The organism is Acidovorax sp. BL-A-41-H1 (assembly GCF_051942715.1).
This window is the reverse complement of the sequence record NZ_JBPVJQ010000006.1, coordinates 955,782-1,012,283: the sequence shown is the minus strand read 5'-3', so window position 1 is coordinate 1,012,283 and position 56,502 is coordinate 955,782. Positions and strand designations below refer to the sequence as shown.

51 protein-coding genes, 4 tRNA genes and 1 riboswitch (2 of these 56 running past the window's edge) are annotated in these 56,502 nt (G+C 65.0%); of the genes, 13 read left to right on the top strand and 42 right to left on the bottom strand.

Features of this window, described 5'->3' with window-relative positions; translation table 11 throughout:
- The 8 genes in view from ACTPOI_RS17890 to ACTPOI_RS17855 are tightly spaced (at most 13 nt apart) and all read right to left on the bottom strand, a layout consistent with a single transcriptional unit that may run on beyond the window.
- Positions 1-344: the 5' portion of a DUF2149 domain-containing protein gene (locus ACTPOI_RS17890; protein WP_440111209.1), read on the bottom strand. It extends 58 nt beyond the left edge of the window; the window shows 344 of its 402 coding nt (coding positions 1-344); its start codon is at positions 342-344; its stop codon lies beyond the left edge, outside the window.
- A complete protein-coding gene (locus ACTPOI_RS17885) occupies positions 341-808 on the bottom strand; it encodes a hypothetical protein (protein ID WP_440111207.1) in 468 nt (155 codons plus the stop codon). Before ACTPOI_RS17885 ends, ACTPOI_RS17890 begins: the two co-directional genes overlap by 4 nt.
- Entirely contained in the window at positions 805-1,629 is an 825-nt protein-coding gene (locus ACTPOI_RS17880; RefSeq protein ID WP_440111206.1) for an ABC transporter ATP-binding protein, read from the bottom strand. Before ACTPOI_RS17880 ends, ACTPOI_RS17885 begins: the two co-directional genes overlap by 4 nt.
- Positions 1,630-2,706: a FecCD family ABC transporter permease gene (locus tag ACTPOI_RS17875; RefSeq protein WP_440111204.1), complete on the bottom strand. Its 1,077-nt coding sequence runs from the start codon at positions 2,704-2,706 to the stop codon at positions 1,630-1,632. It lies immediately after the preceding gene.
- Positions 2,703-3,671 carry an ABC transporter substrate-binding protein gene (locus ACTPOI_RS17870; protein WP_440111202.1) on the bottom strand — a complete coding sequence of 323 codons (969 nt, stop codon included), beginning with the start codon at positions 3,669-3,671 and terminating at the stop codon, positions 2,703-2,705. Before ACTPOI_RS17870 ends, ACTPOI_RS17875 begins: the two co-directional genes overlap by 4 nt.
- Complete coding sequence (locus ACTPOI_RS17865) at positions 3,668-4,264, bottom strand: bifunctional adenosylcobinamide kinase/adenosylcobinamide-phosphate guanylyltransferase (protein WP_440111200.1); 597 nt, start codon at positions 4,262-4,264, stop codon at positions 3,668-3,670. The genes ACTPOI_RS17870 and ACTPOI_RS17865 overlap by 4 nt, the downstream gene beginning before the upstream one ends.
- A 13-nt stretch (positions 4,265-4,277) precedes the next feature.
- Positions 4,278-5,657: a cobyrinate a,c-diamide synthase gene (locus tag ACTPOI_RS17860; RefSeq protein WP_440111198.1), complete on the bottom strand. Its 1,380-nt coding sequence runs from the start codon at positions 5,655-5,657 to the stop codon at positions 4,278-4,280.
- Positions 5,658-5,659: 2 nt separating this feature from the next.
- The gene (locus tag ACTPOI_RS17855; RefSeq protein WP_440111196.1) at positions 5,660-7,528 is read right to left on the bottom strand and encodes a TonB-dependent receptor domain-containing protein; all 1,869 of its coding nucleotides are present in this window, start codon (positions 7,526-7,528) and stop codon (positions 5,660-5,662) included.
- A gap of 81 nt (positions 7,529-7,609) precedes the next feature.
- Positions 7,610-7,850: riboswitch (cobalamin riboswitch) on the bottom strand.
- Between the two features lie 38 nt (positions 7,851-7,888).
- Here ACTPOI_RS17855 and ACTPOI_RS17850 point away from each other — a divergent pair.
- The 3 genes from ACTPOI_RS17850 to ACTPOI_RS17840 all read left to right on the top strand — a co-directional run bounded on the left by ACTPOI_RS17850 (position 7,889) and on the right by ACTPOI_RS17840 (position 9,804).
- Positions 7,889-8,113 (top strand): DUF904 domain-containing protein, encoded by a 225-nt coding sequence (locus tag ACTPOI_RS17850; RefSeq protein ID WP_300461133.1) that lies wholly within the window; start codon positions 7,889-7,891, stop codon positions 8,111-8,113.
- Positions 8,110-8,481 carry a cell division protein ZapA gene (locus ACTPOI_RS17845; RefSeq protein ID WP_440111194.1) on the top strand — a complete coding sequence of 124 codons (372 nt, stop codon included), beginning with the start codon at positions 8,110-8,112 and terminating at the stop codon, positions 8,479-8,481. Before ACTPOI_RS17850 ends, ACTPOI_RS17845 begins: the two co-directional genes overlap by 4 nt.
- A gap of 507 nt (positions 8,482-8,988) precedes the next feature.
- Positions 8,989-9,804 (top strand): sulfite exporter TauE/SafE family protein, encoded by an 816-nt coding sequence (locus tag ACTPOI_RS17840; protein WP_440111192.1) that lies wholly within the window; start codon positions 8,989-8,991, stop codon positions 9,802-9,804.
- A gap of 103 nt (positions 9,805-9,907) precedes the next feature.
- Here ACTPOI_RS17840 and ACTPOI_RS17835 read toward each other — a convergent pair whose 3' ends face one another.
- From ACTPOI_RS17835 to hemN, 4 genes are all read right to left on the bottom strand, one after another.
- Positions 9,908-12,352 (bottom strand): EAL domain-containing protein, encoded by a 2,445-nt coding sequence (locus ACTPOI_RS17835; protein ID WP_440111190.1) that lies wholly within the window; start codon positions 12,350-12,352, stop codon positions 9,908-9,910.
- Positions 12,349-13,659: an HD-GYP domain-containing protein gene (locus ACTPOI_RS17830; protein WP_440111188.1), complete on the bottom strand. Its 1,311-nt coding sequence runs from the start codon at positions 13,657-13,659 to the stop codon at positions 12,349-12,351. The genes ACTPOI_RS17835 and ACTPOI_RS17830 overlap by 4 nt, the downstream gene beginning before the upstream one ends.
- Positions 13,660-13,833: 174 nt before the next feature.
- Complete coding sequence (locus tag ACTPOI_RS17825) at positions 13,834-14,589, bottom strand: sulfite exporter TauE/SafE family protein (RefSeq protein WP_440111186.1); 756 nt, start codon at positions 14,587-14,589, stop codon at positions 13,834-13,836.
- A 117-nt stretch (positions 14,590-14,706) separates the two neighbouring features.
- The gene (gene hemN / locus ACTPOI_RS17820; protein ID WP_440111184.1) at positions 14,707-16,089 is read right to left on the bottom strand and encodes an oxygen-independent coproporphyrinogen III oxidase; all 1,383 of its coding nucleotides are present in this window, start codon (positions 16,087-16,089) and stop codon (positions 14,707-14,709) included.
- Positions 16,090-16,274: 185 nt separating this feature from the next.
- Between hemN and fnr the strand changes: the two genes are divergently transcribed.
- Positions 16,275-16,997, top strand: coding sequence for a fumarate/nitrate reduction transcriptional regulator Fnr (gene fnr / locus ACTPOI_RS17815; protein ID WP_069103094.1), 723 nt, complete (start codon positions 16,275-16,277; stop codon positions 16,995-16,997).
- Positions 16,998-17,161: 164 nt separating this feature from the next.
- On the opposite strand, the gene ACTPOI_RS17810 is transcribed toward fnr, so the two are convergent.
- From ACTPOI_RS17810 to ACTPOI_RS17770, 9 genes are all read right to left on the bottom strand, one after another.
- Entirely contained in the window at positions 17,162-17,455 is a 294-nt protein-coding gene (locus tag ACTPOI_RS17810) for a hypothetical protein (RefSeq protein WP_440111182.1), read from the bottom strand.
- 88 nt (positions 17,456-17,543) lie between these two features.
- Positions 17,544-17,825, bottom strand: a complete 282-nt coding sequence (locus ACTPOI_RS17805; RefSeq protein WP_440111180.1) for a FixH family protein — start codon at positions 17,823-17,825, stop codon at positions 17,544-17,546.
- 68 nt (positions 17,826-17,893) lie between these two features.
- Positions 17,894-19,342, bottom strand: coding sequence for a cytochrome c oxidase accessory protein CcoG (gene ccoG / locus ACTPOI_RS17800; protein WP_440111179.1), 1,449 nt, complete (start codon positions 19,340-19,342; stop codon positions 17,894-17,896).
- An 81-nt stretch (positions 19,343-19,423) separates the two neighbouring features.
- Positions 19,424-20,341 (bottom strand): cytochrome-c oxidase, cbb3-type subunit III, encoded by a 918-nt coding sequence (ccoP, locus tag ACTPOI_RS17795; protein ID WP_440111177.1) that lies wholly within the window; start codon positions 20,339-20,341, stop codon positions 19,424-19,426.
- A gap of 24 nt (positions 20,342-20,365) precedes the next feature.
- Positions 20,366-20,503, bottom strand: coding sequence for a CcoQ/FixQ family Cbb3-type cytochrome c oxidase assembly chaperone (locus ACTPOI_RS17790; RefSeq protein ID WP_015014811.1), 138 nt, complete (start codon positions 20,501-20,503; stop codon positions 20,366-20,368).
- Between the two features lie 11 nt (positions 20,504-20,514).
- Positions 20,515-21,147, bottom strand: coding sequence for a cytochrome-c oxidase, cbb3-type subunit II (gene ccoO, locus ACTPOI_RS17785; RefSeq protein WP_440111174.1), 633 nt, complete (start codon positions 21,145-21,147; stop codon positions 20,515-20,517).
- Positions 21,148-21,163: 16 nt separating this feature from the next.
- Positions 21,164-22,603 (bottom strand): cytochrome-c oxidase, cbb3-type subunit I, encoded by a 1,440-nt coding sequence (gene ccoN / locus ACTPOI_RS17780; protein ID WP_440111172.1) that lies wholly within the window; start codon positions 22,601-22,603, stop codon positions 21,164-21,166.
- Between the two features lie 64 nt (positions 22,604-22,667).
- On the bottom strand, positions 22,668-22,805 hold the full coding sequence (ccoS, locus tag ACTPOI_RS17775) for a cbb3-type cytochrome oxidase assembly protein CcoS (RefSeq protein ID WP_069103101.1): 138 nt from the start codon (positions 22,803-22,805) through the stop codon (positions 22,668-22,670).
- Positions 22,805-25,258, bottom strand: a complete 2,454-nt coding sequence (locus ACTPOI_RS17770) for a heavy metal translocating P-type ATPase (RefSeq protein WP_440111170.1) — start codon at positions 25,256-25,258, stop codon at positions 22,805-22,807. Before ACTPOI_RS17770 ends, ccoS begins: the two co-directional genes overlap by 1 nt.
- A gap of 232 nt (positions 25,259-25,490) precedes the next feature.
- Between ACTPOI_RS17770 and ACTPOI_RS17765 the strand changes: the two genes are divergently transcribed.
- Entirely contained in the window at positions 25,491-25,934 is a 444-nt protein-coding gene (locus ACTPOI_RS17765; protein WP_440111168.1) for a universal stress protein, read from the top strand.
- Positions 25,935-26,171: 237 nt separating this feature from the next.
- Here ACTPOI_RS17765 and ACTPOI_RS17760 read toward each other — a convergent pair whose 3' ends face one another.
- The 7 genes from ACTPOI_RS17760 to ACTPOI_RS17730 form a co-directional block, all read right to left on the bottom strand.
- On the bottom strand, positions 26,172-27,758 hold the full coding sequence (locus ACTPOI_RS17760; RefSeq protein WP_440111166.1) for a malonate--CoA ligase: 1,587 nt from the start codon (positions 27,756-27,758) through the stop codon (positions 26,172-26,174).
- A 70-nt stretch (positions 27,759-27,828) separates the two neighbouring features.
- Entirely contained in the window at positions 27,829-28,635 is an 807-nt protein-coding gene (locus ACTPOI_RS17755; RefSeq protein ID WP_440111164.1) for an enoyl-CoA hydratase/isomerase family protein, read from the bottom strand.
- Positions 28,636-28,775: 140 nt separating this feature from the next.
- Positions 28,776-29,771, bottom strand: coding sequence for a Bug family tripartite tricarboxylate transporter substrate binding protein (locus ACTPOI_RS17750; protein WP_440111162.1), 996 nt, complete (start codon positions 29,769-29,771; stop codon positions 28,776-28,778).
- A 156-nt stretch (positions 29,772-29,927) separates the two neighbouring features.
- A complete protein-coding gene (locus tag ACTPOI_RS17745) occupies positions 29,928-31,448 on the bottom strand; it encodes a malonyl-CoA decarboxylase (RefSeq protein ID WP_440111160.1) in 1,521 nt (506 codons plus the stop codon).
- Positions 31,445-32,113: a GntR family transcriptional regulator gene (locus tag ACTPOI_RS17740; RefSeq protein WP_440111158.1), complete on the bottom strand. Its 669-nt coding sequence runs from the start codon at positions 32,111-32,113 to the stop codon at positions 31,445-31,447. Before ACTPOI_RS17740 ends, ACTPOI_RS17745 begins: the two co-directional genes overlap by 4 nt.
- Positions 32,114-32,573: 460 nt before the next feature.
- Positions 32,574-33,398 carry a prolipoprotein diacylglyceryl transferase gene (lgt, locus tag ACTPOI_RS17735; protein WP_440112662.1) on the bottom strand — a complete coding sequence of 275 codons (825 nt, stop codon included), beginning with the start codon at positions 33,396-33,398 and terminating at the stop codon, positions 32,574-32,576.
- A gap of 132 nt (positions 33,399-33,530) precedes the next feature.
- Positions 33,531-34,556, bottom strand: coding sequence for a LysR family transcriptional regulator (locus ACTPOI_RS17730; RefSeq protein WP_440111156.1), 1,026 nt, complete (start codon positions 34,554-34,556; stop codon positions 33,531-33,533).
- A gap of 138 nt (positions 34,557-34,694) precedes the next feature.
- Between ACTPOI_RS17730 and ilvD the strand changes: the two genes are divergently transcribed.
- Positions 34,695-36,401, top strand: coding sequence for a dihydroxy-acid dehydratase (gene ilvD, locus ACTPOI_RS17725; RefSeq protein WP_440111154.1), 1,707 nt, complete (start codon positions 34,695-34,697; stop codon positions 36,399-36,401).
- A gap of 222 nt (positions 36,402-36,623) precedes the next feature.
- Here the strand turns inward: ilvD and ACTPOI_RS17720 are convergent, their stop codons facing one another.
- Entirely contained in the window at positions 36,624-36,863 is a 240-nt protein-coding gene (locus ACTPOI_RS17720; protein ID WP_440111152.1) for a TIGR04438 family Trp-rich protein, read from the bottom strand.
- 114 nt (positions 36,864-36,977) lie between these two features.
- Between ACTPOI_RS17720 and ACTPOI_RS17715 the strand changes: the two genes are divergently transcribed.
- Positions 36,978-37,283 carry a c-type cytochrome gene (locus ACTPOI_RS17715; RefSeq protein WP_440111150.1) on the top strand — a complete coding sequence of 102 codons (306 nt, stop codon included), beginning with the start codon at positions 36,978-36,980 and terminating at the stop codon, positions 37,281-37,283.
- A gap of 95 nt (positions 37,284-37,378) precedes the next feature.
- Here the strand turns inward: ACTPOI_RS17715 and ACTPOI_RS17710 are convergent, their stop codons facing one another.
- Both ACTPOI_RS17710 and acs read right to left on the bottom strand, forming a co-directional pair.
- Complete coding sequence (locus ACTPOI_RS17710) at positions 37,379-37,846, bottom strand: LapA family protein (RefSeq protein ID WP_440111148.1); 468 nt, start codon at positions 37,844-37,846, stop codon at positions 37,379-37,381.
- Between the two features lie 294 nt (positions 37,847-38,140).
- Entirely contained in the window at positions 38,141-40,135 is a 1,995-nt protein-coding gene (gene acs / locus ACTPOI_RS17705) for an acetate--CoA ligase (RefSeq protein WP_440111146.1), read from the bottom strand.
- Between the two features lie 172 nt (positions 40,136-40,307).
- Between acs and ACTPOI_RS17700 the strand changes: the two genes are divergently transcribed.
- Both ACTPOI_RS17700 and ACTPOI_RS17695 read left to right on the top strand, forming a co-directional pair.
- Positions 40,308-40,907 (top strand): TIGR00645 family protein, encoded by a 600-nt coding sequence (locus ACTPOI_RS17700; protein WP_069103111.1) that lies wholly within the window; start codon positions 40,308-40,310, stop codon positions 40,905-40,907.
- Between the two features lie 487 nt (positions 40,908-41,394).
- Positions 41,395-42,432, top strand: a complete 1,038-nt coding sequence (locus tag ACTPOI_RS17695) for a DNA topoisomerase IB (protein WP_440112660.1) — start codon at positions 41,395-41,397, stop codon at positions 42,430-42,432.
- 82 nt (positions 42,433-42,514) lie between these two features.
- Here the strand turns inward: ACTPOI_RS17695 and fumC are convergent, their stop codons facing one another.
- A complete protein-coding gene (fumC, locus tag ACTPOI_RS17690) occupies positions 42,515-43,900 on the bottom strand; it encodes a class II fumarate hydratase (protein ID WP_440111144.1) in 1,386 nt (461 codons plus the stop codon).
- A gap of 200 nt (positions 43,901-44,100) precedes the next feature.
- On the opposite strand from fumC, the gene ACTPOI_RS17685 reads away from it, so the two are divergent.
- The 4 genes from ACTPOI_RS17685 (at position 44,101) to murI (ending at position 48,471) form a co-directional block, all read left to right on the top strand.
- Entirely contained in the window at positions 44,101-44,748 is a 648-nt protein-coding gene (locus ACTPOI_RS17685) for a hypothetical protein (RefSeq protein ID WP_440111142.1), read from the top strand.
- A 217-nt stretch (positions 44,749-44,965) separates the two neighbouring features.
- The gene (locus ACTPOI_RS17680) at positions 44,966-46,531 is read left to right on the top strand and encodes a fumarate hydratase (RefSeq protein WP_440111140.1); all 1,566 of its coding nucleotides are present in this window, start codon (positions 44,966-44,968) and stop codon (positions 46,529-46,531) included.
- 258 nt (positions 46,532-46,789) lie between these two features.
- A complete protein-coding gene (locus tag ACTPOI_RS17675) occupies positions 46,790-47,344 on the top strand; it encodes a DUF6882 domain-containing protein (RefSeq protein ID WP_440111138.1) in 555 nt (184 codons plus the stop codon).
- A gap of 233 nt (positions 47,345-47,577) precedes the next feature.
- Positions 47,578-48,471, top strand: coding sequence for a glutamate racemase (murI, locus tag ACTPOI_RS17670; RefSeq protein ID WP_440111136.1), 894 nt, complete (start codon positions 47,578-47,580; stop codon positions 48,469-48,471).
- A 263-nt stretch (positions 48,472-48,734) separates the two neighbouring features.
- Here murI and ACTPOI_RS17665 read toward each other — a convergent pair whose 3' ends face one another.
- The 10 genes from ACTPOI_RS17665 to tig form a co-directional block, all read right to left on the bottom strand.
- Positions 48,735-49,277, bottom strand: coding sequence for a M48 metallopeptidase family protein (locus ACTPOI_RS17665; RefSeq protein WP_440111134.1), 543 nt, complete (start codon positions 49,275-49,277; stop codon positions 48,735-48,737).
- A gap of 236 nt (positions 49,278-49,513) precedes the next feature.
- The gene (locus ACTPOI_RS17660) at positions 49,514-50,155 is read right to left on the bottom strand and encodes a DUF6806 family protein (RefSeq protein ID WP_440111132.1); all 642 of its coding nucleotides are present in this window, start codon (positions 50,153-50,155) and stop codon (positions 49,514-49,516) included.
- A 13-nt stretch (positions 50,156-50,168) separates the two neighbouring features.
- Positions 50,169-50,260, bottom strand: a tRNA-Leu gene (locus tag ACTPOI_RS17655).
- Positions 50,261-50,408: 148 nt separating this feature from the next.
- Positions 50,409-50,484: transfer RNA gene (locus ACTPOI_RS17650), tRNA-Gly, on the bottom strand.
- Between the two features lie 163 nt (positions 50,485-50,647).
- Positions 50,648-50,721, bottom strand: a tRNA-Cys gene (locus ACTPOI_RS17645).
- 58 nt (positions 50,722-50,779) lie between these two features.
- A tRNA-Gly gene (locus ACTPOI_RS17640) sits at positions 50,780-50,855 on the bottom strand.
- 84 nt (positions 50,856-50,939) lie between these two features.
- Complete coding sequence (lon, locus tag ACTPOI_RS17635) at positions 50,940-53,381, bottom strand: endopeptidase La (protein WP_440111130.1); 2,442 nt, start codon at positions 53,379-53,381, stop codon at positions 50,940-50,942.
- A gap of 125 nt (positions 53,382-53,506) precedes the next feature.
- Positions 53,507-54,772, bottom strand: coding sequence for an ATP-dependent Clp protease ATP-binding subunit ClpX (clpX, locus tag ACTPOI_RS17630; RefSeq protein ID WP_440111128.1), 1,266 nt, complete (start codon positions 54,770-54,772; stop codon positions 53,507-53,509).
- Positions 54,773-54,876: 104 nt separating this feature from the next.
- Positions 54,877-55,485 (bottom strand): ATP-dependent Clp endopeptidase proteolytic subunit ClpP, encoded by a 609-nt coding sequence (gene clpP / locus ACTPOI_RS17625; protein WP_069103119.1) that lies wholly within the window; start codon positions 55,483-55,485, stop codon positions 54,877-54,879.
- A gap of 131 nt (positions 55,486-55,616) precedes the next feature.
- Positions 55,617-56,502, bottom strand: partial view of a trigger factor gene (tig, locus tag ACTPOI_RS17620; RefSeq protein ID WP_440111125.1) — the 3' portion only. The gene runs 428 nt beyond the window's last position; the window shows 886 of its 1,314 coding nt (coding positions 429-1,314); its start codon lies beyond the right edge, outside the window; its stop codon occupies positions 55,617-55,619.

Here is a 56,502-nt window from a genome sequence, read left to right as displayed (position 1 = left end):
GCCGTTGGCGTTCCGCCGGATGGGACACCGGCTTCGGGGATATAGACGATGTTGCCGTCTTCAAGCCGATAGGCCACGCCGGCACGCACGCCCTGCCCTTGCGCTGCGCTGCCTGCGCCCTTGAAGCGCACTTCCTTGCCCTGCTCGCGCACCACCACCTCCATGTCCGGCTGGCCGGGGTTGCGGATGATGGTGACGTTGTCACTGGCGCTGGTCTGCGTCTGCACGGCCACGGCTGTGAGCAGCGCCACAACGAGTACGAGGAACACGTCCACCAGGTTCACGGCCGACAGCATGGGGTCGTCGTCGTCCTCGGCCAGGACGTTGAGATGCCGCAGGCTCATGGCGCCGCTCCGTACTGCTTGCGCAGCACCAGCAGTTCGGCCAGCAACCAGCGGCGGCGCACCGAATACACCACCAGGCCCACCGACGCTGCAGCCAGCGCCAGCACCACGCCCGCAAATGCGCCACTGAAGACGGCCAGTGCCTGCTGGCCATTGCCGGCTGCCACGCTTTGCAGCGCGGGGCCGAGCGGAATCATGGTGGCAATCAGCCCCAGCATGGGGGACAGCCGGCTGAGCAGGCGCACCGGCTCTACCTGGCGCACCAGTTGCAGTTCCAGTTCCTCCATCGACAGGCCCGGCGTGAAGCGCAACGAGCGGTATTGCGGCTGTCGCCAGCGCTGCCACGCCTCCATGAGCGTGGCGCCGCCCGCCCACAGCGCGTAAACGAACGCCATCCCCACAAGGACCAATACAGGCCATAGCAGCGACTGGGCGACCTGCGAAAAAGCCGATTCGATGTTCATGCCTGCATCTCCCTGATTTCAGGATCGTGATCGTTCTTGTGTGACAGGGATGGAAGCGCCACGCGCATGCCATCCAGGTTCCGCACGCGGATGCGGTGGTCAAACACCTGCTCCAGCGCAGCGTGGGTGTCCGGCCCATCGCAGGCCCCGTGGTGCAGCACGCGCCCCTGCGCCATCACCACCAAGTCGTCGGCCTGCAGCGCTATGGACACCTCGTGCAGCACGCTGACCACGGTCCTGCCCTGCTCCACCAGCCCGCGCACCAGCAGCAGCCAGTCAGCCTGGTGCGGCGGGTCCAGGTTGGCCAGGGGCTCATCCATCAGCAGCACCTGCGCCTGCACCGCCAGCGCACGGGCCAGCAGCACGCGCTGGCGTTCGCCACCCGACAGTTGCCCCAGTGCGCGCTGGCGCCAGTCCCACGCCTGCGTGGCGCGCAGGGCCTGCTCTACTGCAGCGTGGTCGGCCGCGCTGGGGGGTGAGAGCCAGGCCTGGTGCGGCAGGCGTCCGAGCATCGCCACGTCATACACCAGCAGGTCGTCGGCGGCGACTTCGTTTTGCCCCAGCCACGACAGGGCGCGCGCCCGGTCGCTACGGTGCCAGCCCCCCAGCGGGCGGCCCAGCAGTTGCACGCCGCCCGTGCAGGGCAGCAAGCCCGCCAGCGCTCGCAGCAGTGTGGACTTGCCCGCGCCGTTGGGGCCGACGATGCTGGTCCAGCGGCCGGCGACCACGTCGAGCGTGATGCCGTGCAATATGGGGTGTCTTCCGATGCTGGCGCTTATTCCATTTGCACTGACAGCTATCGTTTCAGGAGCATGGGTCATTTACAGCACTCCCCCTGGCCCCGTGCGCCGGTGCATCAGCCACAGCAGGTAGCCGCCGCCCAGCACGGCCGTGAGCACGCCCACAGGCAGTTCCTGCGGGGCGATGAGCCCGCGCGCCAGCAGGTCGGCACCGGCCAGCAGCACGGCGCCCATCAGGCTGGCCAACCCCATCAGCCGGCCATGGGGTACCTTGACCACGGCGCGCACCAGGTGCGGTGCCGCCAGACCTACGAATGCAATCAGGCCCGTCTGTGCCACGGCCGTGCCGGTGGCCAGCGCCAGCACCGCCACCAGCGCGGCACGCAGCGGCGCCAGCGGCAAGCCCAGGCTGTGGGCGGTGGATTCACCCAGCGCCAGTCCATCAAGCACCCGAGACAGAGCCCAGGCGGCTACGACGCACAGCAGCCACACACCGGCCATCAGCAGGCACGATGTCCAGCCCACAAAACCGGTGGAGCCCAGCAAGAACGCCTGCATGGCCTGCAGCGAATCGGGTGACAGCAGCAGGATGAGCGAGGTGAACGCCCCCAGTACAACGCCCACGATGACGCCGGCCAGCAGCAGGCGCAGCGTGTGCTGAACGCCACGCGCCAGTGCCAGCGTGAGCAGGACAGCCAGTACGGCCCCGGCAAAAGCCGCTCCGGTCAGGCCCAGGCGTACCAGCCAGTGGCCCGAAAACACCAGCGCCGCAGCTGCGCCCTTGGCGCTGCCCACCATGCCCGCGCCGCCGCCCATGAGCGCCAGCGCCGCAGCCACCCCCAGCGATGCGCCTGAAGCGCTGCCCAGCAGGTAAGGATCGGCCAGCGGGTTGCGAAACAGGCCCTGCGCCACGGCACCGGCCAGCCCCAGCAGTGCCCCGGCGCACCAGGCCCCCACGGTGCGTGGAAGGCGGATGTCCCACACGATCTGCCAGGCCATGGCGCGTGCAGCGGGGTCAGTACCATCGCTCCACAGGGCAGGCCACAGATTCTCCAGCCCTGCGCTGCCTACGCCCGTACCCAGCGCCACCAGCAGCGCGCTGGCCAGCAGCAGCAGGCCCGCGAGCCACAGGCCGCGTTGCGCAGCGGAAGCAGTCACTGGCGCACCGCCGCTGGAGCGCGGGCTGCCGGCACGGCCTTGCTGGCCAGGCAGCGCGCCATGATGCGCGCACCCTCGGCCATGCGCGGCCCGGGGCGGACGAGCACGTCGGCTTCTTCGGGCGGGAACACGCACAGCCGCTGCTCCCGCAGGGCGCGCATGCTGCTCCAGCCGGGCCGCTCGTTCAGTCCGCCCGCGCTGCGGGTGCCCACCATGATCAGGTCGGGGTCGGCGCGCACGACGAATTCGGGGTTGAGCTTCGGGAAGGGCCCCAGCGATGCGGGCAGGATGTTGCGGGCCCCCAGCCGCGTCAGCGTCTCGCCAATGAAAGACGAGACACCGGCGCCGTATGGGCCGCTGTTGACCTCGAAATACACGCGTGTGCCGCGGGCTGCGGGAGGCACCGACTGGGCGGCTGCTTCCACGGCGGCATCAATGTGGCGCCATACGCGCTGAGCGTCGGGCACCCCCAGAACCTGACCGAGCTTGCCCATCACGCGCTGCACATCGGCGTGGCTCTTGGGTTCCAGCGCCACCACCGCCACGCCCAGCGATTCGAGCCGCGCCGATGCCCGCGACGACGTCGCCATCAGCACCACATCGGGCCGCAGCGCCACGATGGCCTCGATGTTCGGATCGAGCCCGCCACCCACTTGCGGCAGACGGGTCACGGCTTCGGGCCAGTTGGAGTAGCGGTCCACACCCACCAGGCGGTGGCATTGGTCCAGCGCACACACCGTTTCGGTCAGCGACGGGAGCAGACTCACGATGCGCTGCGGCGAACGTGGCAGCGTGACCACGCGGCCCCGGTCATCGGTCAGCTGCACGGCGGGTTGCGGGGCCCTCTCAGCGGCAGCCGCAACCACAGGGGCAGGCTGCGCGCGCGCCAGCGCGGCCATCAGCAGGCCTAACGCCACCACGATGGCAATCACCCACAAGATGCGGCGCACAGGGGTCGGTTTCATGGCGTGGGTTCTTTCAACGTGAGGGGCAGTCCGGCCGCCATGAGGGTGACGCGCGGGCACACGGCCGCGACTTGCTGGTTGAGCAGGCCCAGGGCGTCGACAAACGCCCGCACCTCGCGCCCCATCGGGATGACCCCCAGGCCGATCTCGTTGCCCACCAGAACAACGGGCCCGGGGGCCTGCCCAATAGCTACTAAAAACATAGCACACTGGGATTGCCAGTCCTGCACCAGCGCCGTTTTTTGCTCTGAATTCATCGTTTCGATGCCCAGCGGCATGGTCCAGTGGGTCAGCCACAGCGTGAGGCAGTCCACCACCACCAGCGTATGCGGGTTGCTGGCATCGGCCAGCGCGGCGGCCACGTCGCCGGGCACCTCCAGCGTGGCTAGGCCCGGCACGCGCACGGCGCGGTCGCTCTGGTGGCGCGCGATGCGCTCGCGCATCTCGTCGTCCCAGGGCTGGCCGGTGGCAATGAGTACCGCGCGGTGGTCGGGTGCGCTGGCCAGCCAGTCGCGCGCCAGCAGTTCGGCACGGCGGGACTTGCCGCTCTTTTGGCCGCCCAGGATGAGTTCGGTGGTGATGCGGGATGGCATGGCGGCGGTCCGATCAACCTGCACGAGCGCCCAGCAGGTGCGCCACAGCCTCGGGGCTGGACGGAAACCATGCGTGGAAGTAGCTCGCGTGGACGCTGCCGTGGCGGTACACCGCTTCGCCCCCGCCCGCTGCGGCCTCAGGGCCATCCTGCGGGCGCCGGGTGCGGGCCACCACCGCCGCGCTGCTGTCGCAGGTGGAGTAGTGGAAGGTATGCCCGCGCAACGTATGCCCCCCAATGGCCAGCTGCTGCGGCCCCAGCGCGGCCAGCCGCTGCTGCATGGTCACCCGGCCCGGCAACAGGCCCCACAGCGGTGCCGCCGTGCCGTCGGCCAGCGTGATGGCATCGCACAGCGACATCATTCCGCCGCACTCGGCCCACACCGGTTTGCCGGCGTTTGCGTGGGCGCGCAGGCTGGCCGCCATGCCGGTGTTGGCCGCGAGCTGCGCACTGTGCAGCTCGGGGTAGCCGCCGGGCAGCCACACGGCATCGCAGACGGGCAACGCGGCATTGGCCAGCGGCGAGAAGAAGACCACGCGTGCGCCCAGCTCGCGCAGAGTCTGCACATTGGCGGCGTAAACAAAGCAAAAGGCTGCGTCCTGCGCCACAGCCACCGTGCGGCCCGCCAGCAACGGCGGTACCACGGCAGCCGCTGGCGGCGCAGGGAAGTCCACCGCCCAGCGCTGCAGCGCGTGGATGTCCATCGCGCCCAGCGGCGTATCGCGCAGCGCATCGGCGGCAGCGTCCAGCCGCTCCATGCGGTCGGACAGCTCGTGGGCCGCCACCAGGCCCAGATGGCGCTCGGGCAGCAGCGCGCCGCCCTTTGCTGCTGCACCGGCCGCACTGCCCACACTCTGCACACGCGCCAGTGCGCCCATCCAGTCACCAGCATCACGCAGCCCGTCACGCAGCATGTCGGCGTGGCGCGCACTGCCCACACGGTTGGCCAGCACGCCCGCCCACGGCAGGCCGGGCCGGTAGTGCCGCAGGCCGAACGCCATCGCACCAAACGTGCCCGCCATGGCCGACGCATCGACCACCGCCAGCACCGGGATACCGAAGCGCTGGGCCAGGTCGGCAGCGCTGGGGCTACCGTCAAACAGGCCCATCACGCCCTCTACCAGGATGAGATCCGCGTGCTTCGCGGCAGCGTGCAAGCGCTGCATGCAGTCGCGCTCGCCATTCATCCAGAGGTCCAGCTGGTGCACAGGTGCACCGCTGGCCAGCTCCAGCCAGTGCGGGTCGAGAAAATCCGGCCCGCACTTGAACACCTGCACGCGCCGCCCCTGGCGCGCATGCAGGCGCGCCAGCGCGGCGGTGACGGTGGTCTTGCCCTGCCCCGAGGCCGGTGCTGCAATCAGCAGCGCCGGGCAACGGGCGGCTGCTACCGCCATGGTCACTGGGGCGCCCACTTCATACCCACGTAGAAGGTACGGCCTGCGGTGGCGTAGTTGCGCGCCAGCTGGTAGTCCTTGTCGGTCAGGTTATCGACTCGCGCCAGCAGCGTGTAGTCGCGCGCCACGCGGGTGCTGGCGTACAGGTTGACCAGCGTGTAGCTGCCCAGCACCGCCGTGTTGGCGGCGGTATCGAAGCGACGGCCCGATGCCTGCACTTCGGCGCCCACCGTCCACGCATCCACGCGGGTATCGGCCCCCAGCGTGGCGTGATGGCGCGCGCGGCGGGCCAGCTGCTTGCCGGTGTCCAGATCGCGTGGACGCTGCACGTCGAGCGAGCCATGCAACTGCACGCCGCCGATGCGGTGCGTGCCGGCAAAGGTCACGCCCTTGTACTCGGCGCGCGCGGTGTTGGCATAGCAACCGAACGATGACGCACAGGTGCCCGCGCCGGCAAACGAGATCAGGTCCTGCACGCGGTTACGGAACAGCGTGGCCGAGAAAGTACTGGCGCCTTGCGCGTAGCGCAGCGCCACCTCGGCGTTGCGGCTGCTTTCGGGGCGCAGCGTGGCCAGGCCGTATTCGCTGAAGCGGTGATACAGCGTGGGCGCGCGGAACGCCGTACCGACGGATGCCGTGGCGCGCCACTGCGGCGTGATGGCGTAGCCATAGGCCACGCTGCCGGTGCTCTTGCCGCCAAACTCGCTGTCGGAGTCGTGCCGTACATTGAGCTGCACGGTGTGGCCGTGCGCGTTGAAGCCGTAGCCCAGCGCAATCCCGTCCTGCGAACGCTCGCGGTCGATGGGGGCGTTTTCCAGGTGGTCTTCGCGGCGCTCCAGCGCGGCGCTCAGCAGATGCGCACCCAAACGCCATTCATTCTGGAACAGGTAACCGCGCAAGCGCGTGTCCGTGAGGTAGGGAGACGGGCGGGTTTCGTACTCGTCGCGTGAGTCGGTGATGGACAGGCGCGTCTTGTAGACACTGCTCCACTGCGCCAGCCAGTTCAAGCCGAGCGCATGCATGGTGTGCAGGCTCCGGTCATCCTTGCCCAGGCCGTTGTCGTAGCCGCTGTTGGTGTCATTGGTCAGCAGGGTGCCCTCCAGGCGGTGCGCTGCGTTGACCTGCAGGCCCACGCGGGCATGGGCAGCCGTGGATCGGTAACCGTCACGGTCAGGGTTCTGCGTGGCGATCGGCCGGGCGTTGAAACCCCTGCTTTCCTCGCGCGCCAATCCCAACGCGTAGTCGATGGTGCCGCTGGCGCCGCTCATGCCGGCTTCGATCTTGCGGGTGCCATGCGTACCTGCGCCGGCACTGATGTAAGGCGCAAAACCGTTTTCACCGCGCTTGGTGAAGATCTGCACGACGCCGCCCAGAGCGTCCGACCCGTACACCGCACCGGCGGGACCGCGCAGCACTTCGATGCGGTCGATGAGCCCAAGCGGAATGCTCTCCCAGGGCGCGCCACCGGTGGACTGCGAATCGATGCGTACGCCATCGATGTACACAGCCGTGAAGCGGGTTTCGGCGCCGCGAAGGAACACGCTGGTGCTGCTGCCCGGGCCGCCGTTGCGGGCGAACTCCACACCCGGCAACCGGCCCAGCAGATCAGCCAGGCCCGTGGCGCCGCTGCTTTCAATGGTCTCTCGATCCACGATCGAGATATCGGCGACCAGGTCCGCCAGCGGCTGCGGCGTGCGCGATGCAGCCACCACGGTTTCGGCGAGCGTTGGGGCACGCAGGTTTTGCGCGATCAGGACAGGTTCTGGCAAAGCGCCCTGGGCGAGAGCGGCTGTGCAGCCAGCCGCGGCAAGCGCAGCGGCAACCCGGGACAAGGGCGCGAATGTGCGCGCACGAGGGGTACGTAAGTTCATGGAATCGTCGTCAACAAACAACCCGCGCCGGCCTCCCCGCCAGCAAATGGGTGATACGGCAGCGCGCACCCTCATCGGGCGCACGCAGCCACCGTGTTGGCCGGTATCCGGGCTGGCGGAACACCCCCCAATGCCTTCCCATGTGCTTGTTCAGGGCACACAGTGGCGTATGGATGGAGAGAGAATCAAAAGAAGATTCGTCCGCTGACCGTTGCGGGGGCAGCGCAGGCTGGGCACGCCACGTGGTGACGATACCTCCCTGCTTCCCGTTGAACTGCGGCATGTGAACCACACCGCGAGCACCAACGGGCGGGATTTTACGTCCCTTTGCAGCACCCCAACCCTACAATCGCAGGCTCTATGGCCACACAGTCCACCACAGACCAGATCGCCGAGCGCGTCGAACGCCTGCTGCTGCGCCACGCGGAGCTGCAACGCACCAATGCGCTGCTGGCCGAGCAGGTGGCAACCCTCACGCAGGAACGCGACTCACTCAAGTCACGCCTGAGCGCCGCACGGGCGCGCGTGGACGCCCTGCTGGAACGACTGCCCGTCGCAGCCCCCGCCACCAAGGAGACCCCATGAAGCAGATCGAGGTGCAGATCCTGCAGCAGAGCTACCTGCTGTCCTGCCCGGAGGGCCACGAGGGTCGCCTGCTCGACGCAGTGGAGCGCGTGGACACCGCCATGACGAAGATCAGGGATGCGGGCAAGGTGCGTGCGCGCGAGCGCATTGCGGTACTCGCCGCGCTGAATCTCGCCTTCGAGATCGCTGACCGCGATGCTGCCGATCTGGCTGCCCGATCGGCCGAACGCAAGGCCGCGCCGGCCCCTGCTGCCGGCGCTCCGACTGCACAGCATGAACTGCCGTTGCCCGAGGCAGACGATGAGCGCCTGCGCGCACTGGTCGGCCGGCTGGATGACGCGCTGGGCGGGGACGGCAGACTGCTCTGAATCGCGCGCCGCCTGCGCAGGTGTGGCACCGATCGCAGCACGCCAGCGCAGAAGTACGCGCAAACCTTTCCTGCCTGCGCGGTTTGCGGTATGACCCGTGTTGGCAGGGGCCTGGCGTGCCTGAGCCTGTGCGGCTGCGTGTTGTGCATGCGCGGCTCGGGCGCATGGCTTACCTCGCTTTACATGCCCTTGTGCCTGCGCGGGCCCGTTGTGCGTCCTACAATCGGGCTGTCTGCGATGCTGCCGGGCTTTATATTTCCTTGAACCAATGCTCAACGAGCTCGGGCTTGGTAATTGCCGGGTGAGCGTGATCATCTCGCGTCAGATGAACCCAACGCCTGGCTGCCCTCGCCCACCTGAACCCCCGGTTCAGGATGAGAGTTCGGTGGTCATCGCAGACACCCTTATTTCACCGGCGTGCTCCCCGCGCCGCCCCGGCGGCAGGCCGGGTGCGGCGCGCGTGGCGGCTGTTCTCGCGTTCCGCGCGCTCTTTCCTGTCTCTGCCCCATGCTCGACCCCCTCCTGATTGTTGAACTCGGCGTGCTCGGCCTGGCCACGGGCTTTCTGGCGGGCCTGCTGGGCATCGGGGGCGGAATGCTGCTGGTACCGTTCATGACCTACATCCTGGGCGGCCAGCAGGTTGCTCCGGATCTTGCAGTGAAGATGGCCATTGCCACATCGATGGCCACCATCATGTTCACGTCGGTGTCCAGCGTACGGGCGCACCACAAGCGCGGCGCCGTGCGCTGGGATATCGTCAAGCGCCTCGCTCCGGGCATCGTGCTCGGCGGTTTCATCGCCAGCCTGGGCGTGTTTGCGCTGCTCAAGGGCTCATTCCTGGCCATCTTCTTCGCGCTGTTCGTCAGTTTTTCTGCAACGCAGATGTTCCTGGACAAGAAACCCGCGCCCGCCCGGCAGATGCCGAATGGCGGCGGCCAGGTGGCTGCAGGCGGGGTGATCGGCTTTCTATCGGGACTGGTGGGCGCCGGTGGCGGCTTTGTGAGTGTGCCTTTCATGACTTGGTGCAACGTGCCCATCCACAACGCGGTGGCTACCAGTGCGGCGCTGGGATTTCCCATTGCGCTGGCCAATGTGGTGGGCTACGTGGTGGGCGGGCAAAGCATAGCGGGCCTTCCCCCAGCATCACTGGGCTACGTGTGGCTGCCAGCATTGGCAGTGATCGCCACCTGCAGCGTGCTCACGGCGCCGCTGGGCGCCAAGGCTGCCCATAGCCTGCCCGTCAAGCAGCTCAAACGCGTGTTCGCATCGCTGCTGTTCGGCCTGGCCGCGTACATGCTCTGGAAGGGGATTGCCGCCCTCTGACGGTAGACACGCCGCCTGCGGCTGCCTTCAGGCAAGCCATGCACCCAAGGGCATACGCTGCCTGAGCGGTCCGCTGCAACGCGGCGTATGTCGGGTCTGGGCCTCAGATTTTGGTGGGGTTGCGCGTGCCCAGCGCGCGCAGCGGCAGCGGCTTGGCCAGCAGGGCGCGAAACTCTGCAGCAGGCAGCCCCGGCGCGCAAAGAAACCCCTGGTAGTGGTCGCAGTTCATCTGCTGCAGCACCGCCTGCTGCGTTTCGGTTTCCACCCCCTCCGCCACCACCTCGATGTGCATGGCCTGCCCGATGCTGATGATGGCACTGACGATGGCGCGGTCGCCCTCGTCGTCTGGAAGCCCTCGCACAAAGGACTGGTCGATCTTGAGCTTGTGGATGGGCAGCTTCTTGAGATAAGCCAGGCTCGAATAGCCTGTGCCAAAGTCGTCGATGGCCAGGCCGATGCCGAGCCTGGCGAGCACGCGCAGGCGCTGCTCGGTCTCCTGGGCGTCCTGGAGCAGGATGCTCTCGGTCAGCTCGAGTTCGAGAAGTGTGGGGGGCAGCTGGTGCACGGCCAGTAACCGCGTGATGCGGTCGACGAAATCCGGCTGGCGAAATTCCAGCGCAGAGACGTTCACCGAAATCATGATCGGGCTGCCACTGTGCATCCACACCGCAGCTTCACGCACGGCCTGCTCCATCACCCACGCACCCAGGGTCACGATGAAGCCTGATTCTTCGGCCAGCGGGATGAAGACGCCCGGCGAAACCGAGCCGAACTCCGGGTCGGTCCAGCGTGCCAGGGCTTCGGCCCCGGTGATGCGGCCTGTGGCCATATTCACCTGCGGCTGGTAGTGCACCGCCATGCGTTGCTGCCCCAGCGCCTGGCGCAGGGCGTGCTCCATCTGCATCCGCGAGAGCAGGTTGGCGTTCATTTGCGGCTGGTAGAAGCCGTAGTTGCCACGGCCCCGGTCCTTGACGCGGTACATGGCCGTATCGGCCTGCTTGATGAGGTCGTCCAGCGTCGCGCCGTCTTGCGGATACAGGGCAATGCCGATGCTGCACTGGATGGAAAAACCCATTTCATCGAGCATGAAGGGCTTGAGCATGTCGTCCAGCACCCGGCGCGCTACGCCTTCTGCCACCACGGCGTCGCCACCGTGAAGGTAGATCACGAACTCGTCACCACCCAGGCGGCAGAGCATGTCGGTCTGCCGCAGGCAGGCCTGCAAACGCTCGGCCACCAGTTGCAGCACCCTGTCGCCAAAGGGATGCCCCAGCGAGTCATTGATGATCTTGAAGCGGTCGAGGTCGAGGAACAGGATCGCAAACCCTGTGTCGCTCTGGCGTGCGCCCTGGATCGCAGTGTCGACACGCTGGGACAGCAGCAGCCGGTTGGGAAGGCCCGTAAGGGCATCGCTATAGGCCAGTTCCTCGATCCGCTTTTGCGCCGCATGCTGCATCGTGAGATCGCGCATGAAGCCGATGCTCTGGACGATGCGCCCCTCATCGTCGCGCAGCGCCACCCACGACAGCTGTACGGCACAGTAGGTGCTGTTCTCGCGAGGGAGCCACAGCTCGCCCTCCCAGAAACCTTCGCGCTCCCATCCTTGCTGGACACGTTCCATGAAGGTCGGGTCGGAACCCACGCCGAACAGGGCGGCCGCCATGCAGCCCTCGAACGACCGGGCCGCAGGGCCCACCAGGCGCTCACACCCCGGGTTCATGCGCATCACGCGGTGAAGGCTGTCAGCGATGAAGATGGCGTCCAGGCTCGACTCGAACACGCGCGACGCAAGCCGCAGGCTGGCCTGTATCTCGGTCTGGCGGGTGATGTCGCGAAAGGAATAGACCCTGCCGACCGGCTGCCCGTGGCTGAACTGGGGGACTGAGCGCAGCTCCAGCACGCCACCGTTACGCAGCTGCACGATGTCCGTACTGTCCTGCATCGGCTCGCGTGCTATGGCTGCGAGGCGTTCTGAATACTGCGCAGCGTCGGCCACCTGCGCAGCCATGTGGCCGTAAACAGCGGCATCATTGCGCTCGACGAGCAAATCCCACGGCATGTCCCACAGCTGCGCCAAGCGCTGGTTGAAGGCGCGTACGCGGCCATCAAGGCTGCAGACCAGCACACCGTCGGCTGCAGAATCGAGCGTGGCCCTTAGCTCCGACAGCAGTGTCTCGAGTTCGCGCTCGGTCGCGTCCTGCGTACTCCGGTCCAGCATGGTGACCATCAGCACGGCGCTCGCATGGTCGGGCAAGGCAACCCGCGACACGCGCCGCTCCACCGGTACAAGCATGCCTGCCGTGTTGAGCAGGCTGGTGAATGAATGGATGCCATCAGCAGTCACCTGCGACGGCTCGCTCCAGAAAGCCAGGTCCTGCGGCGTCGCAGCAAGACCCATCACATGGGAGCCGACCATGTCGTCCACATGCCGGCCCGTGAGCCGCGCTGCGGCCGCGTTGGCCTGGATGATGACCAGGCTCGCCTCGTCCACCAGCCACACCGCCTCCAGCAGCTGGTCCAGCCAGATCTGGGGCGAAAGCTGTGTCACGCGTTGTCCCCATCCGCTTCGGGCGGAACCGCGCGCTCAAAGAAGTAACAGATCCTCTGGCGCGGCGACAGGTAGTCCAGCGCCTCGCGCGGGAGCTGCGACGGCTTGAGGCTGCGCCGAATACCCAACTCAGGCACAGTTTCAAGGTCTAGGATCGGGGCTTCTTCCTTGGGCACCTTCGGGTCGTGAACGATCACCTTGGGTCGCAACGGGCGCGATGAGTTGACAGAGGCGACGATCGCGTAGCGGTCATTGACCAGCTGCACGATGGATCCAGGCGGGTACACACCCATCATGCGTATAAATGCTCCCAGCACCACGGCGTCAAATCGCGACTTGTGCTGCGCAAAAATAACCGACAGCGCCTCATGCGGGGTCAGCGCATCCAGCCCGTTGGCCGGGTTGCAAATCCTGTCATAGCGGTTGACCAGCGCGAGCACCTGGCTCATCCGCCCCAGATCCGTACCCGACAGACGCCCCGGAAAACCCGTTCCGTCGGCCATCTCGTGGTGGCGGCCCACGGCCGTCAACACCCCATCGCTGTATCCCATCCGGCGCGCCAGCGCCACCGACTCGGCGACATGGGTTTCGTACCGGGCGCGCTCCATCAGCGGCATTGATGCGGTCGGGTTCCTCAGATTGGGGGGCAGCCTGGTCTTGCCGATGTCATGAATCAACGCGGCAATGCCCAGGTCGTTGAGCTCGTCGCTTTTCATGCCAAGCGAACGGCCAAGCAGGAGGGAAACGACCATCACATTGATGGGATGCAGCCCGCTGCGCTCGCCCACCCCCTCCGAGAGCAGCCGGATCACCGAGTCACCGTTTTCAAGCACGTCCGCTACGCAGCCAGACACCAGGGCGTCACCCTTGCTGCGCGCCTGCCCGGGCTGATCGGAAACGGCCCGCTCCATCGCCTGGTACTGGCGCGTCGCGTCTGCAAATCGCTGGTCGCAAATCGCAAGGGCGCGGTTTTGCGCCTCCAGCCGGCGGCGTCTGCGTTCGGTTTCAGGGTCTATCGCAGGCGGGGCTACCTGCGGCGCAGCGGCACCGCCCGCTTCGGCGGCCAACACGCTTGCCGTCGCCGGCTCGTCCGCCACCGGCGCAGCAGGGTCGCGCCACTGCGCATCGCTTTTGCCGGGCACGTACCGCACATCCTTCAGGCCCAGCTCGCGCAGCGTCGCGATCTGATCGGCAGAACCCACCCGGAAACTGCTGACCGGGAAAGGGTGCTGGAGCCAGTTCAGATCCAGCTGCACATACATGCCAATGCGCAGCTGGCTGATATCGATGAGGATGGAAGAGTTCACGGTCTGAGCGCACGATACATGGGGACTTCAGTGCCACCAATGGTTACACGGATTATCGCCGGTGCGCTCTCAAGAGTAAGACACCCCTGCTCAGCGCCATGCCAAGGACGTCGCCACCCGGAAAGCAGGCCCGTGGTGTTGCGAAGACGAGACGAAAGCCAGGCCCCCGTGGGTTCAGCGGCACCACAGCGACGGCTTGTAGACCAGGTCCATCCACAGCGCCCAGGCTGCCACTGCGCACAGCAACCCGCCCGCAAACCGGCTGCCCCATTCGGCGCGCACGAGGTTCAGCCGTGACCGGACGGCTGTCCAAGCCCACGGCCCACCGACCAGCCAGAGTCCACTGCCCAGGCCGAACAACGCCATGCTGAAGGCCCCTTCGGCCGGCCCGCCGCTGAGCGCGGCCACCAGCAGCGCCGAATAAAGGAGGCCGCAAGGCATCAGCCCCCAAAGGAAACCGGTGGTCATCAGACCCCCATGCGACCGGACCATCGGCTGTACCTTGCCCCAGACGGCGCGCCCGGCCTGCTCCACCCATTGAGGTTGCCGCGCCTGAACCATCATCATCAGCCCCCAGCCCATCACCGCAACGTGCATCAGCGTCCAGGCGGGGCGCAGTGCCGTGGCCTGCTGCGTGAGCCATGCCAGGCTGTCCATGGCTGCCGCGGCAAGGGCGCCCACGGCCGCGTAGCTACCGATGCGCCCCAGATGAAAGGCCACCGTACGCCAAGTTTGATGCCACGGGCGCTGCGCCTGCCACGGGGCTGCCCACTGCACAGGCACGCCCGTACCAGCCTTGTCTTCCGCACCGACACCCGGGCGCCCCCCTGCACCCACCAATGCGCCACAAGGGGCGGAGCACATGGCAAGACAATGCGATCCGCCCACCAGTCCCATCACCAGCGCCGACCACGCAGCCGCGCTCAGCATGACCTGGCTCCCACCGGGTCGTCGCAGCAGTCACCCAGGCACACGCCTGCGCCATGCGCACCCATGGTGGCGATGACTGCGAGGGCAACGACCTGGCATGGCATGGATGTACTCCGTTCAGATGATGCGCGAGAAGCGTGCCCGGTAGCGGTCGGCCTGGAGATAGCGGTCAAAAACCATCGCCACGCCGCGTACAAAGAACCAGCCCATCGGCGTGACCTCGACGCCATCAGAATTCATGCGCACCAGACCCTGCTCGGCCATTTCTTCAAGGCGCGTGAGCTCCGCAGCAAAATACTGCTTGAAGTCGATCAGCCAGCCTTGCTCGATGGACTCGAACAGCACTTCACCCTGGCACATCAGCGCCATGATGACGGCGCGGCGCACAAGATCGTCCCGCGTCAGCGCCAGGCCACGGACGATCGGTAAACGCCCCTGGTCGAGGAAGTCGTAGTACTCCTCCAGCGTCTTGGCGTTCTGGCTGTAGGTGGCCCCCACCCTGCCGATGGCCGACACGCCAAGGGCAATGAGGTCGCAATCAGGCTGCGTGCTGTACCCCTGAAAATTGCGATGCAGGCGCCCCTGCCGCTTGGCAACCGCCAACGCATCCGAGGGCAAGGCAAAGTGGTCCATGCCCACGTACACGTACCCAGCGTCCAGGAAGGCGTCGAGCGACCGAGACAGCATCGCCACCTTGGCCGAGGCCGCAGGCAGCTCGGCCGACACAATGCGGCGTTGCGGCTTGAACCGCTCGGGAAGATGGGCGTATGCGTACAGCGCGATGCGATCGGGCCGCAGCTGGGCCACCTGGGCCAGGGTACGATCAAACGATTCGGGCGTCTGCCGGGGCAGGCCGTAAATCAGATCGACGTTCACCGAGTCGAAGCCGAGCGAGCGAGCCGACTCGACGAGCGAGAACACCTGCTCGGCAGGCTGGATCCGGTGCACGGCCTTCTGCACCTCCGCATCAAAGTCCTGCACGCCAAAACTCAGCCGGTTGAAACCCAGTTCGGCCAGGACTGCCAGGCGGTCAGCATTCACCGTGCGCGGATCGACTTCGATCGAGTATTCACCGCCCGGTGCCAGCGTGAAGCTGCGACGCAGGACAGCCATGAGTTCACGCAACCCATCGTCCGAGAGGAATGTGGGTGAACCGCCGCCCAGGTGTAGCTGCGACACCACCTGCCCTGTTCCGCAATGGGCGGTATGAAGGTCAATTTCGCGGCTCAGGTACCGCAGGTAAAGATCGGCCCGGTCGTGGTGCTTGGTGATGATTTTGTTGCACGCACAGTAGTAGCACAACGATTCGCAAAAAGGAATGTGCACATAGAGCGACAGCGGCAGCGCCTTCGCAACCGTTCCGTTCCTGCGCTGATCGAGCGCCAGCACATAATCTTCCTGCCCAAAGGCTTCGACAAAGCGGTCAGCGGTGGGGTAGGAGGTGTAGCGTGGCCCCGCTACATCAAATCGGCGCAGCAGGTCAGGGGAGACAGCGGTCATGGGCATCCTTCGGAACGCCCTGACTGTGCCGCAGCTGCCGCGGGCAGTCCTTGATTTACATCAAGCGGCCACAAGGCGCTGACTGCGACAATTTGACGCATATCATTTGGCCCCATGAGGTCAACCGTCATCTGTTTGATGCAGATGCGGAGTATCCTTATTTTCCGCAACTAGTTCCACCGGCCATGAATCCGCTCACCATCAAAGTCGCCTGCTCGAACTGCAACCTGCGGGAGCTGTGTATGCCCGTAGGACTGAACGAAGAACAACTGCAGCGCATCGACGAAGTGGTGGCCGTGCGGCGCAAGGTCAAGCGCGGCGCAACCTTGTTTCGCAACGGCGAGACATTCACGTCGCTGTATGCGATTCGGACCGGGTTCTTCAAGACCTGCGTGGCCACGGAAGATGGCCGCGACCAGGTAACGGGTTTTCAGATGGCAGGCGAGATCATCGGCCTCGATGGCATCGTGAACGACCACCACACCTGTGACGCCGTTGCTCTGGAAGACGCTGAAGTCTGCGTCATGCCATTTGACCGCATTGAGGAGTTGTCGCGCGAGGTCACGGCCCTGCAGCACCACGTGCACAAGATCATGAGCCGCGAGATCGTGCGCGAGCATGGCGTGATGCTGCTGCTGGGCAGCATGCGTGCCGAAGAGCGCCTGGCGGCCTTCCTGCTGAACCTGGTGCAGCGCCTGCACGCCAGGGGCTTCTCGCAGTCAGAACTGGTGCTGCGCATGACCCGGGAAGAGATTGGCAGCTACCTGGGTCTCAAACTCGAAACCGTGAGCCGCACCTTCTCGAAATTTGTCGACGAACAGATCGTCGAGGTCAAGCAGCGGCATGTGCGCATCCTGGACACCGACGCGCTGCGCCGCATTGTCAACAGCCAGCAGCCTTGCCACTGAGCAGGGCGTGGCCGGAGGGTTCTCGGGAGGCCTGCTCATTTGACAGCGCGGCTCAGCCGCCCGGTTGAACCTGTCAACACCTTCACCGCGCACTGTTGGGCAATGGGCGGCTCGGCGACTGCAACCTGCCCTTGAAGGCTCCCGGCCTGGCTTTCGCCGACAGTTCAGGCACAGCCCGAAGTCTTGCGGCAATCGTCCGGCCGCTCTCCGTCGGGTACCGGGCACCGGTTGAGCTCGAACGGCGACATAGCCAGCAGCGTGGTGAGCGCACTGGAAGCCATGGTGACCACCCAAAAAGCAAAAAACGCCAGCGTGTAGACGCCTTCCCGTGAAAGTGGCACGGGCTGGCCAAACCAGTGCAGGTCATGAGGATCGACGAGCGCAAAGACGAGCATCTCGAGCACACCTGCCATCAAAAAGGCAGGCCATGCTATCCACATCAGGCGTTGGGTCCACATCGCGCTTGTCTCCTCTTTTTTTCAGGATCGGTTGACCAGGGTCGCAGGTGTTGCGCAAGCCGCCCTAATCGGACAGCCATGGCAGGGATCAGCGTGGTGCGTCTTCGGCAGGGGTGGCCGCGTGGTTGCGGGCCTTCACTGCTGGCAACAGGCTCTTGTCGGCACCCTGCAGGGTCTTGTTGATCTCCACGCCCTGGCGGTAATAGTCTTCCGCGACGACGGGGTCAGGCCGCGAGATGGCCAGCCACAAGGTGACGAATCCGGCAATGATCACGATGACGGGGCCAGAAATGATCAGCCAGACATGGCCGAACTTCCACCAGGGGGCGGCAGCGGGGGCCGAAACGGCTGGAACAGCGTTGGATGCCATGGAACTCTCTCCTTGAATAAATCACAGCCCGGTCAAGAGCGTTGGCGGTAGCACCGCGAATAAACAGATCAGCGTGGCACCAGGAAAACTGACTTTTCAGTGACATGGGCCGCAGAACCCACGGCTTGCACGTCAAAGTGCACCGGATGCGAGCCTGGCGTGGCAGAACCGTAAGGTATCTGCAGCCGCACAGCCACCCAACGCGACTCTGCCGGCCCAATCTCTACATCGCCGTCAATCGATGTCTCGATCCCCTGCAAGCCGCGCGCAGTGATCTGGTAGCGCTGCGTGCCCTCGGTCGCATTCATGACCTGCAGCCGGTAGATGTTCTCGAGCTTGCCGCCCGCCACAATGCGCGACAGGGCTGCGCGGTCGCGCACCACGTCCACCTTCAGCGGCGTGCGCGTGACCAGGCTTGCCAGCATTGCCACGCACAGCGCCACCAGCACCGCGCCATACACCAGTACCCGGGGGCGGAACACGCGCTGCATGATCTGCGACTGGTTCCAGCGCCGAGCCACGGCGTTCTGGGTAGAAAAGCGGATCAACCCCTTGGGGTACTGCATCTTGTCCATCACAGTGTTGCAGGCATCCACGCACAGCCCACAGCCAATGCACTCGTACTGCAGGCCCTTGCGGATGTCGATGCCCACCGGGCACACCTGTACGCAAAGCGTGCAGTCGATGCAGTCGCCCAGGCCCTTGGCCTTGTGGTCCACCGTCTTGTTGCGCGGGCCGCGCGGCTCGCCGCGCTCGCCGTCGTAGCTCACGATGAGCGTGTCCTTGTCGAACATCGCGCTCTGGAAGCGCGCATACGGGCACATGTACTTGCAGACCTGCTCGCGCATGTAGCCCGCGTTGCCATAGGTGGCAAACCCGTAGAACAGCACCCAGAAGATCTGCCAGCTTCCCTGGAGGGCCAGCAGCTCGCCGCCCAGCTCGCGGATCGGTACGAAGTAACCGACAAAGGTAAAACCGGTCCACAGCGCCACACTCAGCCATGCCACCTGCTTCAAAAACTTTTTGCGGACTTTCTCGAAGGTCCAGGGGCCGTTGTCCAGCCGCAGGCGGGCACTGCGGTCTCCCTCGATCTTGTGCTCGATCCACATGAATATCTCGGTGTACACCGTCTGCGGACAGGCAAAGCCGCACCACAGCCGCCCCGCCACGGCCGTGAACAGGAACAGCGACAAGGCCGAGATGATGAGCAGGCCCGTCAGGTAGATGAAATCCTGCGGGTAAAGCACCAGCCCGAAGATGTAGAAACGGCGGGCGCCCAGGTCGAACAGCACCATCTGGCGTTGGCCCCACTCCAGCCATGGCACACCGTAGAAAGCCAACTGGGTCAGGATCACCATCGCCCAGCGCCAGCGGGCAAACACGCCACTGATGGAGCGGGGATAGATCTTCTTCTGTGCTTCGTACAGCGAGACAATTTCACTTCCCGCCGTGGCATCGGAGGATGCGACCGGGCTGATCGGAATGACCTTGCGAGCGGGCCCGCTGGGTGTATTCATGGTGTCTCGACTGCGTTGAAGCCAGAAAGCAAAAAAGGAAAAAACCGAAAGGGCAACGCCTGCGCGTTGCCCCGGGGACGGTCAGCGTGCCGCTGCGACCTGCTTGTTCGACAGGCCCCAGACATAGGCCGACAGCACACCAATCTGCGCGTCGGTCAGCTTGTCTGCCTGTGCAGGCATCTGGTTGACCTTGCCGTTGTTGATGATGGCCGTGATGGCCGTCTCACCCCAGCCATGCAGCCAGATGTCGTCCGTCAGGTTGGGCGCGCCCAGCGCCTGGTTGCCCTTGCCGTCCATGCCGTGGCAGGCAGCACAAGCACCGAACTTGGACTTGCCCAGCGATGCACGAAGCGAGTCGTGCGGGCTGCCAGACAGGCTCAGCACGTAGTGCGACACGTTGCGCACGTCTTCTGCCGTGCCCACTGCAGCCGCCATGGGGGGCATATTGCCGATACGGCCCTTTTCCAGCGTCTCGCGGATTTTGTCCGGAGTGCCACCATGCAGCCAGTCGCCGTCGGCCAGGTTCGGGAAGCCCTTGCTGCCGCGAGCGTCCGAGCCGTGGCACTGGGCGCAGTTGTTCATGTACAGCCGCTCACCAATGGCGCGAGCCTGCGCGTCTACCGCCACCTCTTCAGGCTTCATGGACACGAAACGGGCATACAGCGGCTCCAGTTCGGCCTTGGCCTTGGCCATCTCGGCCTCGTATTCGCCCTTTTGCGACCAGCCGAGCTTGCCGTTGAAGCTGCCCAGGCCCGGGTAGGCGGCCAGGTAGGCCAGGCCGAAGACGATGGTGATGACGAACAGCCACACCCACCAGCGTGGCAGGGGGTTGTTCATCTCGACCAGGTCTTCGTCCCAGACATGGCCGGTGGTGTTGTCGGAAGTGGCGATGACCTTCTTGCGCCCGGCCAGCCAAAGGAGGATGCCGCAGGCAATGATGCCGACGAGCGTCAGCGTGGTCACAAAGACCGACCAGAAATTGCTGGTGAAGTCACTCATGGGGTGTTCTCGTTCTGGTAAAGGTCAATCTGTCTCGAAGGGCAGCTGGGCTGCCTCGTCGAACCGGGCCTTGTTACGGCCACGGTAGGCCCAGACCCAGATGCCGATGAAGCAGGCCATCGATGCCAGGGTGGCGACGATGCGCATGGTGGTGATGTCCATGACGGTCTCCTTTACTTGAGCGCGCGGCCCATGACCTGCAGGTAGGCAATGAGGGCATCCAACTCGGTCTTGCCCTTGACATCGGCTGCCGCGGCAGCGATCTGCTCGTCGGTGTAGGGCACGCCCACGGTGCGCAGGGCCTTCATGCGCGGCGCCACACTGGCCGGGTCCACCGCCGTCTTTTCAAGCCAGGGGTAGGCAGGCATGTTCGACTCGGGCACCACATCACGCGGGTTGTTCAGGTGGATGCGATGCCATTCATCGCTGTACTTGCCGCCCACCCGGTGCAGGTCGGGGCCCGTGCGCTTGCTGCCCCACTGGAAGGGGTGGTCATACACGAATTCGCCCGCCACGGAATAGTGTCCATAGCGCAGGGTTTCGGCACGGAAGGGGCGGATCATCTGCGAGTGGCAGTTGTAGCAGCCCTCGCGGATGTAGATATCACGGCCCACCAGCTGGACAGAGGTGTAGGGCTCCACACCCTTGACCGCCTCGGTCGTGGACTTCTGGAAGAACAGCGGCACGATCTCGACCAGGCCGCCAATGGCGATCACCAGAAGGATCAGCACGATCATCAGGAAGTTGTTGGTCTCCACCTTTTCATGGGTGAAGCCAGTCGAAGTCGATGTGTTGTTATCGGACATGGTTGTTTCCTTCGGCTCAGGCATGTGCTGCGTTGACCGCAGGGATGGGCGCCTTGACCGAGCGACCGGAAATGGTGGTCATCCAGACATTCCAGGCCATCACGATCATCCCGCCCAGGTACAGCAGGCCACCGGCCACGCGGATCACGTAGAACGGATAGGTGGCCTTCACACTCTCGACAAAGGTGTATGTCAGCGTGCCATCGGGGTTGATGGCGCGCCACATCAGGCCCTGCATCACACCGGCGATCCACATCGCGGCGATGTACAGCACGATGCCGATGGTGGCCATCCAGAAGTGCAGTTCAATAGCCTTGACCGAGTGCATCTTTTCGCGACCAAACAGCCGGGGCACCAGGTAGTAGAGCGAACCCATCGAGATCAGGCCCACCCAGCCGAGCGCACCGGAATGCACGTGGCCCACGGTCCAGTCTGTGTAGTGGCTCAGGGCGTTGACGGTCTTGATGGACATCATCGGACCTTCGAACGTGGACATGCCATAGAACGACAGCGACACGATCAGGAAGCGCAGGATGGGGTCATCGCGCAGCTTGTGCCATGCACCCGACAGGGTCATGATCCCGTTGATCATGCCGCCCCAGCTGGGAGCCAGCAGGATGAGCGAGAACACCATGCCCACCGATTGCGTCCAGTCTGGCAGCGCGGTGTAGTGCAGGTGGTGTGGGCCGGCCCACATGTACGTGAAGATCAGCGCCCAGAAGTGGACGATGGACAGGCGGTAGCTGTACACCGGACGGCCAGCCTGCTTGGGGATGAAGTAATACATCATGCCCAGGAAGCCTGCGGTCAGGAAGAAGCCCACAGCGTTATGGCCGTACCACCACTGCACCATGGCGTCCTGCACACCGGCGTAGGCCGAGTAGCTCTTCATGAAGCCTGCAGGGATGGCGGCACTGTTGACCACGTGCAGCAGTGCCACCGCCAGGATGAAGGCGCCAAAGAACCAGTTGGCCACATAGATGTGCTTGACCTTGCGTACGCCAATGGTGCCAAAGAACACGATGGCATAAGACACCCACACCAGCGTGATCAGGATGTCGATGGGCCACTCCAGCTCAGCGTATTCCTTGCCCGATGTATAGCCCAGCGGCAGACTGATGGCCGCGGCCAGGATGACCAGTTGCCAGCCCCAGAACGTGAAAGCCGCCAGTGGCGCGGCAAACAGCCTGACCTGGCAGGTGCGCTGCACCACGTAGTAGCTGGTGGCAAACAGTGCGCAGCCACCAAAGGCGAAGATCACAGCGTTGGTGTGCAGTGGGCGCAGGCGCCCGTAGCTCAGCCATGGAATGCCAAAGTTGAGCTCGGGCCAGGCCAACTGGGCGGCGATGACCACGCCCACCAGCATACCGACCACCCCCCAAACCACGGCCATGATAGAAAACTGCCGCACCACCGTATCGTTGTAGTGCGCAGCATTTGTTTTTGCTAGATCCATCGGGCACCTCGTTATATTGCAGTCATAGTTTGTTGCACAGGGGGCTCAGGCACATTGACACATGTCAATCGTCCCGGAGAATCCGCTCGCCTTCTTGTTCGACGCTTTCGAACTGGCCGTGGTAAACCGCCCACCACAACCCCGCAAGCACCAGCAGCACCAGCGCGACCGACAACGGAATCAGCAGATAAAGGATGTCCATCAGGCAGGCTCCGGGCGTGTGGCGTTGGGAAGATCGGAAACGGGTGAGTGCAAGGCAGCGGCAGCGCTGTTGCCTGCAAAGGCTGTTGCGGCATAAGGAGGCAGCGCCGGCAGGCTGCGCGACAGGCGCGCGGCATTGAGCACGACCAGCAGCGAACTGAGCGCCATGCCCAGGCCTGCCAGCCATGCGGGCATGGCGCCCATCACCGCCAGGGGCACACACAGGGCGTTGTAGCCCGCGGCCCACCACAGGTTCTGGCGCACCACGCGCAGCGTGTGTCGCGCCAGCATCACCGTCTGCGGCACCAGTTCCAGGCTGTCGCCCAGCACCACGAAATCGGCCTGTGCCTGAGCCAGCGGCACGGCACGGCCAAAGGCGAAGGATGCATGCGCACCGGCAAGCACCGGGCCATCGTTGAGCCCGTCGCCCACCATGGCCACATGGTGACCTGCCATCTGCAGGTCTTTGAGCGCAGCGAGCTTGCCCTGGGGAGTGCATTCGCCGTGCGCCGCGGCAATGCCCGCCTGGGCTGCCACGCGCTGCACGGCGCCGGCACGGTCCCCTGACAGCAGCTGCACGGCAATGCCGGCGCGCTGCAGCACATCGACCACGCCAGGGGCCTCGGTGCGCAGGTCTTCCGCGAGTTCAAACCGTGCCACCTCGCTCACGCTGCCGTCGTCATGCTCCAGCGACAGCACGGCTTGCAGCGAAGCACTGGCGCCCGACACGGCCACACCGGCGTGCAACGCAGAACCCAGCCGGAACACCCGTGACGGCGCACCGTCCTGCCGCGTATCTGCCAGCGTACCCACCAGACCCCGGCCCGCCTCTTCGCGCAGGTCAGAAACCCGCCAATGGCCGCAGGCCGCCGCACCCGCCAGCGCCACCGCGCGCGATACGGGGTGCATCGATTGCGCAGCCAGCGCGGCAGCCATCGACAAGGCCTCGTCGGCGCTGATGCCTGGTGCCGTGTGTACGGATCGCAGCGCCATCGCATCGCGGGTGAGCGTGCCGGTCTTGTCGAACACCACGGTGTCCACCCGGGCCAGCGCTTCCAGCGCCTGCAGGTTGCGCACCAGCACGCCATGGCGCGCCAGGGTGCCCGCAGCCGTGAGCATGGCCACCGGCGTGGCCAGCGACAACGCGCACGGGCAGGTGACGATGAGCACCGCCACCGCCACCATCAGCGCGTGGCCGGGGTCAGTGGGCCACCACCAGGCCGCAGCCAGCCCGGCCGCCACCAGCACCGCCCAAAGGAATGGGCGCGCAATGCGGTCGGCCAACTGGGCCAGGCGCGGCTTTTGCAGCGATGCGCTTTCCATCAGCGCCACGATCTGGGCAAACCGGGTTTGCGCGCCCGTCGATTCCACCAGCACTTCCACGGGTGCCTGCAGGTTGTAGCTGCCGGCCGTGACGGCACCGCCTTCTGCACGGGCCACGGGGGTGGATTCGCCCGTCAGCAGCGCTTCGTCCACATGGGTGTGGCCCGCCGTGATGCGGCCATCGGCCGGAAAGGCTTCGCCTGCCAGCACGCGGACGGTGTCGCTCACGGCCAGGCGCCGTGTGGCCACCCGCACAAAGCTGCCATCGCCGGTGCGGCGCTCCACGCTGTCGGGCAGGCGATTCATCACGGCCTCCAGCGCGCCGGCGGTGCGGTCGCGCAGGCGCAGTTCCAGCCAGCGCCCGGTCAGCAGGAAGAAGACGAACATCGTCAGCGAGTCGTAGTACACCTCCTTGCCGAAGATGCCGTCCATGTCGAACGTGCCTGCGCTGCTGACGATGAACGTGATGGCCATGCCCAGCGCCACGGGCAGGTCCATGCTCACGCGGCGCAGTCGGATGTCGCGCAGTGCGCTGGAGAAGAACGGCCCGCACGAGAACACCACCACGGGCAGTGTGATGACCCAAGAGGCCCAGCGCAGCAGGTGCTCCATCTCGGCCGTCAGATCGCCGGGCTGGGCCACGTAGGCAGGCCACGCGTACATCATCACCTGCATCATGCAAAACCCCGCCACCAGCCAGCGCCACAGCGCGCGGCGGCTTTCGCGCAGCCGCTGCGCCCGGGCAAAGGCGTCCATGGCGGGCATTGCGCGGTAGCCGGCATGCTGCACAGCAGCCATCCATTGCGAGGGCATGACCTGGGCCGGGTTCCACACCACCCGGGCGCGGCGCGTGGCGGCGCTCACGTCGGCCTGCTGCACGCCGGGCACGGCCTTCAGGGCGTCTTCAATGGTGAGGGCGCAGGCCGCGCAGTGCATACCTTCCAGCACCACATGCGATTCCCACGGGCTGGCCCACGGATCGGCAGCGTCAACCTGCCCGGCCGGGGTGCAGGCGCGGCCGAACGCCGACCACTCCTGGGGTTCGTCCAGCAGCGAAGTCTGGGCGGCTGCAGCCTCTGCAGGCTGCGGCGACGGTGTGTCAACCGGCGCGGCGGGACGAAACTTTGACATGGTTCAAGGCTATCGCCGATAGCCCGTCGCCGCGTTGACCTGGATCAAGCCCGAACCCATCATTTGTGCCTACGCTCCCTGTCGAGCCTGCCCAAAAGCAACGGAGGGAGCCACCGCAGCGCACGACAGGCGGCGCCCTGGCAGCGACAGAGGCCGTCCCGGTGAGGCGCAAAACGCAGCTGAGCAGGTGTGCCGGCAGGCAGGCTTTTTAACTACCTTGAGGAGAAACTCCATGTACAAACGCATCCTGATCGCCACCGACGGCTCCGAACTGTCCGAAAAAGCGGTGGAACACGGCCTGGCGCTGGCCGGCCTGACCGGCGCCACCGTGATTGCCCTCAAGGTGGTGCCCCGCTACCCGCGCAGCTACTTTGAAGGTGGTATCCCCGTCGAGGCGGGCGACGTCAAGCGCATCGAAAAGCAGTGGTCGGATTCGGCGCAGGCCATGGTCGATGGCGTGGCTGCCCAGGGCGGCGCGCAGGGCATCACCGTCAAAGGCGTGGTCGCCAAGTCCGACCTCATCGCAGAGGCCGTGATTTCTGCCGCCAAAAAGCACAAGGCCGACCTGATCGTGATGGCATCGCACGGCCGCAAGGGCATCAAGCGCCTGTTGCTGGGCAGCGAAACGCAACACGTGCTGACGCACTCGCACATTCCGGTGCTGGTCCTGCGCTGAGTGCCAAATGGCCGCTGGCGCTTATTGGATAAGCACAAGCAGCTATTGATCGCGTAGCAAAACGACGTGGGCGGCCCTGGCTGCCCGGTAGCTGCTTAGTCGCGTCATGCGCAGCATCCGGCGCATGAACCCGGGCCGCGCCGAGGGGTCCGGGCGGCCTCGCCGCCCTCCCCACCCTCGTTCAGTGCTTGCGGAGCAGGCTCAGGGCCAGTCCGCTCCGAAGACGGTTACCTGACGTCAGGCAAATAGCCCCTTGTACTGATCGCGCAGCAGGTTCTTTTGCACCTTGCCCATGGTGTTGCGGGGCAGCTCGGGCACCACAAAGCACTTCTTGGGGATCTTGAAGTTGGCCAGCTGCGACTTCAGGGCCGCCACGATGGCATCGGGGTTGAGCTGCGCACCTGGCTTGGCGATGACGACGGCCACGCCCACCTCGCCAAAATCCGGGTGCGGCACGCCCACCAGCGCGCTTTCAGCCACGCCGGACATGTCGTTGATGTAGCCCTCGATCTCTGCGGGGTACACGTTGTAGCCGCCGCTGATGATGAGGTCCTTGCTGCGGCCCACGATGCTCACGTAGCCGCGCTCATCAACCTTGCCCACGTCGCCGGTCTTGAACCACCGACCACCCTGTTCATCCGCGGTGAACTCCTCGGCCGTCTTTTCGGGCATGCGCCAGTAGCCCTTGAACACATTGGGCCCGCGCACCTGGATGTTGCCGATCTCGCCCACCGGCACGGCCTTGCCCGCGTCGTCCACCACGCGCAGGCCCACGCCGGGCAGCGGGAAGCCCACAGTGGCGCCGCGCCGCTCGGTCTGCCCCGCATGGCGCGCGTCGGCAGCATAGGGGTTGGACGTGAGCATGATGGTTTCGCTCATGCCGTAGCGCTCCAGAATGGTGTGGCCGGTGCGCTGCTGCCATTCGTTGAAGGTTTCGATCAGCAGCGGCGCAGAGCCCGCGATGAACAGGCGCATGTTGCGGGCAGCCTCCTTGTTCAGCCCTGCCTCGGCCAGCAGGCGCACATACAGCGTGGGTACGCCCATGAACACCGTGGCGCGCGGCATGGCAGCCAGCACAGCCTTGGGGTCGAACTTGGCAAACCAGATCATCTTGCTGCCATTGATGAGCGCGCCGTGGATGGCCACGAACAGCCCGTGCACATGGAAGATGGGCAGCGCGTGGATCAGCACGTCGCCACGGCCCTCGGGCCCGCCCTGGTTGGTCCAGCCCCAGTAGTCCTTGAGCACCTGCGCGTTCGACAGCAGGTTACCGTGCGTGAGCATCGCCCCCTTGCTGCGGCCCGTGGTGCCGCTCGTGTACAGGATGGCGGCCAGGTCATCTTCCTGCCGCGCCACGGGCTCTTGCACGTCGCCGTGGTGCGTGGCGCGCTCGAGCAGGCTGCCGGTGCGGTCATCACCCAGCGTGAACACATGCTGCGTGCCCTGGGTGAAGGCGATCTTGCTCACCCAGCCGAAGTTGCCGGGCGTGCACACCACCACGGCGGGCTCGGCATTGCCGATGAAGTACTCGATCTCGCCGCTCTGGTACGCCGTATTGAGCGGTAAAAAAACATAGCCAGCGCGCAGCGTGGCCAGGTACAGGATCATTGCCTCGACCGATTTCTCGACCTGCACCGCCACGCGGCTGCCTTCGGGCAGCTTGAGCGAGGCCAGCAGGTTGGCCATGCGGGCGCTGGCGTGGTCCAGGTCGCGCCAGCTGTACAGCAGCGGCGTGCCGTCGGGCGCGGTGGTCTCCACGGCGATCTGGTCCAGGTCAGCGGGGAACGCGGCGCGCAGGGCGCTGAAAAGGTTGTGGTGGCTCATGGGGCAAAGAGTGACAACGTTGAACAGGTAATACGGTGGCTGACGCAGCGTGGCGGGTTGCAGCAGGGGTTCAGAACACGGGCTTGCGCTTTTCGAGAAACGCCGCAATGCCTTCGCGGTGCTCGGCGCTGCTGGCGTAGGCGTAAGGGTCAGACGTGGCGTTTACTACATTATTGATAGCAATAGGTTCAATCAAATCAAGCGCTACAGGCTGTTTTAATGCCCGAAACGTCTGTTTGTTCATGCGGGCGGCCTCGGGCGCCAATGCGGCCACGCGCAGGGCACTGGCCAGCGCCTCGGCCGTCACCGCATCGTCCGGCACCACGCGGCTGAGGAAACCGCGCGCATGCATGTCGGCAGCGCTGAAGGTGGCAGCTTCGAGCAGCATCTGGCGGGCAACGGTATCGCCCACCGCCGCGGCCACCAGCTGCGCCTCGCGCGGGGCCATCGGAAAGCCCAGCTTTGCAATGGGCGCACCGAAGCGGGCAGAACTGCCGGCGATGCGGATGTCACAGCAGCTGGCAATCTCGACCCCCGCCCCCATGCAGGCGCCGCTGATCTGCGCCACGATAGGCGCGTCGCATTCCAGCATGGCGTTGAGCCCACCCCAGACATCGTTTTCGTGAAAGTCGCGCAACGCTGCCGCGTCAAACCGGAACCCGGGGTATTCCGAAATGTCGCCGCCCGCGCAGAAAGCATCGCCCTCCCCCGCCACCAGCACGCAGCGCACAGCAGTGCCACGGCCCTGGATGTCCTCAAACACCGCACGCAACTGCCGCCACATCGCCCGCGACATGGCATTGAGCCGCCCAGCGTGGCGCAAGGTGACATACACCACGCCGTGTTCGCCATCCCTCACCCACACTTCACCAGACATATTCATTGCCTATCACGTCCGCCAAGCCAACTGCCCACAAAACCAGCGCTGCGCCATCGCCAGTGCCACCGTGGAACTGGCTCCGCCAGGCCACGGGTGGCGTCCCCCTTCAGGGGGAAGGCGCGCAGCGACTCAGGGGGTCAGTCCAATTTAGCGCCGGAGGTTTTCACCACCGCCGCCCAGCGCTTGACCTCGCTGCTCACAAACGCCGCAAACTGCTGCTGCGTCATGCCGCCAAAATCCGCGCCGTTGGCAGCCCAGATCGTCTTGAGCTCATCGGCCGTACCCAGCTTGCGCACCTCGTCAATGATGCGCGCCTGCAGGTCGGCCGGCGTGCCCTTGGGCGCCCACAGGCCGTACCAGGTGGTCACCGTGTAGTCGGGCAGGCCCACCTCGGCCGCGCACGGTACGTCTGGGAAGGCAGGGTTGCGCTTGGGGCCCGAGACCATCAGCGCCTTGATGCGTCCGGCCTTGATGTGGGCGGCCGACGAGCCCAGGCCGTCAAACATCATGTCCACCTGCCCGCCAATCAGGTCCTGCAGGGCCGGGCCCGCGCCGCGGTACGGAATGTGGGTGATGAAGGTGCCCGTCTGCTGCTTGAACAGCTCGCCCGCCATGTGGTGCGAAGTGCCTGCACCGGCCGAGCCGTAGTTGAGCTTGGCCGGGTTGCGCTTCACGAAATCCATGAACTGCTGGAAGGTGGTGGCAGGCACGTTCTTGGGGTTGACCACCACTACCTGCGGCACGTTGGCCAGCAGGAACAGGGGGATGAAATCCTTTTCGATGTCGTAGTCGAGCTTGGGGTACATCGACGGCGCAATGGCGTGGTGCACCGCGCCCATGAAAAGGTTGTACCCGTCCGGCGCCGCCTTGGCGGCAAAGCTGGCGCCCACGGTGCCGCCGGCACCGCCGCGGTTGTCAATGACCAGCGTCTTGCCAATGGACTTGGAAAACTGCGCGGCGAGCGGCCGCGCGAAGGCGTCGGTACCGCCGCCTGCCGGGAACGGCACCACCATGTTGACGGGCTTGGTGGGCCATGCGCTGGCCTGGGCCCAGGTGGCCGTGGTGGCGGTGCCCAGGCCCGCTGCAGCTGCGCCCACCAGCAGTTCGCGGCGGCGTATCGAAAATGGGTTCATTGCTTGTCTCCTGTCATCGTTGTTGGAAAAACCTGCGGCCGTTGTCCGGGCCGTCCACCGCGCTGACGGTGCTGCGCCGCACCGGTAGCGTTGTCTTCGCGGCCCCTGCTCCGCCACACGGGCGGTACCTGCAAGGGCCCATCTGCTTGCGTTGCTTCAACCGCGCAAAAGGCTCTCGATCTCGCCCGACACGGGCAGCTTGCCGTGCGCAAGCATGGCACGGTGCTTGTCGATGCGCTTGAGGTCGTACAGGTAGTTGACCATCAGCCCATACGACTGCTTGAGCCCCTTGGCCGACGGGTCGCCGCCCCAGTTCAGGCGCTCCACGCGGGCACCGTTGCCCAGGTGGAAGCGGGCCACGGCATCGCAGGGCTTGCCGTCCTGCAGGTCGCGCCCCAGGTAGTGAGCGGCGCACTCCAGCAGCATCTGGCGGACGGGCGATTTGGCATCCAGCTCCAGCGGCTTGTCCACCGAGGCCAGAAAGTGCGCGGCCTGTGGCGGCTCAAAGCCCACCGCGCGGCCCAGTTCGGCACGGCGCTTGTCATCCAGCCGCTCGAGCATCGCGGGCGCGTTCTTGCCCAGCCACGCGCGAAAGCCCGGTATGGGCGACAGCGTGGCAAAGGTGCGCAGCCGTGGAAACTCCGCCGCCAGCGTCTCCACCACATGCTTGATGAGCGAATCTCCAAAGCTCACTCCACGCAGGCCGGTTTGCGTGTTGCTGATGGAATAGAAGATGGCCGTGTTGGCGCGGGTGATGTCCACCGGTGCGGCGGCTTCATCGAGCAGCGGCGTGATGCTGCTGGAGATGCGGTCGAGCAGCGCCACCTCCACAAAAATCAGGGGCTCGTTGGGCAGGCGCGGGTGGAAGAACCCGTAGCAGCGCCGGTCGCTGTCGAGCCGGTTTTTCAGGTCGGCCCAGCTGCGGATGTCGTGCACGGCCTCGTACTTGATGAGCTTTTCGAGCAGCGATGCGGGCGAGTCCCACGACAGGCGGCGCAGCTCCAGAAACGCCACATCAAACCAGGTGGAAAACAGCTGCTCCAGCTCGGCATCGAGGGCCAGCAGGCGCTTGTCTGCCTTGAGCATGGGTAGCAGCTCGGCGCGCATGTCCACCAGGAAGCGCATACCTTCGGGGAACACGGCAAAACGCTGCAGCAGCCGGGTGCGCGGCGATACCAGCGCGCGGCGTAGGCTGATCTCGGCCTGGCCTTCTTCGGCGGTGCCCGCAGCGGCCTCGTAGCGCTGGCGGGCCGACTTGAAGCGTGTGGCATCGGGGGCGAACTGCTCGCACATCAGCAGCCACATGTCGCGCCGCTCCTCCGGCTGCGCGGCGGCGTACCACTGGGCCACGGCTTGCGCGCGGCGCCCGCCTTCGAGCTCGCTGACCTGCGGCGCAACCACTTCCTGCAGGTCGGCCAGCAGGCGGCGCAGGGCGCGCGGCGAGAGCGCCTCTTGCCCCCGGCGCAGTGTGGCCACCAGCCGTTCGTGCGTGGACCGTGGCACCGCCGTCTTGGCAACCACGTCGGTCACGCTGCCGTCCACTGCGGCAGCGCGGGCAGGCTTGTCAGCTGGCTTGCCGGCGGTGCCATCGCCGCCTGCGGCTTTGTCTGCCGCCGGGACCACGGAACGCAGGCGCGAGACGCTGCGTGAAATCCATTCGGTGGTGCTGTTGTTCATGGGGCAAGCCTTGAGGTCTGGTGGCGGGCAATCTCGCGCAGCGCATCGCGCTGGCGCAGCAGGTGGTTGCGCATGGCTTCTTCGGCGGCATCACTGTCGTGAGCCTTCAGGGCGGCAAACACGGCCAAGTGCTCGGCCAGGCTTTGCTGCAGGCGCCCGGGGGCCTGCAGCGTCTGCAGCCGCGCCAGCCGCAGGATCTTGCGCAGGTCGCCAATCACCTGCGCGAGCCAGCGGTTATCGGCCAGGGTGATGAAGGCCTCGTGAATGGCGTAGTTGGCCTCGTAGTACGCGGTGATGCTGCCTTCGTCGGCGCATTGCTGCAGGCGCTGGTGCAGGGCCTCCAGTGCAGCCACATCCGCCGTAGTGGCCTTGCGGGTGGCTTCGTGCGCGGCGCGGCCCTCGAGCAGCGCGATCACGGGAAAGATGTCGTCCACGTCCTGTGCCGTGATTTGCGCCACAAAGCAGCCCCGGCGCGGCTCATGGCGCAGCAGCCCTTCTGCCACCAGCACCTTGAGTGCCTCGCGCAGCGGCGTGCGCGAGATGGCCAGGCGCTCGCACAGCGCAGCTTCATCCACAAAACTGCCGGGCGCCAGACTGCCCGAGAAGATCTGCTCCCTCAGGCGGGAAGCCGCTTCGTCGTGCAGGGAGTTGGGTTGCGGGCGCATGGAGACAGGTGGAGTGACTGGCGAAGTTTGGGGGCAGAGACAGGTTTTCAGCGTGTAACAGCCGCTTAGTGCCGGCAAACCGGCCGCTACAGCACGTGACTCCATAATTTCTCATAATTATGGAAAGTGCAAGCGGAAATACGCAGGGGATGTGGGGAAAGCAACAGGCCCGCGGCCGGCAGAGGGGGCCACTGCCGCAATGCGGGCGCGATTTTCGTCTTCAGAGCGGAAAACCGGGCCGCCGGGCCCACCCGCGGGGCGCAGTGGGCTTGGCGTTCAGCGCGTGGGGGCCACAGCGAACACCACAGCGGCATGCAGGCAGCAGCATTGCCAAGCCGGCGCCGCAATCTCCGCCTGGAAATCCTGGGCGGCAGCTTGGCGCTGCGGCGAGTATTAGCTATACTTTATATAGCAACAGGTGCAATTAACGCCTTGGCGTGCGCCCGATTTCGCCCAAAAACTACCCGCGGGCAACCGCCAGGGGCTGCCGCTGGGCCCAGAGCCACAGCGCAACGCCACCCACGATCATCGGCACGCACAGCCATTGGCCCATGCTCATCCCCAGCGACAGCACGCCGAGGAACGCATCGGGCTCGCGGAAGTACTCGGCAATGAAGCGGAACACACCATAGCCCATCAGGAAAGCCGCCGCCACCTGGCCCTGGCGGCGCTCCTTGCGGGCGTAGAGCCACAGCAGCACAAACAGCAGCAGGCCTTCAAGCAAGAACTGGTACACCTGCGACGGGTGGCGCGGCTGCATGGAGCCGCTGTGCGCAAACACCATGCCCCAAGGAAGGTCGGGGCTGGCGAAACGGCCCCACAGCTCGCCGTTGATGAAGTTGCCCACCCGCCCTGCAGCCAGCCCCGTGGGCACGCAAGGCGCCACAAAGTCGGCCACCTGCAGCCAGGGCCGCTTGCGCGAATGCGCAAACCAGATCATGGCCACGATCACGCCCAGCAGCCCGCCATGGAACGCCATGCCGCCCTGCCACACCGCAAAAATCTCCAGCGGGTGGCTGAGGTAGTAGCCAGGCTTGTAAAACAGGCAGTAGCCCAGCCGGCCGCCGATGACGACGCCCGCCACTCCAAGGAACAGGATGTCCTCCACATCCCGGCGCGACCAGGCCCCCGGGCCGGTGACGGAGGCAAAAGGCTGGTGGCGCAGGCGCCGGATGCCGAGCAGCATGAACAGCCCGAAAGCTGCCAGATACGTAAGCCCGTACCAGTGAATGGCGAGCGGGCCCAGTTGCAGGGCGACAGGATCGATATGGGGATAGGTCAGCATGTTGCCGGTATTGTGCCCCGGGCCGAAATGCCCATCGACGCCCGAGATGGCGCTGCGCTGCATGCCAACCCACCGACTGCGCACGCCATTCGCGCCTTCAGCAGGGGCCGGGCGCGTCACCGCATCGCTCGCTCACATCACCCGCGTCGCACCGGAGTCTGCCTGCGCTGGCGCACCCGCTCCTTCGTACGGGCCAGGCACGCCGCCGGCCGACTTCGCCTGGATGAATGCCACAAACCGCTGCAGCGCCGGGTTGCCGGAACTGGCCGACCAGACCAGGCTGGTTTCACACACGGGCAAGCCAGCGCCGCCGGGCGCGCCCTCCCCGTCCGCTTGCCTGGCGTGGCCAAAAAGCTCGTGCCCCGTGCGGTACACCACGCCATCTCGACGAAACTGCGTCACGCTCTCGGGCACCCACGCCACGCCTAGCCCGCCCCACACCAGGTTGACGATGGTCTGCATCTGGATGGCCTCCTGCGCCACCACCGGCACCCGCCCTGCCGCGCGGTACAGGTCCAGGATCGCGTCGTACAGCGACGGGACGATGCGGCGCGGGAACACCACCAGCGGCTCGTCCAGCATCTGGGCCAGGTCGGGCCGGGGGGCATGCGCCAGCGGGTGCTGGGCCGACATGGCCAGCACCAGCGGCTCGTGCGCCACCGGGTGGCGGGCCAGCTCAGGCGGCGCAAAGCCTGGCGAATGCAGCATGAGCCCGGCGTCGAGCTCGCCGCGGGCAAACAGAGCGCGCTGCACGTCGCCGGTCGCCTCCACCAGCTCCAGCGCCACCTGCGGGCACGCCGCACGGAACTCGCGCACCCAGCCAGGCAGGCGCTCGAAACCAATGGTGGACACAAACCCCAGCCGCACACGCCCCACCTCACCGGCCGCAGCCGCGCGCGCCCGGGCTGGCAGGGCCTGCGCCCGCTCGAGCAGGTCGCGCACATCCGGCAGCAGCGCCTCGCCCGCCGGGGTCAGGGCCACGCGGCGGCGGGTGCGGTCAAACAGCAGCACGCCCAGGGATCGCTCCAGCTGGGCGATGCCCTGGGTGAGCGGTGGCTGGGTCATGTGCAGGCGCACGGCGGCGCGGCCAAAGTGCAGTTCTTCGGCCACGGCGATGAACTGTCGCCACGCCCGCACGTCGATCAGCGTTTCTTTCATATGTTTTTTATATTACTGGAGCGGCACAAAGGGATTGGAACGCTTGCTGCAAACGCCGCATACTTCTGCACGCAGACAATGCCGGGCGCAACGCCGGGCGGCGGCAACGCAACAACGACGACCCACAAGGACCCCACCATGGCAGACAGCAAGACCATCCCGATCCAGCCCATCAACCGCCGCAGTGCGAACATCACGCAGGGCAAGAGCCGCGCGCCTAACCGCTCGATGTACTACGCCATGGGCTACGAGGAAGGCGATTTCGTCAAGCCCATGGTCGGCGTGGCCAACGGCCACAGCACCATTACCCCCTGCAACAGCGGCCTGCAAAAGCTGGCCGACGCGGCCATCGCCGGCATCGAAGAAGCAGGCGGCAACGCCCAGGTGTTCGGCACGCCCACCATTTCGGACGGCATGGCCATGGGCACCGAAGGCATGAAGTACAGCCTGGTCAGCCGCGAAGTCATCAGCGACTGCATCGAAACCTGCGTGGGCGGCCAGTGGATGGACGGCGTGCTGGTGGTGGGCGGCTGCGACAAGAACATGCCAGGTGGCCTGATGGGCATGCTGCGCGCCAACGTGCCCGCCATCTATGTGTACGGCGGCACGATCCTGCCGGGCCACTACAAGGGCCAAGACCTGAACATCGTGAGCGTGTTTGAAGCCGTGGGCGAGAACGCAGCCGGCAAGCTCAGCGACTTTGACCTCAAGGAAATCGAAAAGCGTGCGATCCCCGGCACCGGCTCTTGCGGTGGCATGTACACCGCCAACACGATGTCGAGCGCGTTCGAGGCGCTGGGCATCAGCCTGCCGTATTCGTCCACCATGGCCAACCCGCACGACGAGAAGATGAACTCGGCCAAGGAATCGGCCAAGGTGCTGATCGAGGCGATCAAGAAGGACATCAAGCCCCGCGACATCGTGACCAAGAAGGCCATCGAGAACGCCGTGGCCGTGATCATGGCCACCGGCGGTTCGACCAACGCAGTGCTGCACTTCCTGGCGATTGCCCACGCAGCCGGCGTGGAGTGGGACATTGACGACTTCGAGCGCATCCGCAAGCAGACGCCTGTGCTGTGCGACCTCAAGCCCAGCGGCAAGTACCTGGCGGTTGACCTGCACCGCGCGGGCGGCATACCGCAGGTCATGAAGATCTTGCTGAAGGCCGGCCTGCTGCACGGCGACTGCATCACCATCGAAGGCAAGACAGTGGCCGAAGTCCTGAAGGACGTGCCCGACGAGCCGCGCGCCGACCAGGACGTGATCCGCCCCATCAGCAACCCGATGTACGCGCAGGGCCACCTGGCCATCCTGAAGGGCAACCTGAGCCCGGAAGGCGCCGTGGCCAAGATCACCGGCCTGAAGAATCCCGTCATCACTGGCCCTGCCCGCGTGTTCGACGACGAGCAGTCTGCATTGCAGGCCATTCTGGACGGTAAGATCAAGGCGGGCGACGTCATGGTGCTGCGCTACCTGGGCCCCAAGGGCGGCCCCGGCATGCCCGAGATGCTGGCGCCCACGGGTGCGCTGATCGGCGCAGGCCTGGGCGAAAGCGTGGGCCTAATCACCGACGGCCGCTTCTCGGGCGGCACCTGGGGCATGGTGGTGGGCCACGTGGCGCCTGAAGCGGCTGCAGGCGGCACGATTGCCTTTGTGAATGAAGGCGACAGCATCACCATCGACGCACGCCAGCTGCTGCTGGAGCTGAACGTGAGCGAGGAAGAAATCGCCCGCCGCCGCGAAGGCTGGACGCCACCCGCACCGCGCTACACGCGCGGCGTGCAGGCGAAGTTTGCGTTCAATGCCTCCAGCGCCAGCAAGGGCGCGGTGCTCGACGCGTACTGATTTTGCTGGCCGCATACGCGGCCAGGCTCACCCGCCCGTGCGAACGGTGTGAAGGGAGTGCATGAACGATAAAAAGCCAGTTGCGAGACGTATCTCGCAACTGGCTTTTTTCATGGTGCCTCCCGGCTCGGCCGCGAGGCAGCAGCACAACGCTCGACAGGCGGCGAACCCGCACCGCACAGAACCTGATCGGGAAGGCGGCGGTCGCGGCGCAGAACGCGCTCAGCGCGGCTTGCGCGGGATCCCCAGTGCTTCCTTGTGGCGGTTGATGCGCTCTTTCTTGCGCTCGTCCATCTTCTCCATGGCCTTGCGCTTGGTGTAGCCGCTGGCGTCGGCCCAGGCCCACCAGGCCGCAGTGGCGGCAAAGGGCGAAAGCACCACCCACCACGACCAGGCCGCAACCGGCCCGATCTCGAAATATTTCAGCGCAAGAAGCACCAGCGACAGGCCCAGCAGATACATGGAAACTCCCTCGATGTACAAAGGTAACGGGTTGCCCGCCAATGCTCTTCGGGTCAACCTAAGTCACTACAATTCCGTTGAAAGCACTGTAACCCAACCACAGGAATTCCCACCATGAAGCGTACCCTGATCACACTCGCGTTGACCCTGACGGTGGCCGTCCCCGCCATGGCCGACATGGCTCTGGCAACGTCGAAGAACTGCATGGCATGCCACGCGGTCGACAAGAAGCTGGTGGGCCCGTCGTACAAGGACGTGGCGGCCAAGTACGCTGGCCAGAAAGACGCTGTGGACAAGCTGGCGGTGAAGATCATCAAGGGCGGCGGCGGCGTGTGGGGCCCCGTGCCCATGCCCGCCAACGCGCAGGTCAGCGACGCCGATGCGAAGAAGCTGGCTGCGTGGGTTCTGACCCAGAAGTGATGCGTTGAGCCGCCCGGTAGTGACGGGCGCACGATTCGACTCGAAAAAGCCGCTGCACTCACGTGCAGCGGCTTTTTAACTTGCGCACCTACAGGTTACGGCGCGACTCCCGGGCCGCCCTGGCGCAGCTGCTGCTCCAGCTGCCCCACGTAGGCGGCTGTCACGTTGTCAGATTCGGCAGCGCGGCGAGTGAGCCGCGCCTCAAGCGCTTCCATACGGGCCAGAAGCTCTGCATGGGCCAAGCGGTGCTGCCCTTCCAGAAACGTCCGCAGCTCGGTAAAACGCGATGCCTCGGCCTTGTCGGCCAGCTCGCGCTGCGCATGCATTTCCTTGTTGTGGCGACGATTTTCCAGCAGCACAGAGCCCTGGAGGGACAGCACGTACGCCAGAAAAAACACCCCTAGCAGCACCGTGAGCGCCAGCATGATGAGCCCCAGTGGCGCATCAAAGATCACGATACCCAGTGAGACAGACGACACCGCAGCGAGGGTGCCCCAGTTGAGCGCGGCCAGCAAGGCGATGACGACCACGATGAGAACAAGCACGACGGAACGCAGTTGCATGATGGAAACCTCCGGTGAATCAGCGCTCCGCCGGCTGGCGGGCAACGCGATGCCCGGGTTGTAACGCATGCCGCTGCTGCGGCACACGCTGCCGATGCGATTTCCGTTCGCGTCCTACATGGGCGTGGCAGCGTACGCCGATCACCCACACCCAGCCCTCTTTGCAGCGCTGGAGGAAGGCAGACAAATGAACGTACGTCACGTCACGTGGCTGACGGCGATCTGCGCGCCGAGCCCGTGCGCGCGTTACGAGCGGACACTGCCTGAACAGTGCCCGACCCGTGCTGCGCCAGATCAGTTGGTCTGAGACAACTGGTCCAGGATCGCGGGGTTTTCCAGCGTACTGGTGTCCTGCGTGATCGCCTCACCCTTGGCAATGCTGCGCAGCAGGCGGCGCATGATCTTGCCGCTGCGGGTCTTGGGCAGGTTGTCGCCAAAGCGGATGTCCTTGGGCTTGGCAATCGGGCCGATCTCCTTGGCCACCCAGTTGCGCAGCTCGTTGGCGATCTGCTTGGCTTCTTCGCCGGTGGGGCGCGAGCGCTTGAGCACCACAAACGCGCAGATGGCCTCACCCGTCACGTCGTCCGGGCGCCCCACCACGGCGGCTTCTGCCACCAGGTCGGTCTTGGCCACCAGGGCCGATTCGATTTCCATCGTGCCCATGCGGTGGCCCGACACGTTCAGCACGTCATCGATGCGGCCCGTGATGCGGAAGTAGCCGCGGTCTGCGCTGCGCACCGCGCCGTCGCCTGCCAGGTAGAAGCCCTTGAGCTCTTCGGGGAAGTAGCTCTTCTTGAAGCGTTCCGGGTCGTTCCAGATCGTGCGGATCATGCTGGGCCAGGGGCGCTTGATGACCAGGATGCCGCCCGCGCCATTGGGTACGTCGTTACCCATTTCATCGACGATGGCGGCGGTGATGCCGGGCAGCGGCAGCGTGCAGCTTCCGGGCACCAGCGGCGTGGCACCAGGCAGCGGGGTGATGACGTGGCCGCCGGTCTCGGTCTGCCAGAAGGTGTCGACGATGGGGCAGCGCTCGCCACCCACGTTCTTGTGGTACCACATCCACGCTTCGGGGTTGATGGGCTCGCCCACGCTGCCCAGGATGCGCAGGCTCGACAGGTCCGAGCGCGCGGGGTGCACGGCGGCATCGGCCTCGGCGGCCTTGATCAGCGAGCGGATGGCCGTAGGCGCGGTGTAGAAGATGCTGCACTTGTGGCGTTCGATCATCTGCCAGAAGCGGCCGGCATTCGGGAAGGTGGGAATGCCTTCAAAGATGATCTGCGTGGCACCGGCGGCCAGCGGGCCGTAGGCCACATAGGTGTGGCCAGTGATCCAGCCAATGTCGGCCGTGCACCAGAAGACATCGTCGGCGCGCAGGTCGAATGTCCAGTCCATGGTCATCTTGGCCCAAAGCAGGTAGCCGCCAGTGGCGTGCTGCACGCCCTTGGGCTTGCCAGTGGAGCCGCTGGTGTACAGGATGAACAGCGGGTGCTCTGCATTCACGGCCACGGGGGGGCAGTCGGTGCTCTGCCCTTCCAGCGCCTGGGCAAAGGTCTTGTCACGGCCGGCGACCATGTTGCAGGCTGTGGCAGTGCGCTCGTACACGAACACATTGCGCACGGTGTCGCAGCCGCCCGTGGCCAGGGCCTCGTCGATGATGGCCTTGAGCGGCAGCTCCTTGCCACCGCGCATCTGGTAATTGGCAGTGATCACGGCCACAGCACCGGCGTCAATGATGCGCTCGTGCACGGCCTTGGCGCTGAAGCCGCCGAACACCACGCTGTGCGTGGCGCCGATACGGGCGCAGGCCTGCATGGCAATCACGCCTTCGACGGTCATGGGCATGTAAATGAGGACACGGTCGCCCTTGTTCACGCCATGGGCCTTGAGCGCGTTGGCAAACTGGCTCACGCGGGCCAGCAGCTCCTTGAAGGTGACACGGGTCACGGTGCCGTCGTCGGCTTCAAAGATGATGGCGGTCTTGTTCTCGGTAGGGGTGCCGACGTGGCGGTCCAGACAGTTGGCCGACGCGTTGAGTTCGCCATCGCCAAACCAGCGGAAGAACGGGGCGTTGGACTCGTCAAGCGTCTGCGTGAAAGGCTTGGTCCAGTTCAGGTTCTCGCGCGCCATGCGGGCCCAGAAGCCGTCGGGGTCACGGTCGGCCTCGGCGCACAGTGCGTCGTAACCCGCCATGCCCGACACGCGTGCCGCCCGCACGACGTCGTCGGCAGGAGGGAACACGCGGTTTTCAACCAAAACGGACTCGATCGCGGATGTGGGCGCACTCATTGTGTTGTCTCCTGGGTCTGATGGAATGGATGCCGGTCTTTTGCCGTTACCGGGAATCGGCGGTACTGTCGGCCGCAGCACTTACAAGCCACTGACTGGCACGAACCTTACGGCCGCGGGAGCCATACCCGTAGAATCGTGCGGCCTTTACATCCCGACCAGACACCCTCTGATGACCTCCCCCAAACCCAAGCCCCCCGTTCCCATGCGGCCCCTGCCGTCGCTGATTTTCGCGAGCCGCTGGCTGCAGCTTCCGCTCTATCTGGGCCTCATCCTGGCGCAGGCGGTGTACGTGTTTCACTTCTGGGTAGAGCTGGTTCACCTGATCGAAGCAGCGTTTGGCGATGCGGCATCGCTGCAGAAGCTGATCTCCAGCATTGGCTACAAAAGCGACATCGAAGTGGTGTCGCTCAACGAAACCATCATCATGCTGGTGGTGCTGGCGCTGATCGACGTGGTGATGATCTCCAACCTGCTGATCATGGTGATCGTGGGCGGCTATGAAACCTTCGTATCGCGCCTGCACCTCGATGGCCACCCCGACCAGCCCGAGTGGCTGAGCCATGTGAACGCCTCGGTGCTCAAGGTCAAGCTGGCAACGGCCATCATCGGCATCAGCTCCATCCACCTGCTCAAGACCTTCATCAACGCTGCCAACTACGACCTGAAGGTGCTGATGTGGCAGACCATCATCCACACGGTGTTCCTGCTGAGCGCACTGGCCATAGCGTTCACCGACCGTTTGATGGCACCTGCAACGGATCGCCATTGAAGAGCGGGCCGGCGCCCGCGGCAGGGGTGGTCTTGCGCCAAGGCCCTTTGTCACTCCTGACGGGCAGGTGCGGGCAGATGCAAGCGGCCCGCCGCCTTGGCGCCCGTCAGGTGCGCGCACCCCGTAGTTTGCTACAAACAACATAGCTGAAGGTGCAAACAAAACAAGGGCTATCGGCTAATTTCGCTTGTTTTGCGCCCCTGGACCCTGCTGGAGCCCTGCAACGGCCGCCTACCGGTACTTACGCGCGCCGCCTACGCCTCGGCCCTGACATCCCGGTTGAGATCGTGCGTACAGGTTCCGCCCCCCCGGCGGCCATCGCCGGCTCGCTACCGGCCCGCCTTACGTGTCTACGCTCGCCACAACCACCCGCGCAGATCGAACGGTCAAATCCCCCAAGGCCCCGCGGCAGCACATCCGCACTGCAGCCCGCCTGGAAAGCCGGGCACCGCGCCTGCCCGGAGGACTGGTGTACGTGTCATCCGCCATGCCAGGGCTGGCCCGCGAGCGTGAAGGTGACCAGTTCCGGTACCGGCAGCCTGACGGCACGCTGCTGACTGACGCCGATGAACTGGCGCGCATCCGCCGCCTTGCCATTCCCCCTGCTTACACCGATGTCTGGATATGCCCCCTGCCCCAAGGCCACCTGCAGGCCACCGGGCTTGACGCCCGCGGCCGACGTCAATACCGCTACCACCCCGAGTGGCGGCTGCAGCGCGACGAAGGCAAGTTCGAACGCATGCTGGCCTTCGGCCGCGCCCTGCCCCGCATCCGCGCCCGCGTGGCGCGGGACCTGTCGGCGCATCGCAGCAGCAAAAGTCCGCTGACCCGCAACTTGGTCCTCGCCACGCTGGTGCGGCTGCTGGACACCACCTACCTGCGCGTGGGGAACGAGGAATACGCCACCAGCAACCGCTCGTACGGGCTGACCACGTTGCGCACGCGACACGCCAACCTGCGGGGCAGCGAGCTGCGCCTGCGCTTTCGGGGCAAGAGCGGGGTTCAGCAGGAGGTACGCCTATCGGACCCGCGCGTGGCGCGTGTGGTGCGGAGGTGCCAGCAGCTGCCCGGGCAGGAGCTGTTCCAGTACGAGGATGAGGATGGCACGCCGCACATCGTGGGCTCGGCCGACGTGAACGACTACCTGCGCGAGATCAGCGCCAGCCAAGATAGCCAGCACTTCACGGCCAAGGACTTTCGCACTTGGCATGGAACGGCGCAGGCGCTGGAGCTGACCCGACTGGCCTGCACCCAGCAGGGCCCCGAGGCCTGGAGCGCCAAGCACATCCTGGCCGAGGTGGCACGCCAGCTGGGCAACACGCCCGCGGTGTGCAAGAAGTCGTACGTGCACCCCGCCGTGCTGGAGCTGGGCGCGCGCCTGGCGTCCGACGCGGGCCCGGGCATGCAGGACGTGTGGCAGCGCATCGGCGAAAGCGCCACGCCGCGCGGGCTGAGTGCAGCAGAGCGGCGGCTGCTGGGCTTTCTGCGCAAGCCGCGCCGCCGGCGGGCAGCGGCCACCACCTGAGCAACAGGGCCCGACAGAGGTTCGCTCAGGCCACTGCAGCCCATCGCGCGGCCGGGGTGGTGGCGTGCGGATGCGGGCTTTTCTACCGCCCCACCATATCGCCCGGCACCACCCAGTGGTCAAACTGCTCGCCCGTCACATGGCCTGATGCCACTGCGGCTTCACGCAGGCTTGTGCCCTCCTTGTGCGCCTTCTTGGCAATGAACGCCGCCTTGTCGTAGCCAATGTGCGTGTTGAGCGCCGTCACCAGCATCAGCGATTGCGCCACCAGTTCGGTGATGCGCGCATGGTTGGGCGCAATGCCCACGGCGCAGTGGTCGTTGAAGCTCACCATGCCATCGGCCAGCAGGCGCACGCTCTGCAAAAAGTTGTGGGCCACCATGGGGCGGAACACATTGAGCTCGAAGTTGCCTGATGCGCCCCCAAAGTTGATGGCGACATCGTTGCCGAACACCTGGGCCGCAAGCATCGTCACGGCTTCGCACTGGGTGGGGTTCACCTTGCCGGGCATGATGGATGAGCCCGGCTCGTTTTCGGGGATGGACAGCTCGCCGATGCCGCTGCGCGGCCCGCTGGCCAGCCAGCGCACATCGTTGGCAATCTTCATCAGGCTGGCGGCCAGTGTCTTGAGGGCGCCGTGCGCGTGCACCAGCGCATCCACCGATGCCAGCGCCTCGAACTTGTTGGGCGCGGTGACAAAGGGCTTGCCCGTGAGCTGTGCCAGTTCTGCGGCAGCCTGCTCGGCATAGCCGGGCGGCGCGTTCAGCCCGGTGCCTACCGCGGTGCCGCCCAGCGCCAGTTCGCACAGGTGCGGCAGCGCGGCGCGAATGTGCCGCTCGCCATGGTCCAGCTGCGCCACGTAGCCCGAGAACTCCTGCCCCAGCGTGAGGGGCGTGGCGTCTTGCAGGTGGGTGCGCCCGATCTTCACGATGTCATCAAACTCCGCCGCCTTGCGGGCCAGCGTGGCGCGCAGCTTGCCCAGTGCCGGCAGCAGCCGGTCCGTCAGGGCCTCAACCGCGGCCACGTGCATTGCGGTGGGAAAGACGTCGTTGCTCGACTGGCTGCGGTTCACGTCGTCGTTGGGGTGCACCAGCCGCCCCTCCCCCACGGGGCCGCCGAGGATCTGGCTGGCGCGGTTGGCTAGCACTTCATTGAGGTTCATGTTGGTCTGCGTGCCCGACCCTGTCTGCCACACCACCAGCGGAAACTCGCCGCTGTGCTTGCCTGCAATCACCTCGTCGGCCGCTGCCACGATGGCCTTCGTCTTCTCGTCGCCCTGCAATCCCAGCGCATGGTTAACGGTCGCCGACGCGCGCTTGACCTGCGCCAGCGCCCTGATGATTTCACGCGGCTGCTGCTCGCCCGAGATATCGAAGTTCTGCAGCGAGCGCTGGGTCTGCGCGCCCCATAGCCGGTCGGCAGGCACGCCGATGGGGCCGAAGGTGTCGTGTTCGATGCGGTCAGTCATGCAAAGCTTTCCAGAAGAAAATTGATGGGGATGCCGATGGCACTACGGCAGGAATGATTGGCCGCAAATGCAGCGGCACCTGAAGAGCCACACCCCTCCGGCTGATGTGCCCGGATCCAACCATCGTGCCAGAGCCCCTATGGGTGTTCCCACGCTAACGGCATCGCCCTCTGCGCGCCCGGCGAACAAGGACGACATCCATGTCAGCGAACCCTGACGGTCTGCGCGCCGCGCGGTGCCGACCATCGACCATGGGCGGCCGCGGGTCGCCTGCCCGCGCGCTTCAGGCGCAGGCGCATGTCTACCAGCAGGAGCACACCATGGCCACCAGCCCCCTTCTTGGCATTGACGCCGACGACCACCCCACCCACAGCCCGACCGGCATCGACAGCATGGGGCCCAGCGATGTCTCCGACTCGGGCAGCGACAGCCTGGGCGTGTACAGCGCAGACCCGGACAGTGACACCGACAGCCAGGGCGCTGGCGAGCGCCGCAGCGTGGACCGGTCCCCCGAACCCGACGCCTTCGACATCTTGCCCGACCATGTGGAGAACCTGGTGCTCAACGACGACATCCTGGCCGTTCCCGAGGACGAGAACGATGGCGATGCCACAGGCGATTCGTCGGCCGAGGCGCCCTCGGACGGCCGTGCCGGTGACGGCGGTGACAGAACTCGCGACACCGGCAACACCGTGGGCGCCGACTTTGCGCTGGCTGCGGGCCTGCCCGCACCCGATCAGCGCAGCGGTGCGAGCGCCCAGGCCCACCGCCCACTGGATGCGGACGACATTTCTGAAGATACCGAAGAACTGAATTTCGACGACGGTGAGGCTGGTCGCGAGCGCTAGCCGCAACCCGTGTTGTCACGCAATGGCCGATGAAGCGGCGTGAGCAGATCCGGCTGCTGCAGGTTCGCCCGCAGATGTGCCGTGAGCACCGCTGGTGCGCCGTCGGGCTGGCGTAAGGCCAGGGTACGGGGGCTCTGTCAAAATACCGGGCGCTCACCGCCGCGCTCTGCGCCAGCGGGCCGGCACGACAGACCCCACGCCCCCGACCTCACACGCCATGACCACCTCCATCCGCCAGGCCGACCTGATCGAATCCGTTGCTGCTGCACTCCAATACATCAGCTACTACCATCCCACCGACTACATCGCCCATCTGGCCCGCGCCTACGAGCGCGAGCAGAGCCCGGCCGCCAAGGATGCGATTGCGCAGATCCTGACCAACAGCAAGATGAGCGCCACCGGCCAGCGCCCCATCTGCCAGGACACCGGCATCGTCAACGTGTTCCTGAAGGTGGGGATGGACGTGCGCTGGGAAGGCTTCACCGGCAGCCTGGACGACGCCATCAACGAAGGCGTGCGCCGCGGCTACAACCACCCCGACAACACGCTGCGCGCCAGCGTGGTGGCCGACCCGCAGTTCGACCGCAAGAACACCAAGGACAACACGCCGGCCGTGATCTTCACCGAGATCGTGCCCGGCAACACGGTGGACATCACCGTGGCAGCCAAGGGCGGCGGCTCTGAGAACAAGTCCAAGATGTACATGCTCAACCCCAGCGACAGCGTCGTGGACTGGGTGCTCAAGACAGTGCCCACCATGGGTGCAGGCTGGTGCCCACCCGGCATGCTGGGCATCGGTATCGGCGGCACGGCCGAGAAGGCGGTACTCATGGCCAAGGAAAGCCTGATGGACGATCTGGACATGTACGAGCTGCAGGCCAAGGCCGAAGCCGCCAAGACCGGCGGCCCCGCGCTCGACAAGGTAGAGGCGCTGCGCCTGGAACTGTTCGAGAAGGTCAACGCGCTGGGCATTGGCGCGCAGGGCCTGGGTGGGCTGACCACGGTGCTGGACGTCAAGATCAAGATGTACCCCACGCATGCAGCCAGCAAGCCGATTGCGATGATCCCCAACTGCGCCGCCACACGCCATGCGCATTTTGTGCTCGATGGTTCCGGCCCCGTGTATCTCACGCCGCCCAGCCTGGACCTGTGGCCCAACGTGGACTGGGCGCCCGATTACAACAAGAGCAAGAAGGTCAACCTCGATACGCTCACCAAGGAAGAAGTGGCCAGCTGGAAGCCCGGCGACACGCTGCTTCTGAACGGCAAGATGCTGACCGGCCGCGACGCCGCGCACAAACGTATCCAGGACATGCTGGCCAAGGGCGAGAAGCTGCCGGTGGACTTCACCAACCGCGTCATCTACTACGTGGGCCCCGTGGACCCGGTCAAGGGTGAGGCTGTGGGCCCCGCCGGCCCCACCACGGCCACGCGCATGGACAAGTTCACCGACATGATGCTGGAGCAGACCGGCCTGATCGCCATGATCGGCAAGGCCGAGCGCGGTCCAGTCGCCATCGAGTCCATCAAGAACCACAAGAGCGCCTACCTGATGGCCGTGGGCGGCGCCGCGTACCTGGTCAGCAAAGCCATCAAGACCGCCAAGGTGGTGGGCTTTGCAGACCTGGGCATGGAAGCGATCTACGAATTTGACGTGGTGGACATGCCCGTGACCGTGGCTGTGGATTCGGGCGGCACGAGCGCCCATATCACCGGCCCGGCCGAATGGCAAAAGCGCATCGCCACGGGCGAGTTCAAGGGCATTGGCGTGGCCGCAGCCTGAGGCGCCCTGCGGAGAGCTTCACGGGTTCTCAGCTTTTCCCTGGAAACCGCCTTCGGGCGGTTTTTGTTTGGCTGCGTCCGGGGTGCCTGTGCGGCGCCGGATCACAATCCTCTGGCTCCGTGCGTTGCGCCGGTTCACCATGGTTACGTCATGCTGCCCACACCCGCTCGTTATCTGCGTCCCCTATGGCGCTGGCAAGTCGCCTTTGCGCTCGCGACGCTTGGCGCCTTGCTCGGCACTGCACACGCCAACCCTCCGATGGTTCCCAGGCAGGCGGCACTGCAGGCATTCGGCGGCCAGATACCGGCAGAGACGGCTGCACTGCTGGACGCCAGCGTGCCCGCGCACATGGAACGCCAGCGGCGCCTGAACGCCGACTTTCTGGCGGGCAGCAGCTTACGCACGATTGACCACTTCGCCAGAACCCTCACCGTCGTGCGCGCGGGCAAGACCACCGTGTTTGACCTGGAGATGCTGGGCGCCTACGTCCCCGCTGTCCGGCGGTGGGAGTGGTCTTCGGTGGAGCGGACCTGGACCGACCCGGACCTGAAAGACCCGCGTCAAAAGTCGTTTGTGACAGGCAGCGCACCCATCCGCCTGTATGGCCGGGAGCATGGCATCGCGCTGTTCCAGTCTGATGCCACCACAGTGGCCACCGAGGAGGCCGTGTGGTACCTGTGCGCCTTCGCAGCGCAGCTGACCGACAACCGGGGGTTGCTGGTGACCGTGGGCGACGCGTTTGTGGACGGCGTGGCCAGCGGGCAGAAAACCTTGGTCAAGCGGTACTACCTGCTCACGCATCCCCGGCCCTGATGCCGGTGAAAACCCATGGCGCGGGCGGTGGCCAGCACCGCGCTGGCGCGGCACCGGCCTGACCACCGCCCGCCGTATGCCTCCGGCCCCGGGGGGCGACAGGCACCTGCCGACCCCGAACTGCGATCCAGGGCTGCCCAGGCCGCGCCCCAGCTCCGATGCGGTGGCACGCGCGCGCACATCGACTTTCCTACAATCACGGGCTTCCCCACTCCCTGAGTCTGGACCTTTTGATGCCGCTGGCCTCTTCCCCGATCGGCGTGTTTGACAGCGGCGTTGGTGGCCTGAGCGTGCTCCGTGCATTGCTTGCAGCCATGCCCAACGAGCGCTTCGTATATCTGGCTGACAGCGCCCATGCGCCTTACGGCGAGCGTGGGGACACCTACGTCAGCGCCCGCACCCATGCCATCGCCGACTACCTGTGCGCTCAGCACGGCATCAAGGCCTTGGTGGTGGCGTGCAACACGGCCACGGCGGCCGCCATCCACGAGGTGCGCAGCAGCCGCCCTGAGCTGCCCCTGGTGGGCCTGGAGCCAGCCATCAAGCCCGCACTGGCCGCTACCCGTACAGGGCACGTAGGCGTGATCGGTACGCGGGGGACGCTCACCAGCGCCAAATTCGCAAGGCTGATGACGTCGGTGGCCGAGCAGGCGCACTTTGTGATCCAGCCCTGCGATGGACTCGCCCACGCCATCGAGCGCAGCGTGTCGCGCCCCGGCCCGTTGCCGGGCGCGCCGGTGGAGGCCACCGAGACCGGAAAGCTGTGCAAGACATATCTGGAAGCCATGGGCGCCTTCGGCACCGCGCCTGGGCTGATCGACACGCTGGTGCTCGGCTGCACGCACTACGTCTTCGTGGCGGACGAGTTGCGTGCGATCACCGGGCCGGATGTGCAGTTCATCGAAACCGGTGAACCCGTCGCCCGACAGACCCAACGGCTGCTGGAAGCGGGAGGGATTGCCAACGCACCGGCTGACATGGGTGCGGGCGGAGGACAGCCAGCGGCGACACCGGCGACGTCGCGTGTGCAGCTGCTGACCACGGGGCCCGTGGAGATGTTGCAGGCTGCCGCACAGCGTTGGCTGGATCTGCCTGCCCAGTGCTGCAGCAGTGTGACGGTGCCCTGAGTCGGTTGTGCGCCGTTGTCCGCATTGGTGCTACGTCGGTGGCAGCGGACATGGGCTGTTTCTGCGAGGCAGGTCGTTTCCCTCCGCCAGGTCTCTGTGTAAGTGCCACAGGCAGAGTTTGGGGTTAAAACTGCGTGTAGCCCTTTCAAAATAAGCACCAATAGCTATAATTTCTATAGCAATCAAACCCTCAATCGAAGTACGTGAGCCCCGCGGGTTGCCGTTCACGTTTTCGGCCGGTAGACGCGACCTGCAGATAGAGATCAGCTTTTGGCGCTGCCGGGCTGATCGGCACCGTCTGCACTCCACAGCCGTTCACCGGAGTGTTCCATGTACGTTAGGTACAGCCGCAGGTCGAACTCATACTGGTGGTACTGCGGCTCCATGTGGGTACACAGCTGGTAGAAGGCCTTGTCGTGGTCTTTCTCGCGCAGATGGGCCAGCTCGTGGACAACGATCATCCGCAAGAACTCGTCCGGTACCTGCTTGAACATCGACGCGACGCGGATTTCATGACGCGCAGCCAGGCGGTTGCCCTGCACCTTGGATATGGACGTGTGCAAGCCGAGCGCGTGCCGCACGACATGGATCTTGCTGTCAAACACCACCTTGTTCACAGTCCCCGCATTGCGCAGGTAGCACGCCTTGAGTTCTTGCGCATAGTCGTAGAGGGCCTTGTCACTGCGCACCGAGTGGGCCACTGGGTACTTGCGCTGCAATACCGAGCCAAGCTTGCCGGCCGCGAGCAGTTCGCGCGCCTGCGTCTGCAAGGTCTCGGGGTAGGAACGCAGGTAGGGAAGTTCCATGGATCTGTGTGCAAGGGTGGACGCCAGCAGGGCCTACATCGCAGGCCGGTCCGAAAAACCAAGCGGCCTGTGGGTGGCGACACATCAACCAGCCACCGAGTGGTGGCGATCAGCGACTGCCCAAAGCGCAGAAACAATCAAATCAAGGGTGGCAGCTTGGACAAGTTCAAAGGTCCGCACTGCCCTGCTCCCTTGCTGCCCGCTTTCAACCAAGGGACGGCAGACAAACAGCCAGGTCAGTGCAGATGGCGTGGCCTGCGTCCACCACCGCCACCGTGACCGCTGCCAGAGCCGCCCGAACCTCCGGGCCCGCGGGGCGGCTTGCCGATTTCTAGCGAGTTGACCAGTGCGTCGAAACGCTGGCTGAAAAGCTTGTCAATCTCGGTGACCACCCCACCCAGCTCCGCGCCGTCGAAGTGGCGCTCCATCATGTTGACGACGTCCTGCACCAGAAGGTCGCGCTGCACCTGCATGATGGCCGCGGGCGTCGGGCCGACGAACAGCATGATGAAGTCATCGCGCGACTCGGCGCCTTCTTCCTCTTCTTCTTCGTCGAAATCCGTGTCGTAGAACGTGACCTCAATGGCGGCACCCAGCTCGGCCAGTTCGTTCAGGCTCATGCACATCTCGTCGAGCGACTGGCGGAAATCATCGTCGCCGCGCACGGTCCAGCACATCTGGAGCACATGCTCCTGCGCATCGAACTTGATGCCGGGCTCTTCTTCGTAAGCACTTGCAGCGCCATCGGCCAGCGACCGGGCTCCGGCGTACTTCCAAAGCGGCTTCAGCGCATCCTGAAGCTGCTCGAATCCCACGTCTGCGCGCAGCTGCACTTGTCCATGGACATGAATTTCAAAGGGTGCGTTGTAACTTGACATGATTGATTCGTAGTGGTGCCCCGAGCCGGGGTCGAACCGGCACGCCCCTTTTCAGGAAGCGGCGGATTTTAAGTCCGCAGTGTCTACCAATTTCACCATCGGGGCGCCGGCTGCTGAGCGCACACCTGCGTTGCAGCGTAACCCGGGCAGCGCACGCGCGCAATGCCCTGTTGCGCGTGCTCTCAGGGAGTGGTTCCACGCACACACCCTGGGCCGAAATGAAAAAGGGAAGCCGAAGCTTCCCTTGCGAATATGGAGCGGGAAAAGAGTCTCGAACTCTCGACCTCAACCTTGGCAAGGTTGCGCTCTACCAACTGAGCTATTCCCGCATTTGCCCGAAACTAATTTTTCAATCAGTGCAGTGTGACAAGCCTCAAATTATACTCCATTTCAAACGCTCTTGAGGACAAAACGTTCAAAACTTTTTCCTACCTGCCCTGACACCGTGCCAATTTGCCGCCCGCTCGGGCCACAACATCAACACCAGCAATCTGGAGGCGCGGTCCGGAGTCGAACCGGACTAACCGGATTTGCAATCCGGGGCATAACCGCTTTGCTACCGCGCCAGGGATTCACATTCCTCTGACAAAAAAGGGAAGCTACTGCTTCCCTTTTTCTGGAAATTGGAGCGGGAAAAGAGTCTCGAACTCTCGACCTCAACCTTGGCAAGGTTGCGCTCTACCAACTGAGCTATTCCCGCATTTACCGAAGCCTCACATTGTACAACGTTTGCTTCGATGAAGAGAATTGTAGCGCACTTTTTGACGGTTCCACAGATTTTGCGTCAATGTTTCAAACCATCGGCCGCCGGCGGTACCGGAGTCGCGGATGCGGTCTTCTCAGCCATGGCTGCAACCACGGTGGCGACTTCTTCGTCCGTGAGCGGAACCGGCTTGCGCTCAAGCGCCACTTCCAGCACCTTGTCGATCCAGCGCACGGGCACGATTTCAAGCCCGCTCTTCACGTTGTCCGGGATCTCCTGCAGGTCCTTCACGTTCTCTTCCGGGATAAGCACCGTCTTGATGCCGCCACGCAGAGCCGCAAGCAGCTTTTCCTTCAACCCACCAATGGCCGTGACCTCACCGCGCAGAGTGATTTCACCCGTCATCGCCACGTCGCCGCGCACCGGGATCCCCGTGAGCGCCGACACGAAAGCGGTCGTCATTGCGGCGCCAGCGCTCGGGCCGTCCTTGGGCGTCGCACCGTCCGGCACGTGGATGTGGATATCGCGCTTTTCAAACATGTCATCGCGAATGCCGAGCATTCGGGAGCGGCTGCGCACCACCGTACGGGCGGCCTCCACCGACTCCTTCATCACGTCGCCTAACGAGCCGGTGCGTGTGATGACACCCTTGCCAGGCATGGTGGCAGCCTCGATGGTCAGCAGATCACCGCCCACTTCGGTCCACGCCAGGCCGACCACCTGGCCCACCTGGTTTTGCAGCTCGGCGCGACCGTACGTGTACTTGCGCACACCCAGAAAGTCCGGGAGGTTGTCCTCGGTCACCACGACCTGGGGCGTGAGCTTCTTAAGCTGCAGGCCCTTGACCACCTTGCGGCAGATCTTGGACAGCTCACGCTCCAGCGAGCGGACACCCGCCTCCCGCGTGTAGTAGCGCACCATGTCGCGCACGGCGGGCTCGGTAATGAGCAGCTCCTCTTCCTTCACGCCATTGTTCTTGAGCTGCTTGGGCAGCAGGTACTTCATGGCAATGCTGGTCTTCTCGTCCTCGGTGTAACCCGAGAGTCGGATGACCTCCATGCGGTCGAGCAGCGCCGGCGGGATGTTCATCGAGTTCGATGTCGCCACGAACATCACGTCGCTCAGGTCGAAATCCACCTCGACGTAATGGTCCCCGAACGTGTGGTTCTGCTCGGGATCCAGCACTTCCAGCAGCGCGCTCGACGGATCACCGCGGAAGTCCGTGCCCAGCTTGTCGATCTCGTCCAGCAGGAACAACGGATTGCGCGTGCCCACCTTCGACAGGCTCTGCAGCACCTTGCCCGGCAGCGCCCCGATGTAGGTGCGGCGGTGGCCGCGGATCTCGGCCTCGTCACGCATGCCGCCCAGCGCCATGCGCACGTATTTGCGGCCGGTCGCTTTGGCAATCGACTGCCCGAGCGAGGTCTTGCCGACGCCCGGAGGGCCGACCAGGCACAGGATGGGGGCCTTGACCTTGTCTACGCGTTGCTGCACTGCAAGGTACTCAAGGATGCGGTCCTTGACCTTGTCGAGGCCGAAGTGGTCTTCGTTGAGCACGCCCTCGGCATTCACCAGGTCGTGCTTGATTTTTGTCTTCTTGCTCCAGGGGAGCGCGGTCAGCACATCGATGTAGTTGCGCACCACCGTGGCTTCGGCCGACATGGGCGACATCAGCTTGAGCTTCTTGAGTTCGGCGTCGGCCTTCTTGCGGGCTTCGGCAGGCATCTTGGCCAGCTTGATCTTCTTTTCGATCTCTTCGATGTCGGCGCCCTCGTCGCCCTCGCCGAGTTCCTTCTGGATGGCCTTGACCTGCTCGTTCAGGTAGAAGTCGCGCTGGTTCTTCTCCATCTGGCGCTTGACGCGCCCGCGGATCTTCTTGTCGACGTTCAGGATGTCGACTTCGCGGTCCAGTTGCTCGAACAGGTTTTCAAGCCGCGCCTTCACATCCGCCAGGTCCAGCACCACCTGCTTGTTCTCCAGCTTGAGCGGCAAGTGGGCGGCGATCGTGTCCGCCAGACGGCCTGGGTCGTCGATGCTGGAAATCGACGTCAGGATCTCGGGTGGGATTTTCTTGTTGAGCTTGACGTACTGGTCAAACTGCTGCATCACCGCGCGACGCAGCGCTTCGATCTCACTGGGCTTGCTGGCCTCCGGTTGCGCCTCCACCGGCGTCACCGTAGCCGTGAAGTGCGTTTCGGCATCTTCGATAGAGGTCACAGCCGCGCGCTGCTGGCCTTCCACCAGCACCTTCACCGTGCCATCGGGCAGCTTGAGCATCTGCAAAATGGTCGAGACGCAGCCGACGTCGAACATGTCCGACACCGAAGGCTCGTCCTTGGCGGCAGCCTTTTGGGCCACCAGCATGATGCGGCGGTCCGACTCCATGGCCAGTTCGAGGGCCTTGATGCTCTTGGGCCGGCCGACGAACAGCGGAATGACCATGTGGGGAAACACCACCACGTCGCGCAACGGCAACAGCGGCAGGTCGATGGGGGTGGCTGGCAGGGGGGTGTGTCCGGACATGGAAATCCTCAAAGTGCTCTGTGGAATATGGTCCACATGGAGGGATTTTCAACCCTCACGCGCAGCCGCGGCGCGTGAAGGGTTGTTGCAGCAAGGGCGACATTGGCGCGCCCCGTTCCGGCATCTCAGGCCTTCTTGGCCGCTTCGCGGTACACGAGCAGCGGTGGCTTGTTTTCGTCGATGGTGGATTCGTCCACCACCACCTTTTCAACGTTGCTGGTATTGGGCAGATCGAACATGGTCCCGATCAGCGACTGTTCCAGGATGGACCGCAGTCCGCGTGCGCCGGTCTTGCGAGCCAGTGCCTTGCGGGCAATCGCCTTGAGCGCAGCGGGCCGGATCTCCAAGTCCACGCCTTCCATGGCCAGCAGCTTGCTGTACTGCTTGACCAGCGCATTCTTGGGCTCGGTCAGGATCTGCACCAGGGCATCTTCGCTCAGCTCGGCCAGCGCGGTGATCACCGGCATGCGCCCCACCAGTTCGGGAATCAGGCCGAACTTGATCAGATCCTCGGGTTCGATCTCGGTGAACACTTCAGTCAGCGAACGCTGCTTCTTGCTCTTGACCGAAGCGCCGAACCCGATGCCGGAGGCCTCGGTACGGTTCTCGATCACCTTCTCCAGCCCGGCAAACGCGCCGCCGCAGATGAAGAGGATGTTCGTGGTGTCGATCTGCAGGAAATCCTGGTTGGGGTGCTTGCGCCCACCTTGGGGTGGCACGCTGGCCATGGTGCCTTCGATCAGCTTGAGCAAGGCTTGCTGCACGCCTTCGCCCGACACATCCCGCGTGATGCTGGGGTTGTCGGACTTGCGCGATATCTTGTCGATCTCGTCGATGTACACGATGCCGCGCTGTGCGCGCTCCACCTCGTAGTTGCAGCTTTGCAGCAGCTTCTGCACGATGTTCTCGACATCTTCACCCACGTAGCCCGCTTCGGTCAGCGTGGTCGCGTCGGCCATCACAAAAGGCACATCCAGCATGCGCGCCAGCGTCTGCGCCAGCAGCGTCTTGCCGGAACCCGTGGGCCCGATCAGCAGAATGTTGCTTTTGGAAAGCTCGACATCATCCTTGTGCGCCTTGTCCTTGTGGCGCAGGCGCTTGTAGTGGTTGTACACCGCCACGGCCAGCGTGCGCTTGGCGACATCCTGCCCGATGACGTAGTTGTCCAGGTTGGTCTTGATCTCCACGGGCGTCGGCAGATCACTGCGCGCCTCGCGGGCCGCATCGCCAGCTGGAAGCTCGTCGCGGATGATTTCGTTGCACAGGTCAATGCACTCGTCGCAGATAAAGACCGACGGACCGGCGATCAGCTTCTTCACTTCATGCTGGCTTTTGCCGCAAAAAGAGCAGTAGAGGGTTTTTTCGCTGGAAGAGCCTTTTTTCTCGGCCATGGGGGCAATGCCTTGCTTTGTTTCGGTAAGTTAACGGGATGATAACCAAATAAAAAACGGCGCCTTCCCGAAGGAAAACGCCGCTGCACCACCCTCGTGGTCTATCAGGAACGCTTGCTGATCACCTGATCGACCAGACCGTATTCCTTGGACTCGTCGGCCGACAGGAAGTAGTCGCGCTCGGTGTCGCGCTGGATCTTTTCCAGTGGCTGGCCGGTGCGCTCAGCCAGGATCTTGTTGAGCTGCTCGCGGGTCTTGAGGATCTCGCGCGCGTGAATCTCGATTTCGGTCGCCTGGCCCTGCATGCCGCCCAATGGCTGGTGAATCATGACCTTGGAGTTGGGCAGCGCAAACCGCTTGCCCTTGGCGCCAGCCGCGAGCAAAAAGGCGCCCATGCTGGCCGCCATGCCGGTGCAAAGCGTCGACACGTCGGGCTTGATGAAGTTCATCGTGTCATAGATCGCCATGCCAGCGCTAACCGAGCCGCCAGGAGAATTGATGTAGAACGAAATGTCCTTGTCGGGATTTTCGCTTTCCAGGAACAGCAGCTGTGCCACCACCAGATTGGCAGTCTGGTCGTTGACCGGGCCGACCAGAAAAATCACGCGCTCCTTGAGCAGGCGGGAATAGATGTCGTAAGACCGTTCGCCACGGCCAGACTGTTCGATGACCATGGGGACCATGCCCAGGCCTTGTGTTTCCAATGCGCTCATGTTTTCTCCAGACAAGCAGATACTGTACCCAGAAATGAAATGGGGCCTGTGCCAGAAAGCACAAGCCCCCGTCGGCTTGAGCGGAGCGGCTCCTGCCATGGCGGCAGGCGCACGGCCCCGCTATGGCCCGATCAGCCCTGCTGCGCCATCAGTTCGTCGAACGACACCGCCTTGTCGACCACCTTGGCCTTCGACAGCACGAACTCCGTCACGTTGTTTTCGATGACGACAGCTTCCACTTCGGCCAGACGCTGGCGGTCGCCGAAGTACCAGCGCACCACGTCCTCGGGCTTCTCGTAGCTGGCAGCCAGCTCGTCGATATGAGCCTTCAGTTGCTCGGGCTTGGCCTGCAGTTCGTTGGCGCGCACGAGTTCGGCCACGACCAGGCCCAGACGCACGCGGCGCTCGGCCTGGGGACGGAACACGTCTTCAGGGATCTCGGCCTTGTCGGCGTCCTTGATGCCACGCTGCTTGAGTTCGGCGCGGGCGCCTTCCATCAGGCGGGCGATTTCGGCTTGCACGCTGGCGTTGGGCAGGTCGAGCTCAGCCTTGGACACCAGGGCGTCCATCACGGCTGCCTTGTTGCGGGCCAGCAGGCGGAACTTCACTTCGCGCTCGAGGTTCTTCTTGATGTCGGCACGCAGACCGTCCACGGAGCCGTCGGCGATGCCCAGCGACTTGGCCAGGGCGTCGTTCACTTCGGGCAGGTGGGCGGCTTCGATCTTCTTGATGGTCACGAGGAAGTCAGCGGTCTTGCCGGCGACGTCCTTGCCGTGGTACTCGGCAGGGAAAGCCAGGGGGAAGGTCTTGCTTTCGCCCGACTTCATGCCGCGCACTGCGTCTTCAAATTCCTTGAGCATCTGGCCTTCGCCGACCAGGAACTGGAAGTCTTCAGCCTTGCCGCCTTCGAACGGTTCACCGTCGATCTTGCCTTCGAAGTCCACGGTCACGCGGTCGCCGTCTTGCGCGGCTGCGTCCATGGCGCGCTGGGCAAAGCTGCGGCGCTGCTTGCGCAGG

Coding starts and splice junctions, on each gene's coding strand:
- ACTPOI_RS17885 (WP_440111207.1), bottom strand. CDS start 808: ATGAACATCGAATCGGCTTTTTCGCAGGTCGCCCAGTCGCTGCTATGG.
- ACTPOI_RS17880 (WP_440111206.1), bottom strand. CDS start 1,629: ATGACCCATGCTCCTGAAACGATAGCTGTCAGTGCAAATGGAATAAGC.
- ACTPOI_RS17870 (WP_440111202.1), bottom strand. CDS start 3,671: ATGAAACCGACCCCTGTGCGCCGCATCTTGTGGGTGATTGCCATCGTG.
- ACTPOI_RS17865 (WP_440111200.1), bottom strand. CDS start 4,264: ATGCCATCCCGCATCACCACCGAACTCATCCTGGGCGGCCAAAAGAGC.
- ACTPOI_RS17860 (WP_440111198.1), bottom strand. CDS start 5,657: ATGGCGGTAGCAGCCGCCCGTTGCCCGGCGCTGCTGATTGCAGCACCG.
- ACTPOI_RS17855 (WP_440111196.1), bottom strand. CDS start 7,528: ATGAACTTACGTACCCCTCGTGCGCGCACATTCGCGCCCTTGTCCCGG.
- ACTPOI_RS17850 (WP_300461133.1), top strand. CDS start 7,889: ATGGCCACACAGTCCACCACAGACCAGATCGCCGAGCGCGTCGAACGC.
- ACTPOI_RS17845 (WP_440111194.1), top strand. CDS start 8,110: ATGAAGCAGATCGAGGTGCAGATCCTGCAGCAGAGCTACCTGCTGTCC.
- ACTPOI_RS17840 (WP_440111192.1), top strand. CDS start 8,989: ATGCTCGACCCCCTCCTGATTGTTGAACTCGGCGTGCTCGGCCTGGCC.
- ACTPOI_RS17825 (WP_440111186.1), bottom strand. CDS start 14,589: ATGCTGAGCGCGGCTGCGTGGTCGGCGCTGGTGATGGGACTGGTGGGC.
- hemN (WP_440111184.1), bottom strand. CDS start 16,089: ATGACCGCTGTCTCCCCTGACCTGCTGCGCCGATTTGATGTAGCGGGG.
- fnr (WP_069103094.1), top strand. CDS start 16,275: ATGAATCCGCTCACCATCAAAGTCGCCTGCTCGAACTGCAACCTGCGG.
- ACTPOI_RS17810 (WP_440111182.1), bottom strand. CDS start 17,455: ATGTGGACCCAACGCCTGATGTGGATAGCATGGCCTGCCTTTTTGATG.
- ACTPOI_RS17805 (WP_440111180.1), bottom strand. CDS start 17,825: ATGGCATCCAACGCTGTTCCAGCCGTTTCGGCCCCCGCTGCCGCCCCC.
- ccoG (WP_440111179.1), bottom strand. CDS start 19,342: ATGAATACACCCAGCGGGCCCGCTCGCAAGGTCATTCCGATCAGCCCG.
- ccoP (WP_440111177.1), bottom strand. CDS start 20,341: ATGAGTGACTTCACCAGCAATTTCTGGTCGGTCTTTGTGACCACGCTG.
- ACTPOI_RS17790 (WP_015014811.1), bottom strand. CDS start 20,503: ATGGACATCACCACCATGCGCATCGTCGCCACCCTGGCATCGATGGCC.
- ccoO (WP_440111174.1), bottom strand. CDS start 21,147: ATGTCCGATAACAACACATCGACTTCGACTGGCTTCACCCATGAAAAG.
- ccoN (WP_440111172.1), bottom strand. CDS start 22,603: ATGGATCTAGCAAAAACAAATGCTGCGCACTACAACGATACGGTGGTG.
- ccoS (WP_069103101.1), bottom strand. CDS start 22,805: ATGGACATCCTTTATCTGCTGATTCCGTTGTCGGTCGCGCTGGTGCTG.
- ACTPOI_RS17770 (WP_440111170.1), bottom strand. CDS start 25,258: ATGTCAAAGTTTCGTCCCGCCGCGCCGGTTGACACACCGTCGCCGCAG.
- ACTPOI_RS17765 (WP_440111168.1), top strand. CDS start 25,491: ATGTACAAACGCATCCTGATCGCCACCGACGGCTCCGAACTGTCCGAA.
- ACTPOI_RS17760 (WP_440111166.1), bottom strand. CDS start 27,758: ATGAGCCACCACAACCTTTTCAGCGCCCTGCGCGCCGCGTTCCCCGCT.
- ACTPOI_RS17755 (WP_440111164.1), bottom strand. CDS start 28,635: ATGTCTGGTGAAGTGTGGGTGAGGGATGGCGAACACGGCGTGGTGTAT.
- ACTPOI_RS17750 (WP_440111162.1), bottom strand. CDS start 29,771: ATGAACCCATTTTCGATACGCCGCCGCGAACTGCTGGTGGGCGCAGCT.
- ACTPOI_RS17745 (WP_440111160.1), bottom strand. CDS start 31,448: ATGAACAACAGCACCACCGAATGGATTTCACGCAGCGTCTCGCGCCTG.
- ACTPOI_RS17740 (WP_440111158.1), bottom strand. CDS start 32,113: ATGCGCCCGCAACCCAACTCCCTGCACGACGAAGCGGCTTCCCGCCTG.
- lgt (WP_440112662.1), bottom strand. CDS start 33,398: ATGCTGACCTATCCCCATATCGATCCTGTCGCCCTGCAACTGGGCCCG.
- ACTPOI_RS17730 (WP_440111156.1), bottom strand. CDS start 34,556: ATGAAAGAAACGCTGATCGACGTGCGGGCGTGGCGACAGTTCATCGCC.
- ilvD (WP_440111154.1), top strand. CDS start 34,695: ATGGCAGACAGCAAGACCATCCCGATCCAGCCCATCAACCGCCGCAGT.
- ACTPOI_RS17720 (WP_440111152.1), bottom strand. CDS start 36,863: ATGTATCTGCTGGGCCTGTCGCTGGTGCTTCTTGCGCTGAAATATTTC.
- ACTPOI_RS17715 (WP_440111150.1), top strand. CDS start 36,978: ATGAAGCGTACCCTGATCACACTCGCGTTGACCCTGACGGTGGCCGTC.
- ACTPOI_RS17710 (WP_440111148.1), bottom strand. CDS start 37,846: ATGCAACTGCGTTCCGTCGTGCTTGTTCTCATCGTGGTCGTCATCGCC.
- acs (WP_440111146.1), bottom strand. CDS start 40,135: ATGAGTGCGCCCACATCCGCGATCGAGTCCGTTTTGGTTGAAAACCGC.
- ACTPOI_RS17700 (WP_069103111.1), top strand. CDS start 40,308: ATGACCTCCCCCAAACCCAAGCCCCCCGTTCCCATGCGGCCCCTGCCG.
- ACTPOI_RS17695 (WP_440112660.1), top strand. CDS start 41,395: ATGCCAGGGCTGGCCCGCGAGCGTGAAGGTGACCAGTTCCGGTACCGG.
- fumC (WP_440111144.1), bottom strand. CDS start 43,900: ATGACTGACCGCATCGAACACGACACCTTCGGCCCCATCGGCGTGCCT.
- ACTPOI_RS17685 (WP_440111142.1), top strand. CDS start 44,101: ATGTCAGCGAACCCTGACGGTCTGCGCGCCGCGCGGTGCCGACCATCG.
- ACTPOI_RS17680 (WP_440111140.1), top strand. CDS start 44,966: ATGACCACCTCCATCCGCCAGGCCGACCTGATCGAATCCGTTGCTGCT.
- ACTPOI_RS17675 (WP_440111138.1), top strand. CDS start 46,790: ATGGTTCCCAGGCAGGCGGCACTGCAGGCATTCGGCGGCCAGATACCG.
- murI (WP_440111136.1), top strand. CDS start 47,578: ATGCCGCTGGCCTCTTCCCCGATCGGCGTGTTTGACAGCGGCGTTGGT.
- ACTPOI_RS17665 (WP_440111134.1), bottom strand. CDS start 49,277: ATGGAACTTCCCTACCTGCGTTCCTACCCCGAGACCTTGCAGACGCAG.
- ACTPOI_RS17660 (WP_440111132.1), bottom strand. CDS start 50,155: ATGTCAAGTTACAACGCACCCTTTGAAATTCATGTCCATGGACAAGTG.
- lon (WP_440111130.1), bottom strand. CDS start 53,381: ATGTCCGGACACACCCCCCTGCCAGCCACCCCCATCGACCTGCCGCTG.
- clpX (WP_440111128.1), bottom strand. CDS start 54,772: ATGGCCGAGAAAAAAGGCTCTTCCAGCGAAAAAACCCTCTACTGCTCT.
- clpP (WP_069103119.1), bottom strand. CDS start 55,485: ATGAGCGCATTGGAAACACAAGGCCTGGGCATGGTCCCCATGGTCATC.